Raw genomic sequence first — 51,808 nt, 5'->3', positions numbered from 1 at the left:
AACCAGAATACCCTGAGCCATTGGCAAATAGTGTACCTTTTTTATGATCAATTTCGATCCTATAGGAACATGCGACATTTTCAGCAACAGGGACTCGTGCTTTCTCAACACCTTCACCGATTTCGTATGACAGGGCTGTATAAATGAGTGTATTTATTGGGTCAAGTTGATGAACTACCCGAAAACTTCCATTTGGTTTGATGGAAGTAAATGTTCTTGGCTGATCTATTGGATAACCACCAACATCATTGCATGTTAAATGAGTTATCACCTCTTCCCAATTTGCCCAAAGAGCTTCAAATTCAAATGGTTTGGGATAGAAATCTGAATCATAGAATTTGACAATATGATTTTTTGCAAATTCCAGAGATTTCCTGCTTAATCGTGCCATTTATTTCCTTTTTGGGTATAACAGTGTTAATATATGGACTTTTTCCATCATATTGGACGCAATAGGCGCCCCTTCTTTCCGTGTACGTCCTATATCAAGGGCAAAAAATGGAAAAGTTGAAATTCCTTTGTCTGTGTATTGCGATTTTCTTCCTGTTTTCCAGGTGTCGCAATATTAAGTGTATATTATGGAAAATCAATATGGCGTTAGGCCAGATCCAAAGGTAAGTTTCTCACGGGGTATGATTTTTTTTGCTGGCGACAGCTACCATTCGGACTACAGCAGCTGACCATCTGGACAAAGGGCGATCCGCTGTTTCGCAGGCCCTTTGCAGGCAGGTATCTCGTCACAGAGTTTGTAACTGTGCGATTTTACGTGCCAAGAATTTGCAAGTGGTCAGGGTTGGTGTAGATTCCCGCAGGCACGGCAGTCCGCTGCAGCCAAGCTGTGCGGAAAGTCTGATCGTGCGAGGATGAGGTGCCCCTGAACACTCACGGTCTGTCAGAGGAGCGAGGAAAGAACTTCGCATGTACGACACACTTCCATTTTGCCTTTCCAGTCTTTGTCCACAGTGCAGTCACACTGGGTGCCGCTGAGGAACCAGCAGAGATGGCCTGCCTGAAATTCCCAGGCCGGGCAATTTTTCTTGTTGGGACATTTTTTCCGGGTCCAGCAATCTTTGCGTTTCTTGGGCCGATCCTTTTGACGCCGGTTGACCAGCAGAAAGTAAATCTGCCGTTCCACATGCAGGGGTACGGAACGCCATCCCTGTTCGTAACTCTGCACCGCCTTGAGGGATACCCCAAGGAGCTGAGCGAGCTGTTTCTGGGTTTTGTCAAGGATGGATCTGGCCTTGGAAAACTGTTCTTTATTCATGTCTGGTCTGCATGGTGTAAGGGAGTGTTTATTAATAGCCGTGTACCACGGTGTGTCACAAAGGGCAAGGGTTTTATTATGGTTTTTCCGGGAAGGATATAAAAAAACAGGCGGGGGATACGAGAGCAGAAGAATTTCTGAACCAGAATCTCAAAACATCTCTAAACTGAAAAAAGATGGTTGTCAAGAAAAGTTGGAATAGAAAAAACTGATATTTTCCATTCGTGTTATTTAACCCGAACAATCGACACAGCAGGCAGAATTGGCAGGGCTGGTGTTCCTGGATTGTCGAGGCCGGGAAACGCGAAAAATGGTCTGGCCAGGCTGGCTTGTCAATAGAACAAACAGTGCCTGGCGCCAGATCAGACGTGTATGGTTCCCGACATGTAGAAGGTGGCTTGACCGCCGATAAGGACTCGATCCCCGGCCATTTCGCACAGCAGTTCTCCGCTGCGGGCCGAAACCTGGCGGGCGTGCAGTTTTTTCCGTTTCAAGCGATGGGCCCAGTAGGGGATGAGAGTGCAGTGGGCCGAGCCGGTGACCGGGTCCTCGTCAATGCCTGCGGCCGGGGCAAAACAGCGGGAGACAAAGTCCACCTTTTCTCCTGGTGCCGTGGCGATCACGGCCAGGCAGTCCAGGGTGGCCAGCTGGGTAAAGTCAGGCCTGAGACCCCTCACTTTTTCTTCGCTGTTGAAAACGGCCAGCAGATCTCTCGATTTATAGACTGCCAGTGGTTTTTGGCCAAGTCCCTTTGTCAACTCCGGCAAAATTTCGATTTGTCGTCCGGGACGGGATGGGAAATCGAGCACATAGATGTTTTCTTCCGAGCGCTCCACAGCCAGACGACCACTCATGGTCTCAAACTGTACCCGGTCGGTGGAGATGAGTTTTTGTGTAAAGAGGACGGCCGCCGCGGCCAGGGTGGCGTGGCCGCAGAGATCCACCTCCATGGCCGGGGTGAACCAGCGCAGCCGCCAGGCATCCCCGTCCCGGCTCAGGAATGCGGTTTCCGAGTGGCGGTTTTCCGCCGCGATTGCCTGGAGGATCGAATCAGCGGGCCACTCGTCCAGCAGGCAGACGCCGGCCGGGTTGCCCCGAAAGACCTTGTCGGTAAAGGCATCGACATGAAAATAGGGGATATCCATACGGGGTACTCTGTTTGTGAATCATGGATTCGGGCGGTGCGAAAGATCAGATTTCGACCACCGAGTTTTGTTCACCGAATTCGTTGGCCACATACCGGTCTGCCTCCGGATCGTTAACCCAGGTGGTGCTGTCCAGCACATAGCGGTAGCTGTACGACTGTCCGGCCGGCAGGGTGATGGTTACCGAAAAAGAGCCGTCTTTCAACCTTTTCATTGGGGTTGCGTCGGTGGACCACTGGTTGAAGTCTCCGGCCAGGACCGCAGTTTTTGCCTGTTCTTTGTTGGGATACTTGAAAGTGACCCGGCAACGCCGACCGGTTTTGGTATAATTTTTTTTCAGCATAGCACTATCCTCCTGGTTGTTACTGATGATTGTAACTGTAAAGTAGAGCACCGGGAGGATAAGTCAACTTGTTTAGAGCTGGTAGATCATCAATCTGTTCGTTTGTCATTTGCGGATGATATATGGTCGATTTTATGATTCTTTGGATAAGTGTCAAATACCGTACAGTGTCCGACTGCTGTCCCGGGCTGCGGCCAGAACCTCTTCACGATCCGGATTAAAATCCCGGTCGCCCAGACGGGTGTGGGTGTCGATGATGGAATGTCTGGCATTGTTGTCTCCTGCCGGGGCCACCACTGGACTTTCCCGGCCGATTACAGTACCTCTTGTACCAATTCTATTCCGAAGAGGTATACCATGATACTGGAAAAACAGAGTAAAAAAAATATCAGGCTGCCCGAGCTGCTGGCCCCGGCCGGAAATTTCGAAAAACTGGTCACCGCTATCCATTACGGAGCCGATGCGGTTTATCTGGGTGGAAGGAACTACAGCCTGCGGGCCCGCGCCGGTAATTTTGATGCCCAGGGAATGCGCAGGGCTGTGGCCTATGCCCATGAACACGGTGTCCGGGTCTATGTCACGGTCAACATCTTTGCCCATAACCGGGATTTTGCCGGCCTGGCGGACCATCTTCGTTTCCTGGCCGGCATCGGTGTGGACGGGCTGATCATCGCTGATCCAGGCATTCTGCTTACCGCCAGGGAGACAGTGCCGGACATGGCCCTTCACCTGTCCACCCAGGCCAATGTCACAAATGCCGCCAGTGCCCGTTTCTGGGCCATGCAGGGAGTGCAACGGCTCAATCTTGCCCGCGAGCTTGGAATCGGGGAGATCAAACGGATAAGGGACGCCACAGAGGTGGAATTGGAGATTTTTGTCCATGGCGCGCTCTGTATCTCCTATTCAGGGCGCTGCTTGCTCTCCAGCTATTTGACCGGCCGGGACGCCAACCAGGGCGACTGCGCTCATCCCTGCCGTTATTCCTATCATCTGGTGGAAGAGAAGCGGCCGGGCCAGTATTTTCCGGTGGAGGAAGACGGGCGGGGAACCTATATCTTCAACTCCCAGGATCTCTGTCTGCTGTCCCGTTTGCCCGAGCTTGTAGAGACCGGGATCGATTCCATCAAGATCGAGGGACGGATGAAATCCATGGGGTATGTGGGGAGTGTGGTCAGGGTCTATCGGGCGGCTCTGGACTGGATCGGTTCCCGTCTTCAGGGCGGAGAGGATCCCCGGGAAATTGTTCTGCCGCATAACTTTACGGAAGAAATAGAGAAAACCGGGACTCGCGGTCAGACACAGAATTTTTTTGATAGCCGGCCTTCAGCTGAGGCCATGCTTTATGATACAATGCGTACAGCTCAAAAATTTGCGCCGGTGGGCATTGTGCGCGGGATCAGACCGCTTGAGATTGAGACCCGCAATGTACTTAAGACCAGTGATCGGATTGAGTATCTTGGCCGTGGCATGGAAACGGTTTCCTGTATCGTGACCGGCATGATCGACGCCAGGGGAGAGGAACTGGACCGGGCCAACCCCGGCAGCAGAGTGATTCTGCAAACAGAACCGGAACTGAAGCAGGCTGAGCTTCACGGTATCTTGCGCAAAGATCTGAATCGGTGAGAGGTATGAACCAAAGATTATTTGCCTTTCATCTGAAATTGGAGGCGCAATCATGGCGGCTTGATGTATCCGCTGTATCATCAATTTTTGACAGAACGTCACTGTAATCAATGGGCCTCTTCCCGGAGTATGCGTTTATCTGGCGACTGCGGCGAAAGTCATCTTTACGGATCCAGTAAAACGATTGGGCAGCAGCCATGACTTCTTTTCTCAATGTCCCTTTTCTTCCTGACCCGCAGTATGCCTTTTTTCTGGCAGAGAATGTCGCGGCCCTGGAATCTATTCATTTTGAATTGCCGGGCCGGCACGGCTTTGACAGTCGGGTGCGTTTTGATCACACTGAGCTTGAGCTCACCCTTGATCTGCTGGATACCATCACGGGACCACGCCGTTATGTTCTGCTCAACAGCCGTTTCTATTCACCGGCCCTGTTTACCGGCTCCGATAATCTGCGGGAGCTGGTGGAAATTCTGGATCACTGTGCTTCCAGGGTCGGCCTGGATGGAATTATCTACAGTGACCATTATCTGCTGCAGCTGCTCGCCGATGCTGCGCCCGAGCTGGGGGCCGCCCTCGAGGCCGTGCCCAGTGTCAACACCATGATGGACAGCTTTGCCCGTGTCAGGGCCCAGCTCGGTTATATTCGCGAAACAGGGTTCCGCCTACCGGCAAAGATAATCCTGGATCGTTCCCTGAACCGGGACCTGGACCGGCTGGCCGCCATCGGCCTGCAGCGGGACCAGGAACTGCCGCAGATTGGCCTCGAACTGCTGGCCAATGAGGGTTGCCTGCCCTTTTGTCCCTACAAGTTGTCCCATGACGCCTACATAGCCTTTTCCAATCTCACAGGCCGAGACTGCACCTACCACATGAACCGGGGCCTGGGATGCATGCGGCTGGTGGAGCGACAGCCGCACCGTTTGCTGCAGTCTCCCTTCATCCGCCCGGAGGACACGGATCTCTATCTCTATCACGTGGAGTCCATAAAGATTTGCGGACGGACCCTTGGACCGGAATTTCTGACCAGAACCGTTGCCGCTTACATCGAGCACCGCTGGGAGGGTAACCTGCTGGAGCTGCTCGACGCCATGTATCACCTTTCCGAACGGCTCTACGTGGATAACCGGGGCCTGTCGTTCGATTTTGCCAATATTCTTTCCATGTGCGCCCATCAATGTGATGAGTGCGGCTTTTGCGAGGAACTTTTCGAGACCATTTCCCGTCCCTTGCCTCTTACCCTCCAGGACAGGCGGGTAGCTGTTGATTGACACCGCTCTCTCCTCCAGGTAAGCTGCCTCCCGGGTCCGGAAAGTTCGTTTCTGTTTCTCACCTGTTCCATTACCAGGCGGTGGCGTCCGACCCTGCGACCGGGTCGTGCTCCATGTAAGCCGGTATGGCTGAGATGGACACAGGCGGTCTTATGCACAAACAAAACATGAAAATTATCACGGGAAAAGGAATCTTGTGGTTATTTTCTGTATGACTCTACAGGCTTGCAACTATGGAATCCTTTGAAAAGCTGCTTGAAATATCGACAAAGATCCACGGCCATGTCTGTGCCGGCCAGGTGATCGGGGTGCGGATGTCCATGCTTGGGCTCAGGCTGACAGGTATTGATGATCCCAGGGGTGATGACCGCAAGAAGCTCTATGTGGTCGTCGAGATCGACAGGTGTGCCACCGACGCCATCCAGTCGGTTACCGGCTGCAGCCTGGGTAAGCGTTCCATGCGCTGGAAGGATTTCGGGATCATGGCTGCCACTTTTGTCAACCTGGAGACCGGCCGCGCGGTCCGGATCACGGCCCGGGAGGAATCGCGGGAACTGGCGAAGAAATATGCCCCGGCGGTGGGCAACAAATACCAGCAGCAGCTTGACGCCTACCGGATCATGCCGGAAGAGGAGCTGTTCAAGGTGGAAGAAGTGCGGGTGGATATCCCTGAATGCGACATGCCGGGCCGGCCGGTACGGCGGGTTCAGTGTGAGGGGTGCGGCGACTGGGTCCAGGACTGCCGGGAGGTGGAGCGCTATGGCCGCATCCTCTGCCGCGCCTGTGCCGGTGAGCGCTATTACGAGCGTTTGTGAGCCGGACCGCGCGGCTGCTTACAGTGGACAGAGCAGGTTGCGCAGCAGGGAGCGGTTGATCCGGCGCAGTTTTTTCAGATACTGGCCCACCGGCAGGCCCAGCCGCTCTTCCAGTTCGACCACCCTCTTGCGGACCCGGCGGATACGACCTCTCGGGATCTCTCCTGCAAAACCCAGCATGATCAGGTTGCTTTTCTTTTTCACCGGCAGTTCCAGGATCTGGCCTCCGCATCCGGACTGGATACAGTTTCTGGCCTTGAGAAAGGATTTTTTCTCCCCGTTCCACAGGTTGACAGCCATAATGCCCTCCTGGTCCAATCGGGTTCGGAGCCGTGAGTAGAATCCGGGCTCATAGAGCAGGGGTGACATGTGGTCGGGCTCGAAAATATCCACGAATATCACGTCATATAACCTTTCGTCCCGGGCAACATGGGCGTCTGCGTCACCGTGTACAATGGTCAGGGCGGGATCATCCGGGAGCAGAAACCACGACCTGGCCAGGTCGATGACCTGGCGTGAGCGTTCCACCGCAGTGATGCGGCAGCTCGGGTAACGGCGCAGCAGGTAGTGGACAATGGCTCCGCCGCCAAGGCCGAGCACCAGGAAGCGGGACGGTGACGGGGTCAGCACCAGGCCGGTCATCATCCAGCGGGTGTATTCCAGGACCAGCCGGTGGGGCTCCATGGTGTTGACACAACTCTGCCGGGCCCCGGTACCAAAGCGCAGGATACGGATACTGTCCTGGTCGGCCACCACCGTGGGATGGTTGCCGTCGTGGGAGCTGTGGACGATACGTTCCATGGGCAGGGGATCAGGGCCCGGATGTCCGGCGCCGTAGAGGCCATGAAAAAAGGCCGGGGAACTGGCGTATGCAGTTGCCCGGCCTCTGGAAACTCTCTTTTTCATACACGATGAAAAATCAGCAGCCTCCTATGCCTCAACCTCCCTTGGCAGGCGCTTCGGCCTGCTTGCGGGTATCGGCCGCCGAGGCGAGGATGGAGGCGCGGGTGACCTTGATCCGCACTCCGTCGGCGATCTCCAGGGTCACGACCGTATCGGTCAGGCCGGTGATCTTGCCGAAGATGCCGCCACTGGTGACCACCTCGTCGCCTTTTTTCAGGTTATTGAGAAAGATCTGATGCTGTTTGGCCTTTTTCTGCTGCGGCCTGATGAGCAGAAAGTAGAAGATCACAAAGATCAGAATAAGGGGAACGAACGAGGCCAGTCCGCCGGCCGGTCCGGCTGCCGGGGCTCCGCCCGCGGCATATGCAATTCCTGTCATGGATATATCCTCCGGATACAAAGTTGTTGCTGAAAGTCCGCTGGAAATGAAGAGGGTCCGGACGGGACTTTCACTGTCTGTTGTGGCTGGCAGGGACAGTGACCGTCCTCCAGCCAGGGGTCTACCTTTCCTCCTGCGGGGTCTCCCGCAGGGCGTAAAAGCTGCTGCGAAAAGCCTCGAACCGGTCTTCGGCGATTGCCTGACGCATGTCCGCCATCAGCTGACAGTAATAATGCAGATTATGGATACTGTTGAGCTGATACGCGAGTATCTCCCGGCAGGTGAAAAGATGCCGCAGATACGCCCGTGAATAATGGCGGCAGGTGTAACAGTTGCACGCCTCGTCAACCGGTCGTCTGTCGTCCCGGTAGCAGGAATTTTTTATAACAAGTCTCCCCCTGGAAGTAAAGAGCATTCCGTTTCTGGCATTGCGGGTGGGCATGACGCAGTCGAACATGTCCACCCCGCGATAAACGCCTTCCACCAGGTCTTCCGGAGTTCCGACTCCCATGAGGTAGACCGGGTATTCTTTCGGCAGGTGGGGGACCGTGGCCTCGAGCATCTCCAGCATCAGTTCCTTGGGCTCGCCGACGCTCAGGCCCCCGATAGCGTATCCGTCAAAGCCGATATCGATGAGTTCCCGGGCCGCTTCTGCCCGCAGGTCCGGATACATGCCTCCCTGGACAATGCCAAACAGCAGCTGGCCGGTGTCGGACTGGGCTTCGCGGCAGCGCCGGGCCCATCTTCCTGTAAGGGAGGTGGCCCGGCGCGCCTCGTCCCGGGTAGCCGGGTAGGGAATACAGGTGTCGAGCACCATCATGATGTCCGAGCCAAGAGCCTCCTGGACATGAACCGCATCTTCGGGGCTGAGAAAAAGTTTCGATCCGTCGAGATGGGAGCGAAAGGCAGCGCCCTCCTCGGTGATGGTGGCCAGGTCGGAAAGGCTGAAAATCTGGAACCCGCCGGAATCGGTGAGGATGGGCCGGTCCCAGTTCATGAATCCATGCAGGCCGCCAAAGGAGCGGATCAGCTCGTGGCCGGGACGGATGAAGAGATGGTAGGTGTTGCCGAGAATGATCTGGGCCCCCAGTTCCTTGAGGTTTTCCGGGGTCACGCCCTTGACCGTGCCCAGGGTTCCCACCGGCATGAAGACCGGGGTTTTGAAAGTGCCATGCAGGGTTAGGACCACGCCACAGCGGGCCCGGCACTGGCTGGAGTTGTGCAGAAGGGTGAAGGGAGACTCGGTGACTGTTTTCATCTTGGATCCGTCTGTTTTTTCATGTGGGGCTCTGTCTGTTTTCCTGATCGACGCTCTGGTCTTGAGCAGCAGGCAGGCAGCAGAATATGGTACCGCCCTCTGTGTTAGCTGAAAATTTATGTTGCCACAAGAAGAAAAGCAGGCTTAATCTTTCTCCATTAGCTCCATGCCGGGGTCGTAAATGGATCTTTTATTTCCACTCTCGTCCTGGTTTCCGGTATCATACAGATAGAGGGGAGAGAAAGAAATCCTGCCGTACAGGTAGCGACCCTGTCATCGGCAGACCTGTGCGGGAATTTTTCTGGCCGGGCTGAACACTCTCGGGATTCTGATGCGTTTTTTAATGGACTGTGGGCTGCGCAAACTCCATGAAAGCGAGAGCAGAAGGAGGTCCTTTCTGCTCAATGCCTTCCTGATTCTCGGCATCATTCTGTTGCTGGTCCTGGGATCGGTGGCCCTGGCGCAGGATGAGCCGTTCCTTGGCCTGGCTGATTTTGTCATGGTGGCTCTCTATACCGGCCTTTTTTTCTACCTGCGCCGGACCGGGGACGACTCCATGGTCGCCCGTGTCGGGGTGATTACTGTCGGTATATTTTTCAGCTATCTTTTTTTTATCGGCGGGGTTCGTGCCACCGCCTTCATGTGGCTCTACACCTTCCCCCTTTTCTCTCTTTATCTCCTTGGGTTGCGCCAGGGCATACTGGCTACGGTCCTGCTTTTCTGTTACTGCTGCGGTTTTCTCCTTTTTGATCTCCAGAGCGATACAGTGAACGTCTATACCCGGGATTTTGCCATCCGCTTCATCCCTTCTTTCCTGCTGGTCAGTGTTTTGGCCTTTCTTGTGGAACACAGCCGCTCCGGTGCGTGGGACGCCATGCTGGAAAAACAACGCGTTCTTTCCGATACCGTTGACCAGTTGCGCAGGAAGGAGGCTGAGCTGGAAGAGATCCGCGACCAGCTGGAAATCAGGGTTGCCCTGAGGACCGAGGAGCTGGAGCGGGCCAATGCCCACCTACGGATCGAGATAGAGGAACGGAAATGGGCCGAGGAGGAGCGCATGCGGCTGGAGGCCGAACTGCTGCGGGCCAAGCAGATGGAACTGCTGGGGCGGTTGGCCGGCGGGGTGGCCCATGATCTCAACAATGTTCTCTCCGGCATTGTCAGCTATCCGGACCTGCTGCTTCTCGAACTGCCGCCGGAGAGCGAGATGCGGGTGCCGCTGCAGAATATCAAGCGGGCCGGCGAGCGGGCCGCGGCCATTGTCCAGGATCTCCTGACCCTGGCCCGCCGGGGGGTCTCGGTCAAGGAGCAGGTGCAGCTCAATGAAATCGTCACGAGCTATCTCCAGAGTCCGGAGTTCATCGCCCTCAATCAGGAATATCCCAAAGTACGGGTGGAAACCCGGCTTGCCGGAGATTTGCAGACCGTCATCGGTTCGCCGGTGCACCTGGAAAAGGCGGTGATGAATCTCCTGGTGAACGCCTTTGAGGCCATCGAGCAAGAGGGCACAGTGGTGGTGACCACTGAAAACCGGTGGCTCGATTCATCGCGGCAGGGGTATGACACCATTATTCCCGGAAACTACGTGGTCCTGACGGTTACAGATACCGGGGTGGGTATCTCCAGGGAAAATCTGGGAAAGATTTTTGAACCGTTCTACACCAGCAAGATCATGGGCCGCAGCGGCACCGGGCTGGGCATGACCGTGGTCTGGGGAACGGTCAAGGATCATGGAGGCTATCTGGATGTGGAGAGTGTCCAGGGGCGGGGCTCGACCATTACCCTCTTCCTGCCGGCTGCAAAAGCAGGGGCAAGTGAACGGGCCGGCGAGGCCGGTGGAGCCCGGCGGATCGTACATGGCAGCGGTGAGCGGATTCTTTTGGTCGACGATGCGCCGGAACAGCGTTCCCTTGGCAACAGCATTCTGACCACTCTGGGCTACCGGGTCGAGACGGTTGCCAGCGGCGAGGAGGCGGTGGCCGTCCTGCAGGGCAGGGAGGTGGATCTTGTCCTGCTGGATATGATCATGGAACCGGGAATGGATGGCCTGGATACCTACCGGAAAATCTGCCAGCTGCGCCCGGACCAGAAGGTGATCATCGTCTCCGGCTATTCCGAGACCGACCGGGTGCGGGAAGCCCTGGAGCTGGGAGTCCGCAGTTACTTGAAAAAGCCCTATACCCTGGAGGAGATAGCCAGCGCTATTGTTCGGGAGCTTGATGAATAAGTTATAATTTTTGTATAGATCCAGGCTTGACAGAGGCCGCGTTATCGCATGATAACGCGGCTTTTTTGTTTTTACGGCCTGTTTTTCCGGAAGTCAGGTCTCAAAATAACCAAAAAGTAATTCTTGTGTAATTAATTTTGAACAAACAGATAATCAATATCTTACCAGCGACCGATAGAAAAAGAATCGAGACTGTTTGCTGCCTTGTTCAGCCACTGGAGGGGTGAGGTGGTCACGCGAAAACAAAGATAAAGGAGGACACCATGAAGAGATCTCTGCGCCAGTCTGTCTTTCTGGTCTACGGCCTGATCCTGCGCTGGCCGCTCTGGCTGCTGATCTGGGCCCTTGGCCGGACTGGAATGATCAAAACCCTGTTCCTCGTCTATCCCACCGACGATACCGAGTGTAATGAACTTTGCCCCAACATTTCCTGGCTGAGGCGGTTTTTTTCCGCTCGTCCCACCCCGGCCGGATTCATAATGGATGGCTGGCTGCCGGCGGGGATTTATTTCGTGATTCCTGATCCGCCCATGCAGCTTATGCTCAGGAAAAACCGACATAAGGCCGAGGCCATACTCCGACGGATGTTGTGGATCAGGAAACTTACAGGTGCCCGGGCTGTCGGACTGGCCGGACAGTTAGGGCCGATCTTTGAAAAACGTCATAACATTCCCATTGAACCGCCCGTGTACAGTTCCACCATGGGTAATATTTTCAGTATCCAGGAGGCGGTCAATCACATGGCGGCCAGGGGCCAAAACCGACCCTGGAAGGTTTCGGTGGCTATCCTTGGCGGTGGAGAACTGGGTGAGCTGCTGGAGAGCAATCTTGGTGCGGAAGGCTATCGGACTGTGATGGTCGATGTCCGATATACCCGCAGGGGTGATGTGAGGCTCTTGGATGAACAGGAAACCGCTCGTCGTCTGCAGCGGGTTGATTTTGTGATCAATCTTCTGCCCAGGGGGCGGGATTTCATGGCCTGCCGGCTCCACAGACGGATTCCGGAAAACAGTGTTATTATCGATTTTTCCAGGCCGGCTATTCCGGCGGAAGACCTGGTGCAGACAGTGGTCATGGGCAACCGGGTGCATCGCCGGGGGATGCAATTTTTCATGGAACTGCCCGGCGGCTGGCAGCGGCACGAACTGCCGGCCTGTTGCGTCCCGTCCCTGTTGGCCTCCCTGGGTGGATATCGCGTTCAAACCATGGAGGATTTCCGGCTGGCGGCCAGGAAGATGGCCTTTGGTACGGCCCTGGCGGTGCGGCCGACACCGTTTTCCGAGGTGTTCAGAAACCGGTGGCGTGGTTTTGCCGGCGAGTTGAGCCTTGGCCGACTGTTGCTTTTTGTCCGTAAATCTCTGCGCAGCGCCACCTGATTCCCTGCCGCGAAGAATTGTGTTTCCAGGCCCGGCTCAGGGCCTGGAAACAGGGCCTGGCGATGGTCTTACTGGACGTCGATAATTTTGACTTCGAAATGGAGAGTCTTGCCGGCCAGGGGATGATTGAAGTCAACAATGGCAGTCTCGTCCCTGAGTTCGGCTACCACCCCTTCCACGGTCTGCCCGTCCGGTCCTTCGGCCCGGAGCTGGGCACCAACTTCCCACGCCTCGGGCGGCAGATGGTCCCGGGGAACCTCCACCAGTGCCTCCGGGTTGGTCGGTCCATAGGCATCTTCTGGATCAATGGTGGTGGTCATGCTCTCGCCGGCCGTCATTCCTTCCACGGCTTTTTCCAGGCCCGGAATGATCTCGCCTGCGCCTTGGGTGTAGGTCAACGGCTCCTGGCCGACGTTGGTGTCAATGGTTTCGCTGGTGTCCAGGGTTACTGTGTACTCGATGGATACCTGTTTTCCTTCGCTGATGTTCATCTACGGCTCCGTTTGTCTGGATTTTTTTGATGTATAGAGCGAGCAGTCTGTGTCTCCAGTGAATCCTGGTTGGCCCGACACCCGGGGATCAGAGAAGCTCTTCCAGGGGAACGTATTCGATCCCAAAGGTTTCGGCAACATTTCTGCAGGTGATCCGGCCCAGCACAACGTTGGCACCCAGGGCAATCTCGCTGTTTTCCCGCATGGCCCGCTGCCAGCCCTTGTCGGCAATCTGCACAACATAGGGCAGGGTGGCGTTGGTCAGGGCCTGGGTGGAGGTCTTGGGTACTGCGCCTGGCATGTTGGAAACACAGTAATGTATAATACCGTCTACCTTGAAGACCGGGTTGCGATGGGTGGTCGGGCGGGATGTTTCGAAACAGCCCCCCTGATCAATGGCCACGTCCACCATTACCGCCCCGGGCTTCATGGTGGCCAGCATGCCCCTGGTCACCAGGTTCGGAGTCTTGGCTCCAGGGATCAGGACGGCGCCTATGACCACGTCAGCCCGCTGGATCAGGTCGCGGATCGCCGCCGGGCTAGACATGAGCGGAAAACAGTTTCTGGGCATGATGTCGGAGAGGTATCTGAGCCGGTCAATATTGGTGTCCAGGATGGTTACCTTGGCGCCCAGGCCGCAGGCCACCCGGGCCGCGTTCACGCCCACCACCCCGCCGCCGATGATCAGCACGTTGCCCGGGTCCACCCCGGTCACCCCGCCGAGCAGGACCCCGAGTCCACCATGGGCCATTTCCAGGTACTTGGCCCCTTCCTGGACCGACATGCGGCCGGCCACCTCGCTCATGGGCGTGAGCAGCGGCAGGGAGCCGTTTTCTTTCTGAATGGTTTCATAAGCGATGCAGACCGCACCACTGTTCATCAGGGCCCGGGTCAGGTCCTCGCTGGCCGCGAGGTGCAGGTAGGTAAAGAGAATCTGCCCCCGGCGCAGCAGGGGGTATTCCGAGGGCTGCGGCTCCTTGACATGCATGACCATATCGGCCCTTCGATAGATCTCCTCCGGGGTATCGACGATCTGCGCCCCATGGGCCACGTATTCCTCGTTGGTAAAGGCGGAGCCGATGCCGCCGTTTTTTTCCACCAGGATTTCGTGCCCGGACTGGTGGAGGATTTCCACGCCGGCCGGAGTCATGGATACCCGGTACTCGTCGGTCTTGATCTCTTTGAGGATGCCGATAATCATGGGATGCTCCAGGGTGCGGGGGACTGGGGGATCAGAACGTCGACAGGGAGGCCACGCACTCCCGCAGGTCCTGTTCCTGCTCTTCGATGGACCGGACCAGGGCGAACTGGATTCTGGCCCGCAGCAGGTTCTGTTGCTCGTATTGTACCTTGAAATAGCGATTTCCCGCCAGATGATCTGAAAAAAAACGGATACCCAGCTCAAAGGCCAGGATTCGGGCGCTGTCCACCAGGTGGTCGAGGTCGTCTGCTTGCAGAAGGGAGCCGGCCCGGGCGAAATATCCCCGCAGTACACCTTGAAATATCTGCCGGTCAAAAAAGACTGTCTCCGGATCGTCCACCTCTTCCCCGGCCGGGTTACAGGCGGAACGGAGACAGTCGCCTAGGTCATGGAGCAGCAGGCCCGGACGGACCGTATCCAGGTCGATGAGGCTGACCACGGTGTCCGAATCCTTGGCAAAGAGAAAGTTGGCTACCTTGGGATCACCGTGGACCACCTGGTGTCTGAGCTTTTTCTGCCGGTCCGCGCGGTCCAGGACCGTGGTGAGCCCGTCCCTGGCCTCTATGAAGCACTGGCAATCCTTCTCCATATGGTTTTTCAGTTCCGAGCGGGCCAACCGGGCATGGTATCGGGCAAGAATGGCCATCGTGTCGTGGAAGCCGGGCAGGGGATCGGTCAGCAGGTGGGGTTCCAGATCGGCAAGACCCCGGTGGAAGAGACCAAGCATCCGGCCGATCTCCCGGGCCTGGTCTTTGTTGTCGAGGTTGTTCAGACACCTGGTGTGACCGATATGGGTGAGCAGACGCCAGCAGGAGCCGTCGTCATCGACCACCGCGTACTTTCCTTCCGTGGTAGGGATCAATGTACAGACCGCGGCCAGGTTACGGAGTCGTTTTTGGAGATGGGTGGTGACCAGCCGCACGTTCCTTATAACATCTTGCGGCCTAGTGAATACAGCTGGATTGAGCCGCTGCAGGACCTGCTGTTCCCCGGTTGTCAGTTGCAGCAGCCAGGTATCATTGATATTGCCGTTGCCCAGTGGGCTCAGGATGTCGACACGGCCGGGAGGGACAAAACAGGCCGCAGCCTCCCGGGGGGTCATCATGGGGCGGTCTCCGGCCTGGCGGCCGTGTCACCCTGGCTGCGAGTCACCCTGGCTGGATATTTTTTGGCATTGAGGACGATCTTTTGCCCGGCCGCCTCCAGCAGATTGATGTCCAGCCGGTCGGCCAGCCGCACCAGGTAGATCAGCACATCGGCCATCTCCCGGGCCACTGCCTCACGTCGTTCAGGATCAGGATTCATGCTTTCTTCCGGTGAGAGCCACTGGAACTGTTCCACCAGTTCGGCCGCCTCGACGATCAGAGCCATGGCCAGATTCTTTGGGGTGTGAAACTGGTTCCAGTCCCGACGGGCCGAGAAGTCGCGCAGGGCCTGCTTCAGTTCGTCAATAGACTGTATTTCCATATTTTTTTCCTCTGCGGTGCCCATCCGGTGGAAGGCTGTACCTTAAAAAAACGGCGCCGCAATTCGGCGCCGTTTCCGGTGGCAGGAGGGGAATTATTCCGACCGCAGGACCACATATCGGCTGTATTCACCAGCCCGGATCCGCAGGAGGATCTGCTTGGAAGGTCGGGACCGTTTCAGGGCCTTTTTCAGCTCCCTGATATTGTGAACCCGGACCTTGTTCACCTCTTCGATGAGCTGGCCCGGCTGGAGGCCGGCCCGGTCTGCCGGGCTGTCCGGCGCCACGTCGGCGATCAGCACGCCCTGGTCTTTTTCGTAGCCGAACTGTTGGGCCAGCATATCGTTCAGGTTCTGCAGGGTCAGGCCCAATTCCTTGAGCACGGTGTCTCCGGTCGGGCCTCTTGAGGCAATGCTGCCGAAGTCAGAGGGTTGTTCGCCGATGGTTACCTGGAGGCTCTTTTCCCGGCCATCCCGGATAATGGTCAGGGTCACATCGCTGCCGGGGGCAGTGAGGGCGATGCGGTTGCGCAGCTCAGCCACGTCCTTGATTTTCTTTCCGTCCAGGGCAATGATCACGTCTCCCTGCTGGAGGCCGGCCCTGGCCGCCGGTGATTTCTCGGTCACCTCAGAGACCAGGACACCGCTGGCGGTTTTCAGCTCAAAGGATTTTGCCAGGTCTTCATTGACGTCCTGGATTACCACGCCCAGCCATCCCCGGACGACTTTACCGTTTTTCTGCAGCTGTTTTTCGATAGCTTTTACCATGTTTATGGGAATAGCGAACCCAATACCCATGTAGCCGCCGGAGCGGGAAAATATGGCGGTATTGATGCCTATCGCCTCACCGTGGATGTTGAGCAGTGGACCGCCGGAATTGCCGGGGTTGATTGCGGCATCGGTCTGGATAAAGTTTTCGTAATCGTTGAGGCCGATTCCGGAACGGCCCTTGGCGCTTACCACGCCCACGGTGACAGTCTGGCTGAGCTCAAAGGGACTGCCAATGGCGATAACCCATTCACCCACTTCCAGCCTGTCCGAGTCTCCCAGCGGCAGGACCGGCAGGTTCTCTCCGTCGATCTTGATCAGAGCTACGTCCGATTGTGGATCGGTGCCAATGATCCTGGCCTTGAACTCCCTTTTGTCCGCCGTGCGGACGGTGATATTGTCAGCGTCTTCGACCACGTGATTATTGGTCAGGATATATCCGTCGCTGGAGATGATGAATCCCGAGCCTGCGGCCTGCTGCTTGAATTTGCGTTGTCGCGGCTGGGGATGGCGGAACTGGGGTCCGAAGAACCGCTCGAAGAATGGATCGTTGAAAAAATCAAATGGATTGGGCCCCTGGGGTCCGCCCTGTCGGCCCTGGACAGTTTTTTCCACCCGGACATGGACCACGGCCGGGGCAGCCTTTTTTACCACCGAGGCAAAAGCCTTGGCCGAGCGGGCAAGCATGTCAATATCGTCGCTGTGGCTATCTGCCTGCACGGGGCCGGAAAGCAGAAGGGAAAAACAGAGGAAGAACGCGGCGATCACGCTCATCCTCGACCGCTGGTGTTGTGTGTTCATGATGTGCTCCATTGGTTATCCGAAAACCACCACAAGTGTAGACAGTTCAAGGGTGGTTTTCATGGTTTGTCGAGGCTGGACCGCTCTCTGATATGGTCCAGCCAGGCTGGTTTACTGGTTATCGGGTTTATCTGATCCAGGGACGACGGTGCACCACAATCCACAGATCGCTGATGTGCAGGTATTCGTTTCGCACAACTCATACAATTATACTTTGTGTCAGGGCCGTCAAGGTCATTGCACGAATGAAGGCCATGTTTCCGGAGACCGCTGCCTGCCGGTTTTTTTCGGGGGCAGGGATGACCCTCAGGAAGGACGCCGTGATCGACGGTAGAGATCCAGCAGTTTGCGGGCGGCCAGGGGTAAAAGACCCAGGAGGGCAAAGGAGATCAGTAACCCCGGGGAGAGGACATCTGCCGGTGACTGAATCCGGGCGAGCTGTCGCCCCGCATTGACATAGACGATGGTCGCCGGCAGCATGCCGAGCTGTGAGACGAGATAGAAGGTGGTGAGCCGGATAGAGGTCAGGCCCATGGCCAGGTTGATGAGGAAAAAGGGGAAGACCGGGACCAGGCGCAGGGAAAAGAGATAAAGAGCGCCTTCGCGGGCCATGCCTTTGTTTATTGTTCGCAGCCTGTCCCTGAACCGGCTTCGGACCCAGTCCCGCAGCAGGTACCGGGCCGCCAGGCAGGCCAGGGTCGCGCCGATGGTCGAGGCAAAGGAGACCACTATGGTGCCGGTGACCAAACCGAACATGGCTCCCCCGGCCAGGGTCAGGACCACTGCTCCGGGCAGGGACAGTCCGATGATAACGATGTAGGTGATCATATAAGTAATGATCATGATGCCCCGGTGGCGGGCGACCAGCGCGGAGAGCTCGCCCTGCCGTGCCTTGAGCGTGTCCAGGGTGAGGTGCTGGTTCAGTTCCAGGAGATAGAACAGGCCCAGGAGGACCAGAACCGTGACGGAAAGAGTGATTTTGTAGACCGTTGTACGCTGCATCGCGGAAAAATGACTGGTTCTCGGTTCAGGGGCTTTCTTCCCGGAGCATATCCCTGGCCCGGGAGGCGGCTCCGAGCAGGCCGGTTTTCGGGTTCAGGATAACATGGATCGGGACCGCATTCAGCAGATCCCGATACACCCCGCGGGCAAAACAGTCCAGGAACCGGGCAGGCTTGAGAAAGGGGAGAATCCGGGGCGGCATGCCGCCGCCGATATAAATCCCGCCCCAGCAGAGCACCTTGAGAGTCAGGTTGGCAGCCTCGGCGGCCAGGATGTCCCAGAAGAGCTCCAGTGCCCGGACCGCCAGGTCGCAGCCATCCTTTCGTCCCTCCAGGCTGTTGCGCGCTGCCTGGACAATGGCCGCTGTCGGTCCGGTATCCGGATCATGGTCAGCAGGCGGTTTGCTGCTATTTCCACTTTCCCTGCAGAGAAATTCATAGAGCAGTGGAATGGCCTGTCCCGAACAGACATCTTCCACACTGACGTGCGTTTTTCGCTGCCTGAGATACCGCAGCAGCCTGATCTGTAACTCGTCGCAGGGGGCGAAACCCACGTGGCCCCCTTCAGAGCCGCAGGGCAGGGGCCCGGTGGGCAGGCGAAGGATGAATGCCTCTCCCAGGCCGGTTCCCGGCGCGAGCACGCCTGTGGCACCGGCAGGATCAGGCTGGCCGCAGTTTATGGGCTTGAGATCTCTGGAAGTCAGTTCCAGGGTACCCAGGGCCAGAGCCACCAGGTCGTTGATCAGTTCCACCCGACTGATATGAAACCGGCTCTGGAGACTGGCAGCGTCCAGGGTCCAGCCAAGGTTGGTCATCCGTACCCGGCTGTCCCTGATGGGACCGGCTATCCCGAAACAGGCGCTTTTGGGCTTTTCCGGATCCGTTGAGAGAAAGTCATCGATAATGTCCTCCAGGCAGTTCCACTCCCGGTTGCGGTATTTCTGTTCCCGAACTGTCACCAGCCCCGATGTTGTTTCCCGGCACAGGCAGAGATCCGACTTGGTCGCGCCGATATCTCCGGCCAGGACAAGGTGGCCGGTGGTGACAGCCGGTATGGGGCTTTTGGGTCCGGTGGTGCCGTCGGAGGATTCGGTCTTCATTGGAAGTCTGCAGGGAAGGGTGGGCGAGGTGTCATGGCCTGGAACATTTAATTCAGGTTCAGGTTTCTGCAGACCAGGTAGTGTGGCCTGTAGAACAGTTTGCGGGAAAATTTGAAAGGAATGCTCTCTTCGTATTCCGTGCACTGATAGTTCTCCAGGTCCAGAATTTTCCGGGCCAGCGGTGGCTTGTGATTGTGCCAGACCAGGAGAATCGTTTCCGTTTCAGGGAGCGGAGCCCCGGGTATGGCGGGCGTGCGGACCAGGGTTTGCGGAAAAAAAAGGCGCAGGTTGCCGGCGATGAACATGTCCTGGGCAACGATAAGCTGCGGCTTGATTCCCCGGGTTTGAATCCGCTCGGCAAGCTGTTTGAACGGGTAATTCTCCCGGTGTGGTTTTCCTGTGAGATCTATGGTGACCAGGCGCAGCGGGATGACAAGAAGAACCAGGGACATGAAGACAGCCGCGGTGGCTGCAAGTTTTGTCGCCCTGGTGCGCAGCTCCGATTTGTGGACATGGAGCAGACACCAGAGAGGAAAGAAGAAAAGGTAGGGTTGCAGCCATCGCTCTTTGATGTTTGATATACCGCTGGCCATGATGATGAGGACAAGGAGGACGACAGTCCAGATCAGGATAGAGCCGAGGATTTTGCTTCGGGGATAACGGCTGGGTCCCAGACCTTTGCGAAACAGGAGCAGGAAGACAAGCCAGAAGGGACTGACAAAGGCCAGGCTGGCCTTGAGCAGATCGGCCATGCCGCGGAGCCGGTCCTGGACCGGGTGGCCGATATCGTCCATATTCATCCGCTGGATGGTTTCTCCAGTGGCCAGGCCGGTGTGCTGGATGAACCACAGGGTGTGAGGCAGGATGATGAGAATGATTGGTCCCAAGGCCAAAAAGACCTTCCGGGTCAGGATCCTGGGTCGCAGTTCGGCCATGGACAAACAGGTGAGGCCCATGGCCAGGAGCAGGAGAAGGAAGTTGTACTTGAACAACAGGCCGCAGCCGGCGACCAGTCCGAAAATCAGGTAATCCACAGCCCTGCCGTGGTTGACCAGACGCAGGAAGAAATAAAGGGCCGCCGCACCGGTCGTGGTAACTGCCGCCGAATGGATCTGGTCGATCTGGGCCACCCAGGCGATCTGAAAGAGGAGGATCAGGGAAAGCGCCGACAGGGTGGCCACCAGTCTGTCCCGGCTGATTTCCCTGGCGCTGAGCCAGGTGAAAATATAGAGCAGGTAGAGAAAAAGATTCTTGAGCAGGGCAATGGCCAGGATCGACTGGCCGAAGATCCTGAAGAACAGGATCTGAATCCAGGTGTAGAGTGGCGGCTGGGCATTGTAGCCCAGGCTGAAATACTGGGATACCAGCATCTGCTCAGATTCGTCGATGGTGAGGGTGTTGTTGCTCGCAAGGCGCAGGAACAGGTGGGCGAGAAAATAGAAACCGATGAAAAGGGGAAATCGCTGGAGGATGAAATCAGTAATTGGACGCAACAGACCGCTCCTTTGTGTCACCAAAAGCGATTTTCTTTGTTTCGTAGTTGTAGAAAAAAATGATGGCCGTACTGATGATCTTGGCCATGACCGGTTGCTGGCGCATGACCGGAATGTGGATCAGGATATAGATGAACAGGGTGCCCAGTCCGATCCCGCCCAGGGAAAACAGCACCGAGAGAATGAAGGAAACCGGTATGGACCTCGAGGCCTCAAAGACAAAGCGGCGCTGGATGATGTAGTTGGTCACCATGCCGGCTCCGGCGCTGATCAGGTTGGCGACCGGCGGAAAGAGAAAGGTGGACAGCACGGTATAGATGGTGAAGTCGACCCCGGTGCCGATACTTGAAGATGTGAAAAATTTAATGAGTTTCAAGGTGATTATTTGCGTATGGAATAGTTCTGGATGTTATCGCGTTCACGGTTGTGGACAATGAGTTCCGCCACCAGTCCTACGGTGAAAATCTGTATACCGGTTCCGAGCAGAAAGATGGATATGCTGAAAAGCGGGCTGGTACCAATGGACTGGCCGTGAATCCAGCGCCCAAAGAAGAGATAACTGAATATCGCCACTCCGCTGCCGAAAAAGATCGTGCTGATGCCGCCGAGAAAATGAATGGGCCGGGTCAGGTAGTTGGTAATGAAGACTACGGTCAACAGGTCGAAAAAGCCGCGGAAATATCGTTCCAGGCCGAACTTGGAACTCCCGAACCGGCGGGCATGGTGCTTCACCGGAATCTCCGCCACCCGGAAACCCTTTTTGTGGGCCAGGAAGGGGATAAAACGGTGCAGTTCACCGTACAGACGGATTTCCTCGATTACTTCCCGGCGGTAACACTTGAAACCGCAGTTGTAGTCCCGCAGGTTGAGGCCGCTCATCCTGGAGGTAATGGCATTAAACAGTTTGGAGGGCAGCCGTTTCTCCAGCGGATCCTTGCGCTTCACCTTCCAGCCGGTCACCAGGTCATATCCCTCGTTTATCTTGGCCAGAAATTTGGGTATCTCTTCGGGGTCATCCTGCAGATCTCCGTCCAGGGTCAAGATGATTTCTCCCCTGGATGCCTGGAAACCGGCGTTGAGGGCCGCTGATTTACCGAAATTCTTGCGGAAGAAGATGGCTCGTATTACCGGGCTGGCGGCCTCTTTTTCGCGGATAAGCTCGGTGGAGCCATCGGTACTGCCATCATCGACGAACAGAATCTCATAGTCTTGCGCCAGTGCTTTCATTACCCGCTCTATATCTCGCTGCAGGGGATCTATGGAGTCTTTTTCGTTGTATATCGGAATGATAACAGAAATCATGACGTACCTTGGTGCACTGAGGATGGATTGTGTGTCCGCTCTGGATCATATAGGGAACCGCGATGACACGCAATTCAGAAAAATAGCCCTTTTGGATCAAAATGTCATGAAAAATGAATGTTTTTCAGGTCGTGCGGCTGGCGGGCAAAAAGACTGGGGAGGCACAGTTCCAGTTCTTCTGCCGGGCCGTAGCCCCAGAGTACTCCGACGGACCGCAGGCCGTTATCCGTCGCCGCAAGAATGTCGTAACACCGGTCGCCGATCATCCAGGTAGAATCGGTACACAGATTGTTTTCGATCAGGCGGGCGATCAGGCGCGACTTGGTCGCGGCAAGGTCGGCGCCAAACACCCCGGCAAAATAGGGGCTAAGCTGGAAATGCTCCAGGATCATGGTGGCGACACCGGTACGCTTGGCCGTGCAGACCGCCATGGTATAGCCCTTGTTCCGCAGTTCCTGCAGGACCTCGTGAACACCGGCGTAGACCATGTTCTCTTTCCAGCCGGTGGCGACATACTGTTCGCGGAACGCGGCCACAGCCCGGGTTATCGCGGTTTCGTCGCCGCCGGGCAGGAGCGTCTCGAAAGCCTGTTCCAGGGGCGGGCCGATGAACTGCTCCAGTTCTTCTGCCGGCAGTTCCGGCCGGTCGAGAACACGCAAGGCATGGTTGAAACTGCGGACTATACCGGTTCGAGGATCGCACAGGGTGCCATCCAGGTCAAAAAGGAGATCAATATGCATGGGAAACAGGTTCCAGGGTTATGGGAGCACCACAGCCGGTACCGGCACTGTCGGCCCGTGGTACAGAGGGACGGACAGGAAAGCGGTTCCGTTACCGGGCCTCGATATGGCAGGCATCATGCTCACAGAGTGCTTCGCAGGTATGGCAGCCGTGGCAGTCGTCCATCCTGACCGGTCTGGCCAGGTTATCCACTATCTCGTATACTTCGCCGGGGCAGGCATCCACACAGGTTCTACAGCCCTGACATCTGTCGTTATCCACTATGACGTTCCACATACTTTTTTCCTGCTGCCGGCTCAGTTTTCGCGTACCAGCCGTATGTCTCTGGCTTCGGACCGGTTGTTGTTGGCTGGATTGTCGACGACCCGAAATTCAAAGATCTGGGAGGCGTCCTGAAAGTGGTAATCTCCGTCCAGTGAAGACTGGGACAGGTGAAAAAATACTGTCTGCGGAATCAGGATCCCATCGACCATGTCATAATACCGGAAAAAACCAAAACCGCGATCCGGGTGGAAGCTGGTCACCGTGCCCCGCTGCCACTCGTCATTCTGGACGCTGCCGCCCTGCTGGATTGGCAGCAGACCCGGTATCAGGTACCCGGAAAAGTAAGCGTCCGCCACTTCCTTGAGTTCATGGCTGACGTTGCGGAAGCCGATGACCTCCACCCGGCAGCCCATGTTCTGGAGGGCAATGACCAGGCGGATGAAATCGGAATCACCGGTGAGCAGGATCACCCGGTCCAGGTTGCGGGCCTGGAGCAGAGCATCGATAGCCAGGTCCATGTCGGCGTTGGCCTTGGTGGTGACGTTGCCGTCCTCGTCCTGGTAGCGGCGGACATATTTCTTGATGATCTTGAACCCGCACTGGCGGAGAATGTCATGATAGGCATAGACCTTGTGGCGATACTCCTGGTCACGCGTGGTTCGCTCCCGGTCTTCGGCCAGGTAGCAGTTGGCGCGCAACATCACGGAGCGGCCCGAGCTGGCCAGGTCGACAAGCACGTCGTAGCGCATGCCGTACCCGCCACACATTTTGATATTCTCGGCGTCGACGTATATTCCGGTTTTGAGCATATTCTTTGAGGAGTCGGTGCTCCGGACGAGGGGTGAAAAGAAAATATCCGCTGTCTCTGTGCTCTTTTCTCCCGGTATCTTGTTTTTATTCCCACTCGATGGTGGAAGGGGGCTTGGAGGAAATGTCGTAGACCACCCGGTTCACGCCGCGGACCTCGTTTATGATCCGGTTGGATATCCGGCCCAGCAGGTCGTAGTCCACCCGGGACCAGTCCGCGGTCATGGCGTCCTTGCTGTCCACGCAGCGGATGGCGATCACATGCTCATACGTACGGCCATCGCCCATGACCCCTACGGTCTGGATAGGGAGAAGCACGGCAAAGGACTGCCATACCTTCCGGTACCAACCTTCTTTCTTGAATTCGTCCAGAACAATGACATCGGCCTGGCGAAGGATGTTGAGCCGTTCGGCCGTGACCTCGCCCATGATTCGGATTCCGAGCCCCGGTCCGGGGAAGGGCTGGCGGTAGATAGCCTCCTCGGGCAGGCCAAGCTCCAGGCCCAGTTCCCGAACCTCATCCTTGAACAGTTCCCGCAGCGGTTCGATCAGGTCCAGCTGCATGCGCTCGGGCAGGCCACCCACGTTATGGTGCGACTTGATGGGGGCCTTACCACGGAATTCCACCGACTCGATGACATCAGGGTAAAGAGTTCCCTGGGCCAGGTATTTGACTTCGCCTAGTTTTTTCGCCTCTTCCTCGAAAATTTTGATGAATCCGTAGCCGATGCGTTTGCGTTTTTCCTCTGGATCGGCCACTCCCTTGAGCTGGTCGAGAAAGTAGTCAGTAGCGTCTACGTCGATGACCTTGAGGCTGGTTTTCTGGCGGAAGAACCGAAGCACGCTTTCCGACTCCCCGGTTCGCATGAGCCCGTTGTTGACGTAGATACAGGTCAGCTGATCGCCGATGGCACGGTGGACCAGGGCAGCGGTCACCGATGAATCAACTCCGCCGGACAGGGCGCATATGACCCGGTCGTCTCCCACCTTGTGGCGGATTTCCTGAACCGTGGTGTCGATGAAGGAGTGCATGGTCCACGAAGGTGTGCAGCCGCAGATGCCGAAGATGAAATTTCGCAGAACATCGGTGCCTATCAGGGTATGGGCGACTTCGGGATGAAATTGGACCGCAACAAGGGGTTTTTCCCGGTGCCTGAGAGCGGCACAGGGCGAATGCGGGCTGGTGGCCGTGACCTCGAATCCCGGAGCCAGCACCTCAATCCGGTCTCCGTGACTCATCCAGACCTGGTAGTGAATGGGCGGTGTTTCCATACCGGCAAAGATACCTCCGGTGTACTCGATGGAAAGCTCGGCCTTGCCGAACTCCCTTTTCTCCGCCTTCTCCACTCGACCTCCGAGCTGCTGCATCATCAACTGGGCGCCGTAGCATATGCCGAGCACCGGGGTGTCGAGTTCGAAGATGCCCGGATCGGAAATGGGTGCGTCGTCGTCGTAGACCGAGGCCGGTCCGCCGGAAAGGACAATACCTGACGGCTTGAGCGCCTTGATTTCTTCCAGGGACAGGCTGTAGGGGTGGATTTCGCTGTAGACCTTTTGCTCCCGGATGCGCCGGGCTATGAGCTGGGTCGTCTGGGAGCCGAAATCGAGGATCAGTATCTTTTCAGTATGTGTTGCCATGGGGTCACGTAATGAGGGTATCAGGGTGGTCGGTTGGCATCGGTGCCGGCCTGCGGCGGATTAGATGCTCTCTGTTCTGTAGTTGGGTGCTTCCCGGGTGATGATGACATCATGGACATGGGATTCCCGCAGCCCGGCCGGTGAGATGCGGACAAAGCGGGCCCGCTTGTGCAGCTCTTCAATGGTTGCCGCGCCTACGTAGCCCATGCCGGAGCGCAGACCGCCCAGGAGCTGGTAGATCATCTCGGAGATTGGACCCCGGTAGGGGACCTTTCCCTCGATGCCCTCGGGCACCAGCTTGGAACTTTCCTTTTTCTGGAAATAGCGGTCCGAGGAGCCTTCCTTCATGGCGCCAAGCGACCCCATTCCACGATAACCTTTGTATTTACGCCCCTGGTAGAGGAAGGTTTCTCCCGGGGTTTCGTCAGTGCCGGCAAAGAGCGAGCCGACCATGACCGTATGGGCGCCGATACCGATGGCCTTGCAGATATCGCCGGAAAACTTGATGCCGCCGTCGGCAATGACCGGGATACCGTGTTTTCTGGCCTCTTCGGTGCAGTTCTTGAGCGCGGTGAGCTGGGGCACACCGACACCGGCAACGATACGGGTGGTGCAGATGGATCCGGGGCCGACCCCGACCTTCACCGCGTTGGCTCCGGCCCTGATCAGATCGGCCGTGCCTTCGGCGGTGGCCACATTGCCGGCGATCACCTGCAGGTCGGGAAAGAGATTCTTGATCATCTCCAGGGCCTTGATGACCCCGGCCGAATGGCCGTGGGCCGAGTCGAGCACCACCACGTCCACACCTGCGTCCACCAGGGCCTTGGTCCGTTCCTGCATGTCGCCGGAGATGCCGATGGCAGCGCCCACCAGCAGCCGGCCGATATCGTCCTTGGCTGCATTGGGGTATTTTTTCAGCTTCTCTATATCCTTGATGGTGATCAATCCCTTGAGGTTGCCCTCTTCGTCGACAACGAGCAGTTTTTCGATGCGATGCTCGTGAAGCAGGGCCTTGGAGTGCTCAAGATCGATACCCACCGGTGCGGTGATCAGGTTTTTGGAGGTCATGACATCGCGCACCTTCAGGTTGTCGTCCGAGACAAAGCGCAAGTCGCGGTTGGTGACGATACCGACCAGTTTTTCCTTCTTGAGTACCGGAAGACCGGAAATCTTGTAGGTACGCATGATATTCTGGACGTCGGCTACCGACTGATCTTCCGTAACCGTGACCGGGTCGATGATCATACCGTATTCCGACTTCTTGACCCGCTCCACTTCCCGGGCCTGGTCACTGATACTCATATTCTTGTGGATGATACCTATGCCGCCTTCCCGGGCCATGGCAATGGCGGTGCGGTGCTCGGTGACCGTGTCCATGGCCGCGCTGATCAAGGGGGCGTTGAGCTTGATCTTGTCGGTGAGGCGGGTGGCCAGCGAGACCTCCGATGGCAGAACCTCGGAAGCCGCGGGTATGAGAAGAACATCGTCAAAGGTATATGCCGGCGGGATATCCTCGTTGAACATTGGAACTCCTTTTGGTTAAAAATCTCCCCGGATCCGTTGGGGCCGAAGGAGTTTTCATCGATCGTGGGTAACTGACGACTACCAGGGTACGGTAGGTCCATGCTGGTTAGGTAGTAACTATTCCTATCGGCAGTGTAGCATGTTACACGGTAAAAGAAAACGGGGTTGTGAAAAATATCTCTGGCACTGGCGGGAGATTCCTGCTTTATTTGACCTTGCACTGTAATCAGAAGGCTTCGTCCGGTTCGGCGACCACGTAACCGGCTGCCAGGGTTCACCCGCATTTTTCCATGGCTTCATTACTCGAAATAAATCCATACAATCCCCAGCCCCGGCTCATCGCCCGTGTTGCCGATGTTCTCAAGAGAGGCGGAGTCATCTGTTATCCCACTGACACCATGTACGGCATCGGCTGCGATATCTTCAATCAGAAGGCGGTCAAGCGGGTCTATCAGATCAAGAAACGGCCCAAACACAAACCGTTCTCTTTCATGTGTCCGGATCTGAAGGACATCGCCAGGTACAGTCATGTGGGCAATACGGCCTACCGGTTGATGCGCAAGAACCTGCCCGGTCCTTACACATTTGTTCTGCCCGGAACCAAGCTGGTGCCGAAAATCATGCTGACCAGGCAGAAGACCGTTGGCATCAGGGTGCCGGACAATTCCATATGTCTGGCCATCATCGAGGCCTTGGGCAACCCGGTTCTCAACACTTCGGCCATGCGCGAGGACGATGACGAGCCTGTGATCGATGCCTATGATGTGGCCGACCGATTCGGCTCCCAGGTGGATCTCATAATCGACGGCGGCGAAGTCTTTCCCAACCCGTCCACCATAATCTCCCTCGTCGACGATCAGCCAGAGATCCTGCGCGAGGGCAAGGGCGACATCTCCGCATTCCTGTAGCAGGAGCATAGCATAACCTGCCTCTTCTTTCCTCCCGGCTCTCTCCACTCTTGCTGCGAACAGTGGAATTCGACAAAAAAGAGACAACTTATTTTTCCAGGGAAAGCGTTGTTATCCTTTTTGGCGGAGGTGCTGTGGGTACTGAACTTTGGTGTTAAAAAAATAAAAAAGCCGGGGCCAACAGAGCAGCCCCGGCCAAGACCTGGTTTCCTGCTATTACTCCTCGATAAGCACTTCCTTGAGTGATTTACTCATGGTGAAATGAAGTGTTTTGCGGGCAGGAATATTCATCATTTTGCCTGTCTTCGGATTCTTGGTTGTGCGCGGCTTGCGCGTCCGGACGGAAAAACTGCCAAAACCACGGATTTCCACCCGGCGTCCATCAACCAGCGCCTGGGATATTTCTTCCAGGATAATGTCCACTGCCCGGGCGATATCCTGTTTGTAGTACCCGCCCAGCTGCTCAGCAACTTCATTAACCAGTTCCCGTTTAAGCATCGTCTCTCTACCTCTTTCAAAGCCAGGGCAAAGGCACAGAGAAGCCCCTGTTCTGGCAAAATGGGAAAAGGGTATTGGCCATAAGCCAAATACCCTTATAATTCAACACGTTGCAATTTAATGTTATTTGCCCGAGTCGTCGTCTTGCCCTTCGGCAGCCGCCTTTTTCAAGAGGTCGCCAAAGGTGGATGGGGCCGCAGTCTCTCCGGCCTCGTATTCCGAAGGCATGGAACCGGTTTCATCCTTCTGCTCGAGCGCCTTGATGGACAGGCCGATCTTGCGGTCATCAGGTGATACATTGATGACCATTGCCTTGAGGGTGTCGCCGACATTGAACATGCCCACCGGTGTCTTGACCTTTTCGCGGCTGATCTCGGAGACATGGACCAGTCCTTCGATGCCTTCCTCAAGCTGCACAAACACTCCGAAATCAGTGACATTGGTGATCGTGCCTTCCACTGCGGAGCCAGTGGGGTAGTTGGTCAGGGCCGCCTGCCACGGATCCGGCTGCAGTTGTTTGACACCAAGCGAGAACCGTTCGTTTTCCTTGTCGATCTTCAGGACGACCGCCTGGATGGTCTCACCCTTGGCATACTTCTCGGACGGATGCTTGATCCGCTCGGTCCAGGAGAGATCAGATACGTGAATCAGGCCGTCGATGCCTTCCTCGATACCGATGAAAATACCGAAATCGGTGATGTTCTTGATCTTGCCCTCGATGATGGATCCGACCGGATAGTTTTCCTCGACCACATCCCACGGGTTGGGCTGCAGTTGCTTCATGCCCAGGGAAATACGTTTTGTCTCGGCCTCGACCTTTAGTACCTGGACCTCTATCTCGTCGCCCACGGTAACCATTTTGGAGGGATGGCGCGGCTTCTTGGACCAGCTCATCTCGGAGATGTGAACCAGTCCCTCGACACCTTCCTCAAGCTCCACGAACACACCGTAATCGGTGATGGAAACTACCTTGCCCTTGACCCGGGATCCAACGGCATAATCTTCCGGTACCCGTTCCCACGGGTCGGATTTGAGCTGCTTGACACCCAGGGAAACGCGGTCGTTTTCCTTATCGTATTTGAGGATCTTGACCTCTATTTCATCGCCCACATTATAAAGCTTGGACGGATGCGACACCCGGCCCCAGGAAAGGTCGGTGATATGACACAGGCCGTCCATGCCGCCGAGGTCGATGAACAATCCGTAGTCGGTGATGTTGGTGATGGCGCCCCGGATGGTCTGACCTTCTTCCAGGGTGGAGCGCATCTTCTCGCGCAGTTTGGCCCGTTTCTCTTCGAGAATGGCCCGGCGGGAGATAACCACGTTGTTGCGTTTGCGGTTGAACTTGAGGATTTTGAACTCGAAGGTCTTGCCGATGAGGCTGTCCAGATCCTTGACTGGACGCAGGTCGATCTGCGAATAGGGCAGGAAGGCCGGAACCCCGATGTCAACAGACATGCCGCCTTTGACCCGGTTCTCGATACGGCCCTCGATGGTGCCGTCTTCTTCCTGGATTTTTGCTATCTTTTCCCAGACTTTAATGGCAATGGCTTTTTCACGGGAGAGCTGCAGGCCGCCCTCTTCCTTGCGTTTTTCTATGAATACCTCGAACTTGTCACCGATCTTGATTTCCCGGTCCGGATCCTCGTGGCGGAATTCTGAGAGCGGGATGTAGCTCTCCGCCTTGTCCCCCACATCGATGAGTACGGCATCGTTGTTGATATCAACGACGGTGCCGATCGCTACCTCTCCTACTTTGATAACGGTGTTGTTGTCTTCCTGCTCGAAGAGTTCAGCAAAGCTCATCTCCTCGGTGCCATTTTCTGCTGCCGCCATGGCGGGCTGAGTTCCATTTTCAGTCATGGGTTGCACTTCCTCTGTTGACCGGCACATGCCAGCCGTTTGAGATTATCGGGGTAAAAAGTTAAATAAAAATACTGCCCCTCCACGGGCAGTACTGTTTGCCTGCACTCAGTTGTTTTCGGCTGGCCCAGAAATGAATCGAGCCCGGTGGCTTTGCCCGGACGGGGTTATCATCCTGGAGGCACTTGCTGCCTGGCCTGTCCCGGTCAGCATAAAAACAGGAAGGGTTTCACCCGTCTATGCCATCCTGGGCAGGAAACCATTTAAAATGATTTGTTTTTTTACTGCAGTTCCAGTGAAACACTCAGTTCAGGTATAAAATACCTCTATTACCAAAGTTGTTTTCGAAAAACAACTGTTTCCTGTTGAAAAACTGTCTTTTTTTTGCATGGTTTTTCAAGTGGGCGTATCCTGATCCCTGTTGGCAGATCAGCGTTTGCCATGGGCACCAAGTTCTTCCAGCAGGGGGCCGAAGAGTTCTTCATACTCCGGAATGGCTTTGCGCAAAATGGTGTCGAAATATTTGAGGTCCTTATCGTTGACGACGAGGTTGGCGCTTAATGACAGGGCCTGAAGGTTGTAGAGGGAGTGAAACTCCGGACCCATGAGAATATAGAAAACATACCGCCGGCGATCCATCGCCATTTTTCGCATGAACTGGTGAAAGGTGGATTCGTCCAGACTGTTTCCCTCGAAGCGGCTGTGCAGGACCACGCAGGCAAAGTTGACAAACTGCATCCGTTCCCGGGCGTTGGCAACGGAATCGGCAATCATGACCTGGTATCCAACCGACTCCATGGCGGTCTTCAGTTTTTCGCTCATTGTCGGATCCGGATGCATGATCAGGGCCATGGGCACGTCCTGGATCTTTTCGTCGGTTTCGAAGCGGCCATCCTTGAGCCAGTTGATGTCGGGTGGTGGGGGCGGCCGCAGGCCGGGATTTTCTTTGACGGTGGTGTGTTCCGGGCCAAGCCTGATGGCCTGGTGGCAGTTGGGACACTTTATGCTCAGGCTTTTTCCCGATTCCAGCCGGGCCAGCGCCTGCTGAAGCCTGGTCTTCTGCGCTTGGGAGAGATGCAGGTTTGTCTGACAGTGGGGGCAGGATGAAATCATGGAGCTTTGTCTCTACTCTTTTTGGTTGTTACGGTCAGGACCAGCCGAAGGGGTCCTTTTCGTCCTGTTCCACGGCCAGTCCTTCGATGTCCGAGGTCTTTTCGCCCCGGGCCGCCTTGATCGTATCCAGGCCGCGCTTGATTTCGCTCCGATGCGAACAGTAGGCAATGGCCGACTCCTCGGTGATCAGACCCTGTTCGTAAAGTTCCAGCAGGTGCTGGTCAAAAGTACGCATGTCGTGGGCCGAGCCTTCCTTGAGCACGTTGTAGAAAGTCTTTTCTTCGGTTTCGCCGTTGAGGATGAGATCCTTGATCCGTAGAGAGGTGCAGAGGATTTCCAGGGCCGCGATCCGGCCGCCGCCGATTCTGGGCGGCAACCGCTGGCTGACGATCCAGCGGATGGTATCCACGAGCCGGTTGCGGATCTGAGGCTGTTCATCCTTCTCGAACATGCCAAGAATCCGGTTGATGGTCTGGCCGGCATCGATGGTGTGCAGGGTGGAAAAGACCACGTGCCCGGTCTCGGCCGCGGTCAGGGCAATTTCCAGGGTCTCGCGGTCACGGATCTCGCCGACCAGGATAACCTTGGGCGCCTGGCGAAGCGCGGCCCTCAGGCCGCCGGCAAAGGTGTCGAAGTCATCGCCCATTTCACGCTGGTTGAAGGTGGCTTTCTTGTGGGGGTGGATGTATTCGATCGGGTCTTCCAGGGTGACCACATGGATGGCACGTTCCTCGTTGATGCGATTGAGGATGGCTGCCATGGAGGTCGTCTTGCCGGTACCGGTGGCGCCGGTGAAGAGGATGAGGCCGTTTTTTTCCCGGGCCATTTTCTCAAAGGCTTCGGGAAAGTCAAATCCGCTGATGGACGGTATTCTGGTCTCCAGCTTTCGCAGTACCGAAGTGAAAAAACCCTTCTGGGTGAAGATATTGACCCGGAAACGGGCCGTGTTTTCCAGGGAATAGGAGAGGTCGCAGGAGCCCTTGGTGATCAGGTCGCGCAGCAGGCGGCGGTTGCCGCCGATGAGATTGAGGGCGAAGACCTCGGCCTGGAAAGGAGTCAGCTCGGTGACCGGCGGCTCCACGTCCGCCGGTACCAGCACCCCGTCGCTCTCCACCTGAAGAGGGCGGCCCACGGTGATGTTCAGGTCAGAAACCCGGCCGTGGGTCTGCATCATGGCTGTGATCCAATAATTGATTTCCTGCTGTTTCATGGATATTGGCTGAGGTTAACCGGAATCTGTCCGTGATTGTTTCTTGTTTAAAATGGTAATCCAGGTAAATGTCAAAAATAATTTTCCGTCACGGTCCAGGGAAAAATTGACAAAGTACTCTGATTAGGTACTATCTCGTGCGCAGGATAAAATACAAGAAAAAAATCGAAAGAGTGATTTTAAGTTAAGGAGAAGTTGACATCATGGCTATTTCACTTCGCAGCGCGGTGACCACCCAGGGGCGACGAATGGCTGGAGCCCGGGCTTTGTGGCGGGCAAACGGCATGACAGAGGAGCAGATCGGGCGGCCGGTCATCGCGGTGGTCAACTCGTTTACCCAGATGGTGCCCGGGCATGTGCACCTGCATGAGATTGGCCAGCAGGTGAAGAAATATATCGAGGAGCAGGGCTGCTTCGCCCCGGAGTTCAACACCATCGCCATTGATGACGGTATTGCCATGGGCCATGATGGCATGCTCTATTCCCTGCCGTCGCGGGAGCTGATCGCGGACAGCGTGGAATACATGTGCAACGCTCATAAAGTCGATGCCATGGTCTGCATTTCCAACTGCGACAAGATCACCCCGGGTATGCTCATGGCGGCCATGCGGCTCAACATCCCGGCCATCTTCGTCTCGGGCGGACCCATGGAGGCCGGCCATGCCGGCGACAGGGCCCTGGACCTGGTGGATGCCATGGTCCTGGCCGGAGATGCCTCGGTATCCGATGAGGAGATCGCGGTCATCGAGCGCTCGGCCTGCCCCACCTGCGGTTCGTGTTCCGGCATGTTCACCGCTAACTCCATGAACTGCCTCAACGAGGCCCTGGGACTGGCCCTGCCCGGTAACGGTACAGTGGTGGCCACCCATCGCAACCGGCTGGGTCTTTTTGAAAAGGCGGCCCGCAGGATCGTGGCCATGTGTGAGGCATGGTATGACAACGAGGACGCCTCTGTTCTACCGCGCTCCATCGCCACCCGGGCCTCGTTCATGAACGCCATGGCGCTCGATATCGCCATGGGCGGGTCCACCAACACAGTGCTGCATATTCTGGCCATTGCCAACGAGGCCGGGGTGGATTTCACAATGGCGGATATCGATTCTCTTTCCCGCAAGGTGCCCAACCTGTGCAAGGTGGCGCCCAGCTCCCATTATCACGTGGAAGACGTCAACCGGGCCGGGGGTATCCTGGGTATCCTCGGTGAGCTGGACCGGGCCGGGCTTGTGGATACCTCGGTCTTCCGTGCCGACGGTCTCTCCCTGGCCGAGGCCCTGGACCGGTATGACATCATGCGCGACACCGTGACCGGCGAGGCCATTGAACTGTATCGCTCGGCCCCGGCCCGGACGGGCCGTAACCTGGTCATGGGGTCGCAGGATACCATGTATGACGAACTGGACCGGGACCGGGCCGGCGGTTGTATCCGTGATCTGGAACACTGCTACTCAAGGGATGGGGGACTGGCCGTGCTTTACGGCAACATTGCCGCAGATGGCTGCATCGTCAAGACCGCCGGCGTTGATCCCTCAATTCTCCATTTCAAGGGTACGGCCCGGGTGTATCACTCCCAGGAGGACGCCTGTGAGGGTATCCTCGGTGGCGAGATCAAGGCCGGGGACGTGGTTTTCATCCTCTACGAAGGGCCCCGGGGCGGACCGGGCATGCAGGAGATGCTTTACCCCACCTCCTATCTGAAATCCATGCATCTCGGTGCCGAGTGCGCATTGGTCACCGATGGCCGGTTCTCCGGCGGCACTTCGGGCCTGTCCATCGGCCATGTGTCGCCCGAGGCGGCCGGTGGTGGAGCTATCGGCCTGGTTCGCAACGGTGATCCCGTGGATATCAACATCCCGGAGCGGACCATCAACCTGATGATCTCCGAGGACGAACTGGCCCGCCGGCGGGCCGAGGAAGAGGCCAGGGGCGAGGCCGCATTCACACCGGACCGGGAGCGGACCGTGTCCCCGGCCCTGCGCGCCTATGCCCATTTTGCCGCCTCTGCCGACAAGGGTGCGGTGCGGCTGGTGCCGTAGCAGGGACATGTTTCCTCTCCATGACGTAAACCCGACGGCAAGAACGCCGGTCACGACCATCGGCATCATTGTCGTCTGTGTGGCTTCGTGGGTGTTCCTCCAGGGCTTTGGCTCACCCCATGCCCTGGCCCGCTCGCTGTGTTATTTCGGCCTGATTCCCGGTAAGGTTCTGGGCCTGGTGCCGCCGGGAACCCAGGTCCAGGTCGGCCGGGACCTGTACTGCGTGATCGAGGGTCAGGGTGGGATCTATACCATCTTTACTCACATGTTCATGCACGGAGGATGGTTTCATCTGATCGGTAACATGTGGTTTCTTTGGGTCTTTGGCGATAATGTGGAAGACGCCATGGGACCTGTTCGTTTCTTCACCTTCTACCTGATTTGCGGCCTGGCCGCGGCTGCCGCCCAGACCGTGACCCAGCCTTCATCGATCCTGCCCATGGTTGGTGCTTCCGGGGCAATTGGCGGAGTGATGGGCGGTTATGCCCGGCTCTACCCTCACGCCAGGGTGCTCACCCTTGTTTTTCTTGGCTTTTTTATTACCACTTTCGAGGTGCCGGCCATTGCCATGCTTGGCTACTGGTTCCTGATCCAGTTGCTTGGCGGATTGCCAGCCCTGGCATCCGCCGGTGGCGGGGTGGCCTTCTGGGCACATATCGGCGGGTTCCTGGCCGGGCTGTTTCTGGTCGGTTCCTTCGTCAATCCGCAGTATTACCGGTTTCGGGCCTGATCACTGTCTGGGTGGAACGTATGGAAAACTGGCCCATCTTCGTTGCCACGGTCACGCTCCTGGTGCTGACGCCGGGACCGTCGGTGCTGCTGTCCCTGTCCCACGGCATCCGCTATGGCAGCCTGAAGACGCTCCAGACCATTGTCGGCAATGTCAGCGCCAACGCCATTCAGATCGTCCTGGCCTCGCTGGGCCTGGGTTTGCTGCTGAAAAACATGCCCCTGCTGTTTCACGCGGTCAAATGGATGGGCGTGGGTTATATCCTCCTCCTGGCCATCCGGCTCTGGAAACAGGATGCACCGCTCAGGCTCCGGCAGGAGGATCGCCACGACACCGCCCTGGCTCGCGCTGTTGCCAAAGCCCTGGAAAGAAAACAGCGACTTGGCCACTACGCCGTGATTATGCGCAATGGCAAGCCTGTTCGTATGGCGCCTGAGCAACTGGCTCAATCAAGAGAAGGTTAGACATTGGCCCTGCATCCCGACTTTCCCGATTCCCCGCACACGGTACTGGACCCGGAGATTCACTGGTTTCCGGCCGATGAGGCGCTGTGTGACACCGGCATGGAGCAGCTGATGCCGCCCACTGGTGGTGCCGCTTCGCAAGGAAGGTCAAGAAATTCCGCGACAGCGGTACGTGGGCGCATCCGATACCAGCCGTAGCCTTTCTCGACGACCACTCCTGGCTCCTGCCCCATGCCGAGTTCTATCTGGCTAAACAGCCGTACCGGTTTGAGATGGTGAACAATCCCTGTCAGGATTTTCTCAAGAGCTGCCTGCTCCTTGATATTGAAGTCAACGAGCATGGGGTGATCTATGCTTTGGCCGGTATATTGGGAGATGAGATTTTTCTCTGCAGGCCAGGCAAGAGGATCACCCCTGAGACGATTGAAGAACTCTCCGGGTTTGCTTCGGATGCCAGGTTCCTGCTCGGTCACAATATCATCGACCATGATATCCCCCGTCTCAAGGCAATTGCCCCCGGTCTTCCGCTGCTGAAAAAACCGGCCATCGATACCCTTGTTCTCTCCCCCCTCGCCTATCCGGCAAACCCCTATCATCGATTGGTGAAGGATTATCAAATTGTCCGGGACAGCATGAGTAATCCTGAACAGGATGCCCGTCTTGCCGGGCGCATCTTCTGTGAGCAGTGGCAGGCGCTGGTGGAGCGGTTTGCAGCCGGTGATGAATCTGTTGTTCACTATCGCGGCTTTCTGGAGCAGAGCAGGCCGTTTCGTGGTACTGGTGAATCGCTTGCGGCCATGGGGATTCCTCTCTTGACCGGTGCAGATCTTTTTGAGGCCTTTGGCTGGTTTGCCGGCAAGCATGGCTGCAGGACAGCCGCGCAGCAACTGGTGAATGAACTCCACGATGGGGTTGGAGAGCCTGTTCTCTATGCCTATGTCAGTGCCTGGTTGTCGGTTGCGGACGGAAACTCCATTCTGCCACTTTGGGTGAGACGCCGTTTTCCGCAGATTACGACAGTGCTGCGTACGTTGCGGGATGTGGACTGCAGGGATCCCGCCTGTCCTTACTGCAGCGAGCATTTTGATCCGCAGGGCTACCTGGAACGATACTATGGTTTTCCGTCCTTTCGTCCACATCCGGCAACAGAGACCGGGGAAAGCCTGCAGGGGGAAATTGTCCGGGCTGCGGCCGGCAACAGGACCATGTTTGCTGTTCTGCCGACTGGTGGCGGCAAATCGCTTTGTTACCTGCTGCCGGCAATCATGCGCTACAGGCGATGTAATCAACTGACCATTGTCATCTCGCCCCTGCAGGCCCTGATGAAGGATCAGGTCGATAACTTCTGCCGGCAGACAGGAACCAGGCTGGCAGCAGCGCTTTACGGCATGTTGACCCCGGTGGAGCGGGCGGAAGTCATCGAGGCGGTGCGGCTTGGTGATATCGGTATCCTCTACGTCTCGCCGGAACAGTTGCGCAACCCTTCCTTTCTTTCCACGGTCCGCCAGCGCGAAATCGGTGCCTGGGTATTTGACGAGGCGCATTGCCTTTCCAAATGGGGCCACGATTTCCGGCCGGATTATCTCTACGCCATCCGGTTTATTCGGGAACGGGCAGAGGAGGCACAGGCGGCAATTCCTCCAGTACAGTGTTTCACAGCCACGGCCAAGAAGGATGTCCGCCGGGAAATCGTTGACCTTATCCAGTCAGAGCTTGGAAAAAAGGTAGAGCTTTTTGAAGGCGGCCATGAACGGACCAATCTCAGCTACCAGGTGGTAAGTGCAGAGACCAGTGAAAAAAATCGTACCATTCTCAGTCTGCTGCAGGAGCGATATGAAGAGGGTAAGGGCAGCGTTGTCATCTACTGTGCCACCAGGAAAAATACCGAGCTCCTGGCTGAGTTTCTGGCAAACCAGGGCTATACGGTGGAACCCTTTCATGCCGGACTCGAGGTCCCGGTAAAAAAGCGTCTGCAGGAGGCTTTTATCAGCGGGGAATTGCCGATCATCTGTGCCACCAACGCCTTTGGCATGGGAATCGACAAGGAGGATGTGCGGCTGGTGATCCATGCCGATGTCCCGGGATCGCTTGAAAACTATCTCCAGGAGGCGGGCCGTGCAGGACGGGATCTGAAGCAGGCGGAATGTGTGCTGGTCTTTGACGAGCAGGATATTGAAAAACAGTTTCAGCTCTCCTGTTTTTCCCGCCTCGCCCGAAAGGATATCAGCCAGATCCTGCGTGGGATTCGCTATGCCGCAAGAGGAACCAATGAGGTGGTGATGACCGCGGGAGACATCATCCGCCAGCAGGTGGTCGAGCTCAATGAGGTGGAGAAAACAGATCCCGAGACTCGGGTACGGACAGCACTGGCCTGGCTTGAACGTGCGGGTTTTCTTGAACGTAACGAGAACTTCACCAGGGTATTCCAGGGCAGGCCCCTGGTGAAAGATCTTGCAGAGGCTCGAAAAAAGATTGCGGACCTGGGGCTTTCCAGACGGCAGCAGGAGCGGTGGCTTGTCATCCTCAGGGAGCTCATGCAGCAAGACAGGCAGGATGAAAGTTTCAGCGCCGATGAGCTGGCAGGTTATTCTGCGTTTGAAAGGGACAAAGATGAACCAGGGGATGAAACCGAAAGCCAGAGGGTGTTGAAAACCCTGCACGACATGGCCGAACAGGGACTGCTCACCAAGGAAACCACCCTTTCGGCCTGGCTGCGTTACAAGGTGAAAAACAGTGCGGAGAAACAGTTGGAGACCATCTGCGCACTGGAGTGGGACTTTGTCGATCTTCTCAGCAGTGAGGCCTGGGATGCGGAAGTTGAGCAGCATCTGGAGCTTGATCTTCGTCAGGTGAATCAGAAGTTGATAGATCAGGGAAGCACGGCTTCCAATCCCGAGGTACTGCAACATCTGCTTTACGGTCTGGGCAGGGATGGACGAGGGCTTGCGGGGCAGAAGGGCTCGCTGAAAGTTAAAAAAATCCAAGGGACCCGCTATGTAGTTTCACTGCTTCGAATCTGGGAGGATATCAAAACAACCATGCATATCCGTCAGCAGTCTGCCCGGGTGGCGCTGGATGTCATTCTGCAGGCTGTTGAAAAAGATCAGAAGCCAAGTGCCACTCTCATGGTCACCTTTACCCTGGAACGAATTATCGAGAGCTTGAAGGCGGATCTGACCCTGCTGCCGCTGCTGAAAAATCCCCTGGCCGCCGCGGAACGGGCTCTGACCTTCATGCATGAGCATCGGGTTATTGATCTGCAGCAGGGGTTGGCTGTTTTTCGACAGGCCATGACCATCCACCTTCACCCGGAGGCAAGGTCACGGCGCTATCTCAAAAAGGATTTTGAACCGCTTGAGACGCATTACAAAGAGCAGAACTTCCAGATCCATGTGATGAACGAGTATGCCCGCCAGGCACTGCTGAAGATCAGTTCTGCCATGCGGCTGGTGGCCTCATATTTCAACGACGACAGGGAGAGTTTTCTCAAACGGTTTTTCCCCGGTAGAAAGCAGAGCATTTTACGGGCCACAAGTGAGCAGTCCTGGGAAAAACTGGTGGTTTCTTTACGTAACAGGCATCAGCAGAAAATTGTTTCTGCACCGGCAGGGCAGAATATGCTGGTTCTGGCCGGACCGGGAGCCGGCAAGACCAGGGTGGTCATCCACAGGGTAGCCTATCTTCTGCGGGTTGAGCGGGTACGACCGACTTCGATACTCGTACTCTGCTTTAACCGGGCGGCTGTGGTTGACCTGCGCAGCAGGCTGCGTGACCTTGTGGGGGATGAGATGTCACGGGTGACGACGTTGACCTTCCACGGGCTGGCCCTGAGGCTGACCGGCCGATCTCTTGCGGTTGCGGAAAAGGGGAGAGGGCGGGAGGATATTGATTTTGCTGAACTGATCCGGGATGCCAATCGTTTGCTCAGGGGGGAGGGGGCGTCGCTTGGTTTTCAGGAAGGGATGGAGCGGGATGTTCTGGTAGGACGCTTCAGCCATCTGCTGGTTGACGAGTACCAGGATATTGACGCGGATCAATACGAACTGATTTCTCTGCTTGTCGGCAAGAGCCTGGATGAGCAGGATCAGAAGATGTCGATCCTGGCAGTGGGCGACGATGACCAGAACATCTACCGGTTTCGCGGGGCCAATATTGAATTTATCCGCAGGTTCAGGGAGGACTATCAGGCAACGATCTATCATCTCACTGAAAATTTTCGTTCCACCGGTCATATCATCAATGCCGCAAATCTGCTTATAGAGAAGAATCGCGACAGAATGAAGAGCGACCACCCGATCCGGGCAAACAAAGCCCGTGCCATGCTGCCTCCGGGCGGGCAGTTGGCAAACCTTGATCCTCTTGCCCGTGGCAGAGTGCAGATACTGAAGGTCAAGGGAGAAGAGGTCCAGGGGAGCGCAGTGGTTGAGAGTCTGCAGCGGCTGAGAACCCTTGGTAATGGGTTTGACTGGTCCGGGTGCGCTGTGCTGGCACGCGACTGGCGCAGTCTGTCACCGGTCCGGGCCGCGTTGGAGGCGGCCCGGATTCCTGTCGATGTCAACTGGGGAGGCGAGAGTTCCTTTCCACGTTTGAGCCGAATCAGGGAAAATGCACAACTGCTGGAGTTTCTTAGGGAAAACCGGAACAGGAGTCTGCGGGTTCAGGAGCTTTTTTCTTTCCTGCCCGATGGGGAAGCGGGAGACAACTTCTGGCAGGCCAACCTGCGCCGACTGCTGCATGACCTGAAGCAGGAGGTCGGCGATGTGAATCTGGCTGTTTCCCGGATTGAGGAGTATCTTTACGAAGGGCTTGGGGAGCAGGCCCGGAGCAGAAGTCTCGGCTCGGGCGTCTTTCTCTCCACGGTTCACTCTGTCAAGGGACTGGAGTTTGAGCATGTTCTGCTGCTTGGTACAAACTGGCCGGGAGGGAACCCGGAAACTATGGAAGAAGAAAGAAGACTCTTCTATGTCGGGATGACCAGACCACGTGTCAGCCTGAGCCTTTTTAAGGTCCAGGGCCATCGACATCCCCATCTTCACGGATTGCAGGGCGACTGTTTTATTGAGCGTGAGGTGACAGGCAGCAAAACAGGTACGTTGCCGGCATGGGACAGGGTGGCTCTGCTGGGAATGAAGGACCTTTTTCTCGATTTTGCCGGTATTCGCAGGGAAAATCATCCTGTACGTATGGCCGTCAGTGGACTGGAAACCGGTGATCTGCTCAGTTGTTGCAGGGAAAACGGATTGATACTCCTGAAAAACAACCAGAACGTCCCGGTTGCCAGGCTGTCAAAAAAGGGGCAGGCCCACTGGCAATCAAGGCTCGCTACCATCCATTCCGTGCAGGTGGTTGCAATGGTCCGCCGCTTCCTCGACGATGTCTCAGATCCGGCCTTCAGGGAAAAATGTTACGGAACCTGCTGGGAGTTGCCCATTGTCGAGGTGAGGTATCAATCCGGCAAGAGTTTGATTTGTTCATTATGATGTCCCCTGAAGAAAACATGAAAAAAGCCTCATGCGAATCGTTCCGCATGAGGCTTTTCCTGAATGCCACCTTTTCAGTGCATCGGGGCCGGTGTTTCTTTGACCGGTGACGCCCCTTGCCGCCCGCCCGGTTGATCAGGGCCACCACGCCCCAGTCCCGGGCAGTCACCTTTTTGCTCTTTTGTCTCTTCTTCATTGACTGTTCCTTCTTGTTCATGCATTGCCCTGTCAGAATATCTTTCCTTCAATATAAGTCCTGTTTCCTGGTTTGCAAGCCGTCTGTTCTGTTCCACCCAATGAAAAATCGTCATATTTCGCCTCAAAATAGGTAGATATACCTATATGAAAGACCGTTCTCCTTGCGTATAATTCATTTGAAAAAGAATGAAAAAATCAGGGGGTGCTCACTATATGAGACTGCGGGTGGGGTAGGATGGGAATGTCAAGGGAAGCAGACAGAAGAAATACGTGTAGATCGTGCTGGTAAGACCACATCCTGGAGGAAAATGGAGATGACCGGAGAAAAACTGCCATTACGGCCGTATCTCGAGAAGGTGGAAAAGATATGCAGCGGCCTGAAGAAAAAGGAGCTGATAGCCCTGATTGTCGCCATGGCAAGTGAGGAAGATTCGGACAACCGGCAAAATTATCTGTCCAGGCTCATGCGTTGTCTTCCTGACGGGAAATCGGTTAATGACCGGAACCGGCCGGGGCAAACGGAGCTGCTTCTCGAAAAGGTTCAGGAGCTTGAAAAAAGCATCCTGGCGAGGATCACTTCCATAGAGGATGGCTCTTACTGGGATGATCCCGATGATGACTGTGGTTCTGACTATTATTACGATGACGATCCAGAGTGCCTGAGCGATGACCAGCGGTTTGAGCTGGTGGGATTTCTTGAAACGGCCGGGAAATATTTTCTCCAGGGTGAGCTTGCGGAGGCCAGGACGCTGTATGCTGCTCTTTTTTCCCTGATTTCCAAGGTGGAAGAATATGGCTTTCTGCCTGATATCGGTGTGGATATCAGGGAAGCCCATGCCAGGTATTGCCGGGCGGTGTATGAGACGGCAAGTCTTGAGGAGAGGGCACAGAAAATGGCCGTGGCCATGAAGATTGATGAGCCTGGCTGTGATTTTGAAGTGTTCCGGGAGAGGGACATGGCTCTGCTCCGGGATGTTGTTGAGTCCCAGGTCGGCGAGATGCCTGGCATGGCGGATTTTCTGCCGCAATGGCAAAAGGTTCTGGCCGCAAAGGGACATGCGCCGGACCGGCTTGCCCGCCTGCGCGTTGAGGCGGCGTTCCTGCAGGACGGCATTGCCGGGGTGCGCAAACTTGCCCGCAGCTGGAAGAAAGGACAGCCTGTGGGCTATCTTGCCTGGCTGGAGCATCTTGCGGCAGACGAGGAGTGGCGCCAACTGGCCGATGCGGCCCGGGAGGCCCTTGCCATCCTGCCCGCCGGCCCTGCCCGCCGCCGGGCCGCGGGATATCTTGTCGAGGCCGGCAGGCGGGGTGGCGAGGATGATCTTGTCCTGCTGGGCAGGCGCGAGGCTTTTGTGTCCTCGGTCAGTGCGGCAGACCTGCTCCATCTCGTGGCTGAAGCCGAGTGCCGCAATGTTCGCAAACAGGAAATCGCCCGCGCCATCGACATTATCCGGGAAAGAGACATGGAAGATTATCAGTCCAGGCTATTGCTGGCAAGGGCCTGTCTTATGATCGGAGATCTTCTGTCACTTGCCGCCCTCTGCAAGGGAGAGAAGGTCTATGGCTGGTCGGGCGGATCGCCCGGAGCCCTTATGTTTTGTGCGGTTTTGTACTGTAACGCCAGGGGAGACAGCCGCTGTGTCCTGATTAACAGAATGCTGGCCGACTACGCCGACAGCGTGCTGTGGTTTGATTCAGACCCTGATGGCGAAGAACCTGTCACCTCCTTTTATGAACAGATTGTCAAGGGTCTGGCTGAAATTGACATCACGAGGGAGGATTTTACCCGCCATCAGGCGCCGACCATGCAGAACGGACGGAAAAGGGTGGAGTATATCGTCTCAAGGAAATACCGCAACGCCTACAACCGGGCTGCCTGCACCCTGGGAGCCATGGCCGAGATGCTTGTGGTGCAGGGAAAGAAGCAAGAGGCTGAAGCGCTGCTGCATGAATACTACTACAAGGTCTTCAATCGCTATTCCGCCTTTCGGCGTGAGGTCCGTGAGGCTATTACCACCTCACCGCTCATTACCGGTATGGGGATTTGAAAGATGAAATATTATGCTCACAGTCTGGAAGGCAAATCTCCGGAAAATTGGCAGGAGCTTTCCAAACATTTGAAAAATGTCGCTGAGATGGCGGCGGACTTCGCCCGCCCGTTCGGAGGCGAGGACTGGGCGTATCTGGCCGGGCTCTGGCATGATCTGGGCAAGTATTCGGATTCTTTTCAGAAGAGGCTTTATGACGCCAACGGCATTGAATGTCATATCGAAACCCAACCGGGCAAGGTTGTTCACTCTGAGGCGGGTGGTCATCTGGCTACGCTTAACGGCTGGAAGGGGGCTGACCGGGTGCTTTCCTGGCTCATTATGGGCCATCACGCCGGGTTGACCGATTACGAGCCGGAATATGTTGGCGCCAAGGCCTTATCATCCAAAATGTCAGCCATCGACCGCTCGGTAGAAACATTGGCCAATGTTCCGGAATGGATAAGGACGCAGGCCTTACCTCCTCCTCCTGAAAAACTGCAAAACGGCGCCGATCCATCCTTCTTTATCCGGATGCTCTTCTCCTGCCTGGTGGATGCTGATTTCCTTGACACCGAGGCCTTCATGGATCAGGGCAGGGCGGCGTTACGCAGTGAAGACTATCCAGGGCTTGGTGACTTACTGGAAGATTTTGACGCATATATGGATCTACTTTGCAAAAAGGCCAGGCAGACGCCGGTCAACACTATTCGGGCGGAAATTCTGGCCCGGTGTCGCCAAGTTGCCGAGCAAAAGCCATCTGTATTTTCCCTGACGGTTCCCACCGGCGGGGGCAAAACCCTGGCGTCATTGGCATTCGCCCTGCGTCACGCAGTCAAGTACGAGAAAAGTAGAATCATCTATGTGATCCCCTATACCAGCATTATAGAACAGACCGCGAAAGTTTTTGGCAAAATTCCCGGCTTTGAAAAGGCGGTGGTGGAACATCACTGCAATATTGCCGAAACCGGCGAGGACCGGGAGACGGCCCGCAGCCGGCTGTCTGCGGAAAATTGGGATGCGCCCTTAATTGTCACCACCTCGGTGCAGTTTTTCGAGTCTCTGTATGCCTGTCGATCCAGCCGCTGCCGAAAACTGCACAATATCGCAAACTCGGTAGTAATTTTTGACGAGGCCCAATGCCTGCCCCCTGAATACCTGAGGCCGGTGGTCTTTGCTATCCGGGAACTGCAAAAGCACTATCGGGTCACGCCACTCTTGTGCACCGCCACCCAGCCGGCACTGAACAAAACAGAATCCTTCGATTTCAGGTTCAGAGAGGGATTTGATAGTCCGCCGCAGGAAATTGTTGATAACCCGGATGAACTGGCAGCCAGACTGAAGCGGGTAGAGGTCGTTATCCATGAGAAAGGGTTTTCACCGGTTTCGCTTCCGGAACTGGCAGAAGATCTACAGGCCGAAAAAAAGGCGCTTCTCTGTATCGTCAACCGCAGGGATGACGCCCGCGATCTGGCCCGCTTATTACCGGAAGGCATCACCCTGCACCTTTCCACCAATATGTGCGCTGCCCATCGTCTCAGGGTCATGGATGATATCCGAACGAGATTGAATGACGGCGAAGGGATAAAGGTTATCAGCACCTCGCTGGTGGAAGCAGGAGTAGATCTCGATTTTCCAGTGGTTTACCGGGCTCTGTCCGGGCTGGATTCCATCGCCCAGGCGGCGGGCCGCTGCAACCGGGAGGGGAAACTCACTTCTGGCCGGACCGTTGTTTTTATGCCGGAAAAGCAGCCCGGTTATGTTCGACTGCCGGCCGGGATTGCTTCCGAAATCCTGAAGGATAGCCCTGACAATATGCTTTCTCCCGGTAATTACGAAAAATATTTCCGTCATCGTTTTTGGCTGCTGGGGGAACAGGCCCTCGACCGGAAGGGTATTATGCCGCTCTTTGCCGGAAGAATGAACTATTACTATCGGACAGCGGCCGAGCGGTTCCGGTTGATTGATGATGATTGGCAGGTGAGTGTGCTTGCCCCCTGGGACGAGGCGGTCGAACTCTTGGGCCGGTTAACTTCTGAACCCTGGAACCAGAGAATGCTGCTTCGTCGGCTTGGCCGATACTCAGTAGGTATTCCCCAAAAATTATTTGCGCCGCTGGCGGCCAGGGAATATGTGAGGGAAAGCGGTTATCCCGGCCTCTACCTGCTTGACAACACCCTGTATGATAAGAGGTACGGCTTCGTCCCTCCGGATGAGGCCACGGATATTGATCCGGAACAATTCATGATTTAGAGGAGGTGCCTATGAGCAGAAGCAGTCCTTTCCGGTTGAAGGTGAGCGGCGTTAATGCCTGTTTTACCCGGCCGGAAATGAAAGTGGAACGGGTGAGTTACGATATAATGACCCCATCGGCGGCCCGTGGCATTATAGAGGCCATTTTATGGAAACCGGCCATTGCCTGGCGAATTTTGCAAATTGATGTCTTGCAGCCGATTCGCTGGGAATCAGTACGCCGCAATGAAGTGGGGGCAGTGATTTCAACGGCAAGGGCCAAGACAGCCATGAAACGCGGCCAGGGCAATCTCGGACTATATGTGGAAAAGGAACGCCAGCAGCGGGCCGGATTATTTTTGCGGGATGTGGCCTATGTCATCCATGCTGATTTCGAGATGACCGACAAGGCCGGGCCTGATGATAATGTCACTAAATTTGAGCAGATGTTTATTCGCCGGGCCTCAAACGGTCAATGTTTTCACCGTCCCTATTTTGGCTGCCGTGAATTCCCGGTGGACTTTGAATTTCTGGCCAGGGACGCCGAGCCCCCCGCACCTATACCGGACAGCCGCGATCTCGGCTGGATGTTGTATGACATGGATTACACCGGCAAGGAGCCCATGCCCCGATTTTTTCATGCTGTCATGCAACACGGGCGGGTGGATCTCCGAAATGTGGAGGTGCGGTCATGATTTTGAAGGCATTGGCGGATTATTACGAACGGCTGCTTAATGATCCGGAAAGCGGTGTGGCCCCTCCCGGCTTTGAGAGAAAAGCCATACCGTATCTCATTGTGCTTGATAAAGATGGCCGATTTATCAACATTCGTGACACCCGCACCGGGGAAGGCAAGAAAAAAACAGCTCGTGACTTCATTGTCCCGCAGGGAGAAAAAAAGACATCTGGGATCAAGGCCAATCTTCTATGGGATACCCCCCAGTATGTCTTTGGCATTCCCAAAAGCGATAAGGAGAAAGACCGAAAGAGGGCGGCGGACTCCCAGAAGCAATTCCTGAAGAGAATCGAGGATACTTTCCCTGATGATATAGATGATGAAGGAATCAGCGCGGTAAGAAAATTTTTACAAGCAAAAGACTTTACCCTGATTTTTAGCCATGAGCTCTGGCTGGAAATTCTGGAGACAAAAGCCAATATCACCTTCATGCTGGATGGAGATACCTGTCTGGTCCCGCAACGACCACAAGTTATGAAGCATCTTAGAGAAATTGAAGATAGGGGTGGAACTGGACAGCCTTGTTTTATCACCGGCAAGACAGACATCCCGGCAGAGTTGCACCCATCTATAAAAGGAGTATGGGGAGCCCAATCGTCCGGGGCTAACATTGTCTCCTTCAATCTGGACGCTTTCCGATCCTTTGGCAAGAAAAAAGGATTGAATGCACCGGTTGGGCAGAAAACCACCTTTGCCTACACCACCGCATTAAACACCCTTTTGGCAAAAGGCTCCGAACAGCGAGTTCAGGTGGGGGATGCCAGCACGGTCTTCTGGGCCCAGGAGAAACATGAATTTGAAGATGATTTTTTCCTGTTTCTTGGAGAACCCACCAAGGGCCAGGATCCAGATTACGGTCCCTTGCGCTCCCTTCTTGCGGCGGTACGAACCGGAATCCCTCCTGGAGAGGACACTATGCCGTTTTATGTGCTCGGCCTTGCTCCCAACGCTTCCAGGATTGCCATCCGCTTCTGGTACGAGGGCAGTGTCCGTGACCTGAAAGAGAAGATCGCCCAACATTTTGAGGACATAGATATTATTAGGGCTCCGCATGACCGGGAGTTTCTTTCCCTGTTTCAGCTACTTGTTGCTACGGCTGCGGAAGGAAAAGCTGACAATATTCCTCCCAACCTCGGCGGCGAGGTTGCCCGGTCGGTGTTGAATGGCTCTGTATATCCCCGCACCTTGCTTGCAGGCGCAATCCGCCGTTGTAAGGCGGAACAAAAGGTAAATCGAGTTCGTGCGGCGTTAATAAAGGCTTTTCTGGTTCGGGAAGCTCGAATTCGAAAATCAAAAATAAAGGAGGTTGGCAAGATGTTGGATACATCAAACGACAATATCGGATATGTGCTCGGCCGCTTGTTCGCCGTGCTGGAGCACATCCAGGAGCAGGCCCATTCCGGGCTCAACAAAACCATACGCGATACCTATTTCAGCGCTGCCACCAGCAGCCCGCTGGTGATCTTCAAACGTTTGCAGGAACTGGCCGTTCACCATCTGGCCAAGATCAGAAATTCTGGCAAAAGTACGGTGTGGCTTGACAAACTTTTGGGCGAGGTGATGGGCAAAATTCCGGCTTCCGGGATACCAGCCACCCTTGCCCTGGAGGATCAGGGTCGCTTTGCGGTGGGCTATTACCATCAGAGGCAGGATTTTTTTAACACCAGTAAAAATAGCGAGAAAGGAGAATAATCATGAGTGAGGCAATCAAAAACCGTTATGAATTTGTCCTGCTTTTCGATGTGAAAGACGGCAATCCCAATGGCGACCCGGATGCCGGCAACTTGCCGCGTGTTGACCCCGAGACCGGTCACGGTCTGGTCACCGATGTCTGCCTGAAGCGCAAGGTGCGCAATTATGTAGGTCTGGTGCATGGCGAGCAGCCTCCTTATGAAATTTATATCAAGGAAAAGGCTGTTCTTAATTTGCAGCATGTGCGGGCCTACAACGCCACGAATCATGAAGATGAACTTGAACAGGACAAGAAAGGACACTGGAAGTCCAAAGGCAAAGGCAGCAATAATGAAGCCCGGCAATGGCTCTGCGAAAACTTTTACGACATCCGTACATTCGGCGCGGTCATGTCCACCGGGGTCAACTGCGGTCAGGTTCGCGGACCGGTGCAGTTCGCCTTCGGTCGCAGCATCGACAGAGTGTTCACCGGCGAACACAGCATAACCAGGATGGCTGTGGCCACGGAAGGTGAGGCCGAGTCCCAGGGCGGAGACAATCGTACCATGGGCCGTAAATTTACGGTTCCCTATGGGCTCTACCGTGTTCACGGCTATATCTCCGCTCCCCTGGCCAAACAGACCGGCTTTTCCGAGGAGGATCTGGAACTCTTGTGGAACGCCCTGCAAAACATGTTCGACCATGACCGCTCCGCGGCCCGGGGCGAGATGGCAACCCGGAAACTCATTATCTTCAAACATGGCTCCGAACTCGGCAATGCCCCGGCCAGCAAACTCTTTGACCTGGTAACGGTTGAGAAAACCTGCGCCGCCGCCCCGCCCCGCTCGTTTGCCGATTATTCGGTGACCGTGGGAGCGGCTCCGGATGGAGTTGAATTGATCGAAAAAATCTAACTGACATGTTTCGTGTTGACCTTTTTGGGCAACGAAAATGAAGGGAATCATGCGACCAGGGAGAAAACGGCGTGCAATTTATTCAAGGACGGAGGGTTTCGCGAGGGAGTAGTTTTAATCGCGGCCAGTGATCCGGGCCAGGAGGAGATCCTGGTGCGGCTGATTACCCATTTGATTTCCGGGGAGTAGTGATGTTTGCTGAAGACGATCTCCTGCCTCTCTCCGCCCTGCAGCACCTCCTCTTCTGCGAGCGGCAGTGCGCCCTGATTCATGTGGAGCAGCTCTGGGTGGAGAATCTTTTTACCGCCCAGGGGCGGCTGATGCATGAGCGGGTGGATGGCGGCGGCCACGAGAGCCGGGGCGATGTCCGTACAGTGTATGCCATGCCCCTGCGCTCCGTGCGCCTGGGCCTGGTTGGCAAGGCCGATGTGGTGGAGTTTCACCGGCAGGGGTTGGGTGAGTGGCTGCCCTTTCCGGTGGAGCATAAACGGGGCCGGCCCAAGAAGGAGAACTGGGACCGGGTGCAGCTCTGTGCCCAGGCGATTTGTCTCGAAGAGGCGCTGGGCGTCGAGGTGCCGGAAGGGGCCCTGTTTTACGGCAAGAACCGGCGGCGGCACAAGGTCGTGTTCGACAGTGTCCTGCGGGTCAGGACAGAAGAAACAGCGGCCCGCCTCCACGAGCTTATTGCCTCGGGCCGTACCCCGCCGCCGTTGTATGACAAAAAATGCGATTCCTGCTCTTTGAAGGAATTCTGTTTGCCGAAAACCCTGGAAAAACCTTACCGGGTGGAACGGTATCTCAAGCGGATGATGGCTGACCAATGAAAAACCACCTCAATACCCTGTTTGTCACCACCCAGGGAGCTTATCTCGCCAAGGAGGGCGAGACCGTGGCTGTCAAGGTGGGGGGCAAGGTACATTTGCAGCTTCCCATCCACACCCTGGACGGGATTGTTTGTTTCGGCCAGGTTTCGTGCAGCCCTTTTCTCATGGGATTTTGCGCGGAGCGGGATGTCTGCATCAGTTTTCTGACCGAAAATGGCCGGTTCCTGGCTCGGGTTCAGGGCCCGGTCTCTGGCAATGTCCTGCTGCGCCGGGAGCAGTACCGCTGGGCGGATGATCCGGAGCGATCGGCGGCCATTGCCAGGGCCGTGATCATCGGCAAGATTGTCAACAGCCGCAAGGTGCTGCATCGAGTGGTGCGTGACCACCCGGACAAGGTGGACACCGTTGCCGTACAACAGGCCGTGGACCGCCTGAAGTCCATCCTTATGCATGTCCGCGTCGGCACCTCGCTCGACAGGCTGCGGGGTTACGAAGGGGAGGGTGCCAGGGTCTATTTTCGGGTATTCGACCACTTGATTCTCTGTCGCAAGGAGGAGTTTTTCTTTGAAGAGCGCAGCCGCAGACCACCCCTGGATCGGGTCAACTGTCTGTTGTCGTTTCTCTATACCCTGCTTATGCATGATGTCCGCTCTGCTCTCGAATGCACCGGGCTTGATCCGGCAGTAGGGTTCCTGCATCGGGATCGGCCGGGCAGGCCTGGTCTGGCTCTTGACTTGATGGAAGAATTCCGGCCCTACCTTGCCGATCGCCTGGCCCTGTCCCTGATAAATCTCGGGCAGGTCAAAAGCAAGGGCTTTCGGAAGATGGAAACCGGGGCTGTGGTGATGGACGACGATACCCGCAAGGCCGTGCTGGTGGCGTATCAAAAGCGCAAGCAGGATGTGGTGACCCACCCGTTTTTGCAGGAGAAGATGTCCATTGGCCTGCTGTTCCATACTCAGGCCCTGCTTCTGGCCCGGCATGTCCGGGGCGATCTGGACGGCTATCCCGTGTTTTGCTGGCAGTGAGGTGTTTATGTTTGTGTTGGTGAGTTATGATGTGTCCACCACTGACAAGGCAGGCCGGCGGCGTTTGCGCAGGGTAGCCAAGGTTTGCAAGAACTATGGTCAGCGGGTGCAGTTTTCCGTGTTCGAGTGCCTGGTCGATCCGGCACAATGGACCGTGATGCGCCAGCAGTTGATTGATGTGATCGATCCGGAGACCGACAGCCTGCGTTTTTACTATCTTGGCTCCAACTGGAAGCGGCGGGTGGAGCATGTGGGTGCCAAACCGGGAGTGGACCAGGAAGGATTGTTGTTGGTTTAACGGCATGAGTAAAAGGAGGTGATGGTCTGAAGCGTTTGAGGCGTTGCGAACCCGTAGCGGGCACGGTTTTCCGTGTAGGTTCGCAGATTGGTTATCTGGTTGTGTTCTAAAGGTTTTTTTATTGTTGGGTGATAATGCAAACAGAGTGTTGCCATGCAGTTTGAGAGGTTCGCAAAAAAAATGCTTTTCCTCCTTGTCAGCTCTGCCAGAAAAAGCTGACAGTCGCCCCCCACGCGGGGGCGTGGATTGAAACCATCCTGTGGTGGTAATTTCATCGACCCTGTCACGTCGCCCCCCACGCGGGGGCGTGGATTGAAACCTGAGTTGTGGGAAGTGTATAACCGATACGCCGAGTCGCCCCCCACGCGGGGGCGTGGATTGA

45 protein-coding genes and 1 pseudogene are annotated in these 51,808 nt (G+C 56.1%); 18 read left to right on the top strand and 28 right to left on the bottom strand.

From position 1 onward, the window contains the following. The 5 genes and pseudogenes from ACXJJY_RS07070 to ACXJJY_RS07050 form a co-directional block, all read right to left on the bottom strand. A pseudogene (locus ACXJJY_RS07070) lies at positions 1–391 on the bottom strand (RNA-directed DNA polymerase); the annotation flags it as partial. Between the two features lie 501 nt (positions 392–892). Beyond that, positions 893–1,267: a helix-turn-helix domain-containing protein gene (locus ACXJJY_RS07065; RefSeq protein ID WP_456386357.1), complete on the bottom strand. Its 375-nt coding sequence runs from the start codon at positions 1,265–1,267 to the stop codon at positions 893–895. 362 nt (positions 1,268–1,629) lie between these two features. Next, positions 1,630–2,412 carry a PhzF family phenazine biosynthesis protein gene (locus ACXJJY_RS07060; RefSeq protein WP_456386355.1) on the bottom strand — a complete coding sequence of 261 codons (783 nt, stop codon included), beginning with the start codon at positions 2,410–2,412 and terminating at the stop codon, positions 1,630–1,632. Positions 2,413–2,458: 46 nt separating this feature from the next. Further along, positions 2,459–2,755 carry an isoamylase early set domain-containing protein gene (locus tag ACXJJY_RS07055; protein ID WP_456386353.1) on the bottom strand — a complete coding sequence of 99 codons (297 nt, stop codon included), beginning with the start codon at positions 2,753–2,755 and terminating at the stop codon, positions 2,459–2,461. A gap of 153 nt (positions 2,756–2,908) precedes the next feature. After that, the gene (locus tag ACXJJY_RS07050; RefSeq protein ID WP_456386351.1) at positions 2,909–3,052 is read right to left on the bottom strand and encodes a hypothetical protein; all 144 of its coding nucleotides are present in this window, start codon (positions 3,050–3,052) and stop codon (positions 2,909–2,911) included. 60 nt (positions 3,053–3,112) lie between these two features. Here ACXJJY_RS07050 and ACXJJY_RS07045 point away from each other — a divergent pair, with 60 nt between their 5' ends. From ACXJJY_RS07045 to ACXJJY_RS07035, 3 genes are all read left to right on the top strand, one after another. Then, on the top strand, positions 3,113–4,378 hold the full coding sequence (locus ACXJJY_RS07045) for a peptidase U32 family protein (protein WP_456386349.1): 1,266 nt from the start codon (positions 3,113–3,115) through the stop codon (positions 4,376–4,378). Positions 4,379–4,575: 197 nt separating this feature from the next. Further along, entirely contained in the window at positions 4,576–5,646 is a 1,071-nt protein-coding gene (locus ACXJJY_RS07040; RefSeq protein ID WP_456386347.1) for a hypothetical protein, read from the top strand. 233 nt (positions 5,647–5,879) lie between these two features. Then, entirely contained in the window at positions 5,880–6,461 is a 582-nt protein-coding gene (locus ACXJJY_RS07035; RefSeq protein ID WP_456386345.1) for an FmdE family protein, read from the top strand. An 18-nt stretch (positions 6,462–6,479) separates the two neighbouring features. On the opposite strand, the gene ACXJJY_RS07030 is transcribed toward ACXJJY_RS07035, so the two are convergent. The 3 genes from ACXJJY_RS07030 to tgt all read right to left on the bottom strand — a co-directional run bounded on the left by ACXJJY_RS07030 (position 6,480) and on the right by tgt (position 9,001). Next, positions 6,480–7,367 carry a spermidine synthase gene (locus ACXJJY_RS07030; RefSeq protein ID WP_456386343.1) on the bottom strand — a complete coding sequence of 296 codons (888 nt, stop codon included), beginning with the start codon at positions 7,365–7,367 and terminating at the stop codon, positions 6,480–6,482. 31 nt (positions 7,368–7,398) lie between these two features. Next, positions 7,399–7,743 carry a preprotein translocase subunit YajC gene (yajC, locus tag ACXJJY_RS07025; protein ID WP_267927263.1) on the bottom strand — a complete coding sequence of 115 codons (345 nt, stop codon included), beginning with the start codon at positions 7,741–7,743 and terminating at the stop codon, positions 7,399–7,401. 121 nt (positions 7,744–7,864) lie between these two features. Further along, complete coding sequence (gene tgt, locus ACXJJY_RS07020) at positions 7,865–9,001, bottom strand: tRNA guanosine(34) transglycosylase Tgt (RefSeq protein WP_456386341.1); 1,137 nt, start codon at positions 8,999–9,001, stop codon at positions 7,865–7,867. 331 nt (positions 9,002–9,332) lie between these two features. Here tgt and ACXJJY_RS07015 point away from each other — a divergent pair, with 331 nt between their 5' ends. Both ACXJJY_RS07015 and ACXJJY_RS07010 read left to right on the top strand, forming a co-directional pair. Continuing rightward, the gene (locus ACXJJY_RS07015) at positions 9,333–11,228 is read left to right on the top strand and encodes a response regulator (protein WP_456386339.1); all 1,896 of its coding nucleotides are present in this window, start codon (positions 9,333–9,335) and stop codon (positions 11,226–11,228) included. A gap of 263 nt (positions 11,229–11,491) precedes the next feature. Continuing rightward, positions 11,492–12,604, top strand: a complete 1,113-nt coding sequence (locus ACXJJY_RS07010) for a hypothetical protein (protein ID WP_456386337.1) — start codon at positions 11,492–11,494, stop codon at positions 12,602–12,604. 68 nt (positions 12,605–12,672) lie between these two features. On the opposite strand, the gene ACXJJY_RS07005 is transcribed toward ACXJJY_RS07010, so the two are convergent. The 15 genes from ACXJJY_RS07005 to guaB form a co-directional block, all read right to left on the bottom strand. Next, positions 12,673–13,095 (bottom strand): FKBP-type peptidyl-prolyl cis-trans isomerase, encoded by a 423-nt coding sequence (locus tag ACXJJY_RS07005; RefSeq protein WP_456386335.1) that lies wholly within the window; start codon positions 13,093–13,095, stop codon positions 12,673–12,675. An 88-nt stretch (positions 13,096–13,183) separates the two neighbouring features. After that, positions 13,184–14,296: an alanine dehydrogenase gene (ald, locus tag ACXJJY_RS07000; RefSeq protein WP_456386333.1), complete on the bottom strand. Its 1,113-nt coding sequence runs from the start codon at positions 14,294–14,296 to the stop codon at positions 13,184–13,186. 31 nt (positions 14,297–14,327) lie between these two features. Then, positions 14,328–15,401, bottom strand: a complete 1,074-nt coding sequence (locus tag ACXJJY_RS06995; RefSeq protein WP_456386331.1) for a phosphotransferase enzyme family protein — start codon at positions 15,399–15,401, stop codon at positions 14,328–14,330. Further along, on the bottom strand, positions 15,398–15,763 hold the full coding sequence (locus tag ACXJJY_RS06990; protein ID WP_456386329.1) for a nucleotide pyrophosphohydrolase: 366 nt from the start codon (positions 15,761–15,763) through the stop codon (positions 15,398–15,400). Before ACXJJY_RS06990 ends, ACXJJY_RS06995 begins: the two co-directional genes overlap by 4 nt. 93 nt (positions 15,764–15,856) lie before the next feature. Next, positions 15,857–17,329, bottom strand: coding sequence for a DegQ family serine endoprotease (locus tag ACXJJY_RS06985; protein WP_456386327.1), 1,473 nt, complete (start codon positions 17,327–17,329; stop codon positions 15,857–15,859). 306 nt (positions 17,330–17,635) lie between these two features. Next, a complete protein-coding gene (locus ACXJJY_RS06980; protein ID WP_456386325.1) occupies positions 17,636–18,331 on the bottom strand; it encodes a TVP38/TMEM64 family protein in 696 nt (231 codons plus the stop codon). A gap of 25 nt (positions 18,332–18,356) precedes the next feature. Next, entirely contained in the window at positions 18,357–19,430 is a 1,074-nt protein-coding gene (glk, locus tag ACXJJY_RS06975) for a glucokinase (RefSeq protein WP_456386323.1), read from the bottom strand. A 47-nt stretch (positions 19,431–19,477) separates the two neighbouring features. Continuing rightward, positions 19,478–20,923 carry a glycosyltransferase family 39 protein gene (locus ACXJJY_RS06970; protein WP_456386321.1) on the bottom strand — a complete coding sequence of 482 codons (1,446 nt, stop codon included), beginning with the start codon at positions 20,921–20,923 and terminating at the stop codon, positions 19,478–19,480. Continuing rightward, entirely contained in the window at positions 20,907–21,299 is a 393-nt protein-coding gene (locus ACXJJY_RS06965; protein WP_456386319.1) for a GtrA family protein, read from the bottom strand. The genes ACXJJY_RS06970 and ACXJJY_RS06965 overlap by 17 nt, the downstream gene beginning before the upstream one ends. A gap of 5 nt (positions 21,300–21,304) precedes the next feature. Continuing rightward, entirely contained in the window at positions 21,305–22,225 is a 921-nt protein-coding gene (locus tag ACXJJY_RS06960) for a glycosyltransferase family 2 protein (RefSeq protein WP_456386317.1), read from the bottom strand. 104 nt (positions 22,226–22,329) lie between these two features. Beyond that, positions 22,330–22,965: an HAD hydrolase-like protein gene (locus ACXJJY_RS06955; protein ID WP_456386315.1), complete on the bottom strand. Its 636-nt coding sequence runs from the start codon at positions 22,963–22,965 to the stop codon at positions 22,330–22,332. A gap of 91 nt (positions 22,966–23,056) precedes the next feature. Next, positions 23,057–23,242: a 4Fe-4S dicluster domain-containing protein gene (locus ACXJJY_RS06950; protein WP_456386313.1), complete on the bottom strand. Its 186-nt coding sequence runs from the start codon at positions 23,240–23,242 to the stop codon at positions 23,057–23,059. Between the two features lie 20 nt (positions 23,243–23,262). Then, entirely contained in the window at positions 23,263–24,039 is a 777-nt protein-coding gene (locus ACXJJY_RS06945; protein WP_456386311.1) for a LabA-like NYN domain-containing protein, read from the bottom strand. 85 nt (positions 24,040–24,124) lie between these two features. Next, on the bottom strand, positions 24,125–25,675 hold the full coding sequence (gene guaA, locus ACXJJY_RS06940) for a glutamine-hydrolyzing GMP synthase (protein ID WP_456386309.1): 1,551 nt from the start codon (positions 25,673–25,675) through the stop codon (positions 24,125–24,127). A 60-nt stretch (positions 25,676–25,735) separates the two neighbouring features. Further along, positions 25,736–27,199, bottom strand: a complete 1,464-nt coding sequence (guaB, locus tag ACXJJY_RS06935; RefSeq protein ID WP_456386307.1) for an IMP dehydrogenase — start codon at positions 27,197–27,199, stop codon at positions 25,736–25,738. Positions 27,200–27,489: 290 nt separating this feature from the next. On the opposite strand from guaB, the gene ACXJJY_RS06930 reads away from it, so the two are divergent. Then, positions 27,490–28,107 carry an L-threonylcarbamoyladenylate synthase gene (locus ACXJJY_RS06930; RefSeq protein ID WP_456386305.1) on the top strand — a complete coding sequence of 206 codons (618 nt, stop codon included), beginning with the start codon at positions 27,490–27,492 and terminating at the stop codon, positions 28,105–28,107. A 216-nt stretch (positions 28,108–28,323) separates the two neighbouring features. On the opposite strand, the gene ACXJJY_RS06925 is transcribed toward ACXJJY_RS06930, so the two are convergent. From ACXJJY_RS06925 to ACXJJY_RS06910, 4 genes are all read right to left on the bottom strand, one after another. Further along, a complete protein-coding gene (locus ACXJJY_RS06925) occupies positions 28,324–28,605 on the bottom strand; it encodes an HU family DNA-binding protein (protein ID WP_267927241.1) in 282 nt (93 codons plus the stop codon). 123 nt (positions 28,606–28,728) lie between these two features. Continuing rightward, the gene (locus tag ACXJJY_RS06920; protein WP_456386303.1) at positions 28,729–30,468 is read right to left on the bottom strand and encodes a 30S ribosomal protein S1; all 1,740 of its coding nucleotides are present in this window, start codon (positions 30,466–30,468) and stop codon (positions 28,729–28,731) included. 429 nt (positions 30,469–30,897) lie between these two features. Next, positions 30,898–31,581: a hypothetical protein gene (locus ACXJJY_RS06915; RefSeq protein WP_456386301.1), complete on the bottom strand. Its 684-nt coding sequence runs from the start codon at positions 31,579–31,581 to the stop codon at positions 30,898–30,900. Positions 31,582–31,615: 34 nt separating this feature from the next. After that, the gene (locus ACXJJY_RS06910; protein WP_456386299.1) at positions 31,616–32,791 is read right to left on the bottom strand and encodes a type IV pilus twitching motility protein PilT; all 1,176 of its coding nucleotides are present in this window, start codon (positions 32,789–32,791) and stop codon (positions 31,616–31,618) included. 203 nt (positions 32,792–32,994) lie between these two features. On the opposite strand from ACXJJY_RS06910, the gene ilvD reads away from it, so the two are divergent. Genes ilvD through ACXJJY_RS06895 form a run of 3 tightly spaced genes read left to right on the top strand, consistent with a single transcriptional unit; the run spans position 32,995 to position 36,018 of the window. Beyond that, the gene (gene ilvD, locus ACXJJY_RS06905; protein WP_456386297.1) at positions 32,995–34,824 is read left to right on the top strand and encodes a dihydroxy-acid dehydratase; all 1,830 of its coding nucleotides are present in this window, start codon (positions 32,995–32,997) and stop codon (positions 34,822–34,824) included. 7 nt (positions 34,825–34,831) lie between these two features. Then, complete coding sequence (locus ACXJJY_RS06900) at positions 34,832–35,554, top strand: rhomboid family intramembrane serine protease (RefSeq protein ID WP_456386295.1); 723 nt, start codon at positions 34,832–34,834, stop codon at positions 35,552–35,554. Between the two features lie 20 nt (positions 35,555–35,574). Next, positions 35,575–36,018, top strand: a complete 444-nt coding sequence (locus tag ACXJJY_RS06895; RefSeq protein ID WP_456386293.1) for a LysE family translocator — start codon at positions 35,575–35,577, stop codon at positions 36,016–36,018. A 59-nt stretch (positions 36,019–36,077) separates the two neighbouring features. Here the strand turns inward: ACXJJY_RS06895 and ACXJJY_RS06890 are convergent, their stop codons facing one another. After that, positions 36,078–36,359 (bottom strand): hypothetical protein, encoded by a 282-nt coding sequence (locus ACXJJY_RS06890; RefSeq protein WP_456386291.1) that lies wholly within the window; start codon positions 36,357–36,359, stop codon positions 36,078–36,080. A gap of 3 nt (positions 36,360–36,362) precedes the next feature. Between ACXJJY_RS06890 and ACXJJY_RS06885 the strand changes: the two genes are divergently transcribed. The 9 genes from ACXJJY_RS06885 (at position 36,363) to cas2 (ending at position 51,426) form a co-directional block, all read left to right on the top strand. Further along, the gene (locus ACXJJY_RS06885; RefSeq protein WP_456386289.1) at positions 36,363–41,498 is read left to right on the top strand and encodes a RecQ family ATP-dependent DNA helicase; all 5,136 of its coding nucleotides are present in this window, start codon (positions 36,363–36,365) and stop codon (positions 41,496–41,498) included. Between the two features lie 512 nt (positions 41,499–42,010). Continuing rightward, positions 42,011–43,744 carry a hypothetical protein gene (locus ACXJJY_RS06880; RefSeq protein WP_456386287.1) on the top strand — a complete coding sequence of 578 codons (1,734 nt, stop codon included), beginning with the start codon at positions 42,011–42,013 and terminating at the stop codon, positions 43,742–43,744. A gap of 3 nt (positions 43,745–43,747) precedes the next feature. Then, on the top strand, positions 43,748–45,976 hold the full coding sequence (locus ACXJJY_RS06875; protein ID WP_456386285.1) for a CRISPR-associated endonuclease Cas3'': 2,229 nt from the start codon (positions 43,748–43,750) through the stop codon (positions 45,974–45,976). Between the two features lie 11 nt (positions 45,977–45,987). Then, entirely contained in the window at positions 45,988–46,650 is a 663-nt protein-coding gene (gene cas5c, locus ACXJJY_RS06870; protein ID WP_456386283.1) for a type I-C CRISPR-associated protein Cas5c, read from the top strand. Next, complete coding sequence (gene cas8c, locus ACXJJY_RS06865) at positions 46,647–48,383, top strand: type I-C CRISPR-associated protein Cas8c/Csd1 (RefSeq protein ID WP_456386281.1); 1,737 nt, start codon at positions 46,647–46,649, stop codon at positions 48,381–48,383. The genes cas5c and cas8c overlap by 4 nt, the downstream gene beginning before the upstream one ends. A 2-nt stretch (positions 48,384–48,385) precedes the next feature. Further along, positions 48,386–49,276: a type I-C CRISPR-associated protein Cas7/Csd2 gene (cas7c, locus tag ACXJJY_RS06860; protein ID WP_456386279.1), complete on the top strand. Its 891-nt coding sequence runs from the start codon at positions 48,386–48,388 to the stop codon at positions 49,274–49,276. 191 nt (positions 49,277–49,467) lie between these two features. Then, complete coding sequence (gene cas4, locus ACXJJY_RS06855) at positions 49,468–50,100, top strand: CRISPR-associated protein Cas4 (RefSeq protein WP_456386277.1); 633 nt, start codon at positions 49,468–49,470, stop codon at positions 50,098–50,100. Beyond that, entirely contained in the window at positions 50,097–51,128 is a 1,032-nt protein-coding gene (gene cas1c, locus ACXJJY_RS06850) for a type I-C CRISPR-associated endonuclease Cas1c (RefSeq protein WP_456386275.1), read from the top strand. Before cas4 ends, cas1c begins: the two co-directional genes overlap by 4 nt. A 7-nt stretch (positions 51,129–51,135) precedes the next feature. Further along, on the top strand, positions 51,136–51,426 hold the full coding sequence (gene cas2 / locus ACXJJY_RS06845) for a CRISPR-associated endonuclease Cas2 (RefSeq protein WP_456386273.1): 291 nt from the start codon (positions 51,136–51,138) through the stop codon (positions 51,424–51,426). Positions 51,427–51,808 lie beyond the last annotated feature (382 nt).

It is taken from the genome of Desulfolithobacter sp. (assembly GCF_054025815.1).
Note: the sequence above shows the minus strand (reverse complement) of the source record. Positions and strands in the feature narration are given on the sequence as shown.

Excerpts from the sequence above, each read along its gene's own strand:
- ACXJJY_RS07065 (WP_456386357.1), bottom strand. The coding sequence starts at position 1,267 with ATGAATAAAGAACAGTTTTCCAAGGCCAGATCCATCCTTGACAAAACC.
- ACXJJY_RS07060 (WP_456386355.1), bottom strand. The coding sequence starts at position 2,412 with ATGGATATCCCCTATTTTCATGTCGATGCCTTTACCGACAAGGTCTTT.
- ACXJJY_RS07055 (WP_456386353.1), bottom strand. The coding sequence starts at position 2,755 with ATGCTGAAAAAAAATTATACCAAAACCGGTCGGCGTTGCCGGGTCACT.
- ACXJJY_RS07045 (WP_456386349.1), top strand. The coding sequence starts at position 3,113 with ATGATACTGGAAAAACAGAGTAAAAAAAATATCAGGCTGCCCGAGCTG.
- ACXJJY_RS07040 (WP_456386347.1), top strand. The coding sequence starts at position 4,576 with ATGACTTCTTTTCTCAATGTCCCTTTTCTTCCTGACCCGCAGTATGCC.
- ACXJJY_RS07035 (WP_456386345.1), top strand. The coding sequence starts at position 5,880 with ATGGAATCCTTTGAAAAGCTGCTTGAAATATCGACAAAGATCCACGGC.
- ACXJJY_RS07030 (WP_456386343.1), bottom strand. The coding sequence starts at position 7,367 with ATGAAAAAGAGAGTTTCCAGAGGCCGGGCAACTGCATACGCCAGTTCC.
- yajC (WP_267927263.1), bottom strand. The coding sequence starts at position 7,743 with ATGACAGGAATTGCATATGCCGCGGGCGGAGCCCCGGCAGCCGGACCG.
- tgt (WP_456386341.1), bottom strand. The coding sequence starts at position 9,001 with ATGAAAACAGTCACCGAGTCTCCCTTCACCCTTCTGCACAACTCCAGC.
- ACXJJY_RS07015 (WP_456386339.1), top strand. The coding sequence starts at position 9,333 with ATGCGTTTTTTAATGGACTGTGGGCTGCGCAAACTCCATGAAAGCGAG.
- ACXJJY_RS07010 (WP_456386337.1), top strand. The coding sequence starts at position 11,492 with ATGAAGAGATCTCTGCGCCAGTCTGTCTTTCTGGTCTACGGCCTGATC.
- ACXJJY_RS07005 (WP_456386335.1), bottom strand. The coding sequence starts at position 13,095 with ATGAACATCAGCGAAGGAAAACAGGTATCCATCGAGTACACAGTAACC.
- ald (WP_456386333.1), bottom strand. The coding sequence starts at position 14,296 with ATGATTATCGGCATCCTCAAAGAGATCAAGACCGACGAGTACCGGGTA.
- ACXJJY_RS06995 (WP_456386331.1), bottom strand. The coding sequence starts at position 15,401 with ATGATGACCCCCCGGGAGGCTGCGGCCTGTTTTGTCCCTCCCGGCCGT.
- ACXJJY_RS06990 (WP_456386329.1), bottom strand. The coding sequence starts at position 15,763 with ATGGAAATACAGTCTATTGACGAACTGAAGCAGGCCCTGCGCGACTTC.
- ACXJJY_RS06985 (WP_456386327.1), bottom strand. The coding sequence starts at position 17,329 with ATGAACACACAACACCAGCGGTCGAGGATGAGCGTGATCGCCGCGTTC.
- ACXJJY_RS06980 (WP_456386325.1), bottom strand. The coding sequence starts at position 18,331 with ATGCAGCGTACAACGGTCTACAAAATCACTCTTTCCGTCACGGTTCTG.
- glk (WP_456386323.1), bottom strand. The coding sequence starts at position 19,430 with ATGAAGACCGAATCCTCCGACGGCACCACCGGACCCAAAAGCCCCATA.
- ACXJJY_RS06960 (WP_456386317.1), bottom strand. The coding sequence starts at position 22,225 with ATGATTTCTGTTATCATTCCGATATACAACGAAAAAGACTCCATAGAT.
- ACXJJY_RS06955 (WP_456386315.1), bottom strand. The coding sequence starts at position 22,965 with ATGCATATTGATCTCCTTTTTGACCTGGATGGCACCCTGTGCGATCCT.
- ACXJJY_RS06950 (WP_456386313.1), bottom strand. The coding sequence starts at position 23,242 with ATGTGGAACGTCATAGTGGATAACGACAGATGTCAGGGCTGTAGAACC.
- ACXJJY_RS06945 (WP_456386311.1), bottom strand. The coding sequence starts at position 24,039 with ATGCTCAAAACCGGAATATACGTCGACGCCGAGAATATCAAAATGTGT.
- guaA (WP_456386309.1), bottom strand. The coding sequence starts at position 25,675 with ATGGCAACACATACTGAAAAGATACTGATCCTCGATTTCGGCTCCCAG.
- guaB (WP_456386307.1), bottom strand. The coding sequence starts at position 27,199 with ATGTTCAACGAGGATATCCCGCCGGCATATACCTTTGACGATGTTCTT.
- ACXJJY_RS06930 (WP_456386305.1), top strand. The coding sequence starts at position 27,490 with ATGGCTTCATTACTCGAAATAAATCCATACAATCCCCAGCCCCGGCTC.
- ACXJJY_RS06925 (WP_267927241.1), bottom strand. The coding sequence starts at position 28,605 with ATGCTTAAACGGGAACTGGTTAATGAAGTTGCTGAGCAGCTGGGCGGG.
- ACXJJY_RS06920 (WP_456386303.1), bottom strand. The coding sequence starts at position 30,468 with ATGACTGAAAATGGAACTCAGCCCGCCATGGCGGCAGCAGAAAATGGC.
- ACXJJY_RS06915 (WP_456386301.1), bottom strand. The coding sequence starts at position 31,581 with ATGATTTCATCCTGCCCCCACTGTCAGACAAACCTGCATCTCTCCCAA.
- ACXJJY_RS06910 (WP_456386299.1), bottom strand. The coding sequence starts at position 32,791 with ATGAAACAGCAGGAAATCAATTATTGGATCACAGCCATGATGCAGACC.
- ilvD (WP_456386297.1), top strand. The coding sequence starts at position 32,995 with ATGGCTATTTCACTTCGCAGCGCGGTGACCACCCAGGGGCGACGAATG.
- ACXJJY_RS06900 (WP_456386295.1), top strand. The coding sequence starts at position 34,832 with ATGTTTCCTCTCCATGACGTAAACCCGACGGCAAGAACGCCGGTCACG.
- ACXJJY_RS06895 (WP_456386293.1), top strand. The coding sequence starts at position 35,575 with ATGGAAAACTGGCCCATCTTCGTTGCCACGGTCACGCTCCTGGTGCTG.
- ACXJJY_RS06890 (WP_456386291.1), bottom strand. The coding sequence starts at position 36,359 with ATGCTCGTTGACTTCAATATCAAGGAGCAGGCAGCTCTTGAGAAAATC.
- ACXJJY_RS06880 (WP_456386287.1), top strand. The coding sequence starts at position 42,011 with ATGACCGGAGAAAAACTGCCATTACGGCCGTATCTCGAGAAGGTGGAA.
- ACXJJY_RS06875 (WP_456386285.1), top strand. The coding sequence starts at position 43,748 with ATGAAATATTATGCTCACAGTCTGGAAGGCAAATCTCCGGAAAATTGG.
- cas5c (WP_456386283.1), top strand. The coding sequence starts at position 45,988 with ATGAGCAGAAGCAGTCCTTTCCGGTTGAAGGTGAGCGGCGTTAATGCC.
- cas8c (WP_456386281.1), top strand. The coding sequence starts at position 46,647 with ATGATTTTGAAGGCATTGGCGGATTATTACGAACGGCTGCTTAATGAT.
- cas7c (WP_456386279.1), top strand. The coding sequence starts at position 48,386 with ATGAGTGAGGCAATCAAAAACCGTTATGAATTTGTCCTGCTTTTCGAT.
- cas4 (WP_456386277.1), top strand. The coding sequence starts at position 49,468 with ATGTTTGCTGAAGACGATCTCCTGCCTCTCTCCGCCCTGCAGCACCTC.
- cas1c (WP_456386275.1), top strand. The coding sequence starts at position 50,097 with ATGAAAAACCACCTCAATACCCTGTTTGTCACCACCCAGGGAGCTTAT.
- cas2 (WP_456386273.1), top strand. The coding sequence starts at position 51,136 with ATGTTTGTGTTGGTGAGTTATGATGTGTCCACCACTGACAAGGCAGGC.